61 protein-coding genes, 1 tRNA gene and 1 other RNA gene (1 of these 63 cut by a window edge) are annotated in these 57,340 nt (G+C 40.5%); 31 read left to right on the top strand and 32 right to left on the bottom strand.

All coding sequences use genetic code 11. The annotated features are described in order from the left end of the window. The first annotated feature begins 208 nt into the window (after positions 1-208). From H8B06_RS16170 to H8B06_RS16185, 4 genes are all read left to right on the top strand, one after another. A complete protein-coding gene (locus tag H8B06_RS16170; protein WP_190995258.1) occupies positions 209-499 on the top strand; it encodes a hypothetical protein in 291 nt (96 codons plus the stop codon). Positions 500-768: 269 nt separating this feature from the next. Next, the gene (locus H8B06_RS16175; RefSeq protein ID WP_190995259.1) at positions 769-1,668 is read left to right on the top strand and encodes a LytS family sensor histidine kinase; all 900 of its coding nucleotides are present in this window, start codon (positions 769-771) and stop codon (positions 1,666-1,668) included. Further along, the gene (locus H8B06_RS16180) at positions 1,640-2,368 is read left to right on the top strand and encodes a LytR/AlgR family response regulator transcription factor (RefSeq protein ID WP_190995260.1); all 729 of its coding nucleotides are present in this window, start codon (positions 1,640-1,642) and stop codon (positions 2,366-2,368) included. The genes H8B06_RS16175 and H8B06_RS16180 overlap by 29 nt, the downstream gene beginning before the upstream one ends. Positions 2,369-2,416: 48 nt before the next feature. After that, a complete protein-coding gene (locus H8B06_RS16185) occupies positions 2,417-2,767 on the top strand; it encodes a MerR family transcriptional regulator (RefSeq protein WP_190995261.1) in 351 nt (116 codons plus the stop codon). A 169-nt stretch (positions 2,768-2,936) separates the two neighbouring features. Here H8B06_RS16185 and H8B06_RS16190 read toward each other — a convergent pair whose 3' ends face one another. Further along, positions 2,937-3,110: a hypothetical protein gene (locus tag H8B06_RS16190; protein ID WP_190995262.1), complete on the bottom strand. Its 174-nt coding sequence runs from the start codon at positions 3,108-3,110 to the stop codon at positions 2,937-2,939. Positions 3,111-3,164: 54 nt separating this feature from the next. On the opposite strand from H8B06_RS16190, the gene H8B06_RS16195 reads away from it, so the two are divergent. The 5 genes from H8B06_RS16195 to H8B06_RS16215 all read left to right on the top strand — a co-directional run bounded on the left by H8B06_RS16195 (position 3,165) and on the right by H8B06_RS16215 (position 5,712). Next, positions 3,165-3,809, top strand: a complete 645-nt coding sequence (locus H8B06_RS16195) for a DUF6266 family protein (protein ID WP_190995263.1) — start codon at positions 3,165-3,167, stop codon at positions 3,807-3,809. A gap of 77 nt (positions 3,810-3,886) precedes the next feature. Then, positions 3,887-4,441, top strand: a complete 555-nt coding sequence (locus H8B06_RS16200) for a DUF6266 family protein (RefSeq protein ID WP_190995264.1) — start codon at positions 3,887-3,889, stop codon at positions 4,439-4,441. Between the two features lie 19 nt (positions 4,442-4,460). Then, entirely contained in the window at positions 4,461-4,847 is a 387-nt protein-coding gene (locus H8B06_RS16205) for a hypothetical protein (RefSeq protein WP_190995265.1), read from the top strand. Continuing rightward, positions 4,766-5,305: a CHAP domain-containing protein gene (locus H8B06_RS16210; RefSeq protein ID WP_223857721.1), complete on the top strand. Its 540-nt coding sequence runs from the start codon at positions 4,766-4,768 to the stop codon at positions 5,303-5,305. Before H8B06_RS16205 ends, H8B06_RS16210 begins: the two co-directional genes overlap by 82 nt. Next, entirely contained in the window at positions 5,302-5,712 is a 411-nt protein-coding gene (locus H8B06_RS16215; protein WP_190995266.1) for a hypothetical protein, read from the top strand. The genes H8B06_RS16210 and H8B06_RS16215 overlap by 4 nt, the downstream gene beginning before the upstream one ends. Positions 5,713-5,921: 209 nt before the next feature. Here H8B06_RS16215 and H8B06_RS16220 read toward each other — a convergent pair whose 3' ends face one another. The 9 genes from H8B06_RS16220 to H8B06_RS20835 form a co-directional block, all read right to left on the bottom strand. Beyond that, entirely contained in the window at positions 5,922-6,386 is a 465-nt protein-coding gene (locus H8B06_RS16220) for a DUF6428 family protein (protein ID WP_190995267.1), read from the bottom strand. A 67-nt stretch (positions 6,387-6,453) separates the two neighbouring features. After that, positions 6,454-6,786: an ArsR/SmtB family transcription factor gene (locus H8B06_RS16225; protein ID WP_190995268.1), complete on the bottom strand. Its 333-nt coding sequence runs from the start codon at positions 6,784-6,786 to the stop codon at positions 6,454-6,456. Positions 6,787-6,903: 117 nt separating this feature from the next. Next, positions 6,904-7,356: a carboxymuconolactone decarboxylase family protein gene (locus H8B06_RS16230; RefSeq protein WP_190995269.1), complete on the bottom strand. Its 453-nt coding sequence runs from the start codon at positions 7,354-7,356 to the stop codon at positions 6,904-6,906. A 67-nt stretch (positions 7,357-7,423) separates the two neighbouring features. Beyond that, positions 7,424-7,999: a Crp/Fnr family transcriptional regulator gene (locus H8B06_RS16235; RefSeq protein WP_190995270.1), complete on the bottom strand. Its 576-nt coding sequence runs from the start codon at positions 7,997-7,999 to the stop codon at positions 7,424-7,426. 96 nt (positions 8,000-8,095) lie between these two features. Continuing rightward, positions 8,096-8,677: a YdeI/OmpD-associated family protein gene (locus H8B06_RS16240; RefSeq protein WP_190995271.1), complete on the bottom strand. Its 582-nt coding sequence runs from the start codon at positions 8,675-8,677 to the stop codon at positions 8,096-8,098. A 10-nt stretch (positions 8,678-8,687) separates the two neighbouring features. Next, the gene (locus H8B06_RS16245) at positions 8,688-9,071 is read right to left on the bottom strand and encodes a DoxX family protein (protein ID WP_190995272.1); all 384 of its coding nucleotides are present in this window, start codon (positions 9,069-9,071) and stop codon (positions 8,688-8,690) included. Positions 9,072-9,077: 6 nt separating this feature from the next. Beyond that, on the bottom strand, positions 9,078-9,542 hold the full coding sequence (locus H8B06_RS16250) for an SRPBCC family protein (RefSeq protein WP_190995273.1): 465 nt from the start codon (positions 9,540-9,542) through the stop codon (positions 9,078-9,080). Positions 9,543-9,549: 7 nt separating this feature from the next. Then, positions 9,550-9,873: an ArsR/SmtB family transcription factor gene (locus H8B06_RS16255; RefSeq protein ID WP_190995274.1), complete on the bottom strand. Its 324-nt coding sequence runs from the start codon at positions 9,871-9,873 to the stop codon at positions 9,550-9,552. A gap of 69 nt (positions 9,874-9,942) precedes the next feature. Further along, a complete protein-coding gene (locus tag H8B06_RS20835) occupies positions 9,943-10,065 on the bottom strand; it encodes a hypothetical protein (RefSeq protein WP_262891610.1) in 123 nt (40 codons plus the stop codon). 75 nt (positions 10,066-10,140) lie between these two features. Between H8B06_RS20835 and H8B06_RS16260 the strand changes: the two genes are divergently transcribed. Next, the gene (locus H8B06_RS16260) at positions 10,141-10,500 is read left to right on the top strand and encodes a DUF4180 domain-containing protein (RefSeq protein ID WP_190995275.1); all 360 of its coding nucleotides are present in this window, start codon (positions 10,141-10,143) and stop codon (positions 10,498-10,500) included. A 9-nt stretch (positions 10,501-10,509) separates the two neighbouring features. Here H8B06_RS16260 and H8B06_RS16265 read toward each other — a convergent pair whose 3' ends face one another. Further along, on the bottom strand, positions 10,510-11,814 hold the full coding sequence (locus tag H8B06_RS16265; RefSeq protein ID WP_190995276.1) for a DEAD/DEAH box helicase: 1,305 nt from the start codon (positions 11,812-11,814) through the stop codon (positions 10,510-10,512). 212 nt (positions 11,815-12,026) lie between these two features. Between H8B06_RS16265 and H8B06_RS16270 the strand changes: the two genes are divergently transcribed. Then, the gene (locus H8B06_RS16270) at positions 12,027-12,536 is read left to right on the top strand and encodes a hypothetical protein (protein WP_190995277.1); all 510 of its coding nucleotides are present in this window, start codon (positions 12,027-12,029) and stop codon (positions 12,534-12,536) included. A 14-nt stretch (positions 12,537-12,550) separates the two neighbouring features. On the opposite strand, the gene H8B06_RS16275 is transcribed toward H8B06_RS16270, so the two are convergent. From H8B06_RS16275 to H8B06_RS16305, 7 genes are all read right to left on the bottom strand, one after another. Continuing rightward, the gene (locus tag H8B06_RS16275; RefSeq protein ID WP_190995278.1) at positions 12,551-13,822 is read right to left on the bottom strand and encodes a hypothetical protein; all 1,272 of its coding nucleotides are present in this window, start codon (positions 13,820-13,822) and stop codon (positions 12,551-12,553) included. 12 nt (positions 13,823-13,834) lie between these two features. After that, positions 13,835-15,832, bottom strand: coding sequence for a hypothetical protein (locus H8B06_RS16280; protein WP_190995279.1), 1,998 nt, complete (start codon positions 15,830-15,832; stop codon positions 13,835-13,837). Between the two features lie 3 nt (positions 15,833-15,835). After that, the gene (locus tag H8B06_RS16285) at positions 15,836-16,507 is read right to left on the bottom strand and encodes a hypothetical protein (protein WP_190995280.1); all 672 of its coding nucleotides are present in this window, start codon (positions 16,505-16,507) and stop codon (positions 15,836-15,838) included. A 130-nt stretch (positions 16,508-16,637) separates the two neighbouring features. Continuing rightward, positions 16,638-17,516, bottom strand: a complete 879-nt coding sequence (gene dapA, locus H8B06_RS16290) for a 4-hydroxy-tetrahydrodipicolinate synthase (protein ID WP_190995281.1) — start codon at positions 17,514-17,516, stop codon at positions 16,638-16,640. Between the two features lie 20 nt (positions 17,517-17,536). Then, the gene (gene ligA, locus H8B06_RS16295) at positions 17,537-19,561 is read right to left on the bottom strand and encodes an NAD-dependent DNA ligase LigA (RefSeq protein WP_190995282.1); all 2,025 of its coding nucleotides are present in this window, start codon (positions 19,559-19,561) and stop codon (positions 17,537-17,539) included. A 167-nt stretch (positions 19,562-19,728) separates the two neighbouring features. Then, complete coding sequence (locus H8B06_RS16300; RefSeq protein ID WP_317170944.1) at positions 19,729-20,799, bottom strand: glycosyltransferase family 2 protein; 1,071 nt, start codon at positions 20,797-20,799, stop codon at positions 19,729-19,731. After that, positions 20,760-21,626: a lysophospholipid acyltransferase family protein gene (locus H8B06_RS16305; RefSeq protein ID WP_190995284.1), complete on the bottom strand. Its 867-nt coding sequence runs from the start codon at positions 21,624-21,626 to the stop codon at positions 20,760-20,762. Before H8B06_RS16305 ends, H8B06_RS16300 begins: the two co-directional genes overlap by 40 nt. Before the next feature lie 121 nt (positions 21,627-21,747). On the opposite strand from H8B06_RS16305, the gene H8B06_RS16310 reads away from it, so the two are divergent. The 3 genes from H8B06_RS16310 to H8B06_RS16320 all read left to right on the top strand — a co-directional run bounded on the left by H8B06_RS16310 (position 21,748) and on the right by H8B06_RS16320 (position 23,965). Further along, positions 21,748-22,356 (top strand): WbqC family protein, encoded by a 609-nt coding sequence (locus H8B06_RS16310; RefSeq protein WP_190995285.1) that lies wholly within the window; start codon positions 21,748-21,750, stop codon positions 22,354-22,356. A 58-nt stretch (positions 22,357-22,414) separates the two neighbouring features. After that, on the top strand, positions 22,415-23,077 hold the full coding sequence (locus H8B06_RS16315) for a hypothetical protein (RefSeq protein WP_190995286.1): 663 nt from the start codon (positions 22,415-22,417) through the stop codon (positions 23,075-23,077). Between the two features lie 75 nt (positions 23,078-23,152). Next, the gene (locus H8B06_RS16320; RefSeq protein ID WP_190995287.1) at positions 23,153-23,965 is read left to right on the top strand and encodes an alpha/beta hydrolase; all 813 of its coding nucleotides are present in this window, start codon (positions 23,153-23,155) and stop codon (positions 23,963-23,965) included. Here the strand turns inward: H8B06_RS16320 and H8B06_RS16325 are convergent. Then, positions 23,919-24,518 (bottom strand): sugar O-acetyltransferase, encoded by a 600-nt coding sequence (locus H8B06_RS16325; protein ID WP_190995288.1) that lies wholly within the window; start codon positions 24,516-24,518, stop codon positions 23,919-23,921. The genes H8B06_RS16320 and H8B06_RS16325 overlap by 47 nt on opposite strands. Positions 24,519-24,572: 54 nt before the next feature. Beyond that, positions 24,573-30,494: an alpha-2-macroglobulin family protein gene (locus tag H8B06_RS16330; protein ID WP_190995289.1), complete on the bottom strand. Its 5,922-nt coding sequence runs from the start codon at positions 30,492-30,494 to the stop codon at positions 24,573-24,575. A 109-nt stretch (positions 30,495-30,603) separates the two neighbouring features. Here H8B06_RS16330 and H8B06_RS16335 point away from each other — a divergent pair, with 109 nt between their 5' ends. Next, the gene (locus H8B06_RS16335; protein ID WP_190995290.1) at positions 30,604-32,058 is read left to right on the top strand and encodes an aminoacyl-histidine dipeptidase; all 1,455 of its coding nucleotides are present in this window, start codon (positions 30,604-30,606) and stop codon (positions 32,056-32,058) included. 22 nt (positions 32,059-32,080) lie between these two features. Further along, positions 32,081-32,869, top strand: a complete 789-nt coding sequence (locus H8B06_RS16340) for a patatin-like phospholipase family protein (RefSeq protein ID WP_223857722.1) — start codon at positions 32,081-32,083, stop codon at positions 32,867-32,869. On the opposite strand, the gene H8B06_RS16345 is transcribed toward H8B06_RS16340, so the two are convergent. Then, positions 32,853-33,677 (bottom strand): alpha/beta fold hydrolase, encoded by an 825-nt coding sequence (locus tag H8B06_RS16345; RefSeq protein WP_190995291.1) that lies wholly within the window; start codon positions 33,675-33,677, stop codon positions 32,853-32,855. The genes H8B06_RS16340 and H8B06_RS16345 overlap by 17 nt on opposite strands. A 167-nt stretch (positions 33,678-33,844) precedes the next feature. Between H8B06_RS16345 and H8B06_RS16350 the strand changes: the two genes are divergently transcribed. Next, positions 33,845-33,918 (top strand) — tRNA-Arg (locus H8B06_RS16350). 48 nt (positions 33,919-33,966) lie between these two features. On the opposite strand, the gene H8B06_RS16355 is transcribed toward H8B06_RS16350, so the two are convergent. The 5 genes from H8B06_RS16355 to H8B06_RS16375 form a co-directional block, all read right to left on the bottom strand. Further along, on the bottom strand, positions 33,967-34,152 hold the full coding sequence (locus H8B06_RS16355) for a hypothetical protein (protein ID WP_190995292.1): 186 nt from the start codon (positions 34,150-34,152) through the stop codon (positions 33,967-33,969). Between the two features lie 267 nt (positions 34,153-34,419). After that, positions 34,420-34,986 carry an ABC transporter ATP-binding protein gene (locus tag H8B06_RS16360; protein ID WP_223857723.1) on the bottom strand — a complete coding sequence of 189 codons (567 nt, stop codon included), beginning with the start codon at positions 34,984-34,986 and terminating at the stop codon, positions 34,420-34,422. Next, a complete protein-coding gene (locus tag H8B06_RS16365; protein WP_190995293.1) occupies positions 34,983-35,897 on the bottom strand; it encodes a hypothetical protein in 915 nt (304 codons plus the stop codon). Before H8B06_RS16365 ends, H8B06_RS16360 begins: the two co-directional genes overlap by 4 nt. A 93-nt stretch (positions 35,898-35,990) precedes the next feature. Next, the gene (locus tag H8B06_RS16370; protein WP_190995294.1) at positions 35,991-36,290 is read right to left on the bottom strand and encodes a helix-turn-helix domain-containing protein; all 300 of its coding nucleotides are present in this window, start codon (positions 36,288-36,290) and stop codon (positions 35,991-35,993) included. 284 nt (positions 36,291-36,574) lie between these two features. After that, positions 36,575-37,252 (bottom strand): rhomboid family intramembrane serine protease, encoded by a 678-nt coding sequence (locus tag H8B06_RS16375; protein ID WP_190995295.1) that lies wholly within the window; start codon positions 37,250-37,252, stop codon positions 36,575-36,577. Positions 37,253-37,370: 118 nt separating this feature from the next. Between H8B06_RS16375 and H8B06_RS16380 the strand changes: the two genes are divergently transcribed. The 8 genes from H8B06_RS16380 to H8B06_RS16420 all read left to right on the top strand — a co-directional run bounded on the left by H8B06_RS16380 (position 37,371) and on the right by H8B06_RS16420 (position 45,362). Then, positions 37,371-38,468 carry an HlyD family secretion protein gene (locus H8B06_RS16380; protein ID WP_190995296.1) on the top strand — a complete coding sequence of 366 codons (1,098 nt, stop codon included), beginning with the start codon at positions 37,371-37,373 and terminating at the stop codon, positions 38,466-38,468. A 30-nt stretch (positions 38,469-38,498) separates the two neighbouring features. Further along, complete coding sequence (locus H8B06_RS16385) at positions 38,499-38,813, top strand: DNA-binding protein (protein WP_190995297.1); 315 nt, start codon at positions 38,499-38,501, stop codon at positions 38,811-38,813. A 95-nt stretch (positions 38,814-38,908) separates the two neighbouring features. Beyond that, entirely contained in the window at positions 38,909-39,046 is a 138-nt protein-coding gene (locus H8B06_RS16390; protein WP_190995298.1) for a bacteriocin, read from the top strand. A gap of 60 nt (positions 39,047-39,106) precedes the next feature. After that, positions 39,107-40,213, top strand: a complete 1,107-nt coding sequence (locus H8B06_RS16395; RefSeq protein ID WP_190995299.1) for a hypothetical protein — start codon at positions 39,107-39,109, stop codon at positions 40,211-40,213. Positions 40,214-40,492: 279 nt separating this feature from the next. Further along, the gene (locus H8B06_RS16405) at positions 40,493-41,077 is read left to right on the top strand and encodes a DUF3267 domain-containing protein (RefSeq protein WP_190995301.1); all 585 of its coding nucleotides are present in this window, start codon (positions 40,493-40,495) and stop codon (positions 41,075-41,077) included. Positions 41,078-41,207: 130 nt separating this feature from the next. Then, complete coding sequence (locus H8B06_RS16410) at positions 41,208-43,364, top strand: peptidase domain-containing ABC transporter (RefSeq protein WP_190995302.1); 2,157 nt, start codon at positions 41,208-41,210, stop codon at positions 43,362-43,364. 35 nt (positions 43,365-43,399) lie between these two features. Further along, positions 43,400-44,734: a TolC family protein gene (locus H8B06_RS16415; RefSeq protein ID WP_190995303.1), complete on the top strand. Its 1,335-nt coding sequence runs from the start codon at positions 43,400-43,402 to the stop codon at positions 44,732-44,734. A gap of 85 nt (positions 44,735-44,819) precedes the next feature. Then, positions 44,820-45,362 carry a helix-turn-helix transcriptional regulator gene (locus tag H8B06_RS16420; protein WP_190995304.1) on the top strand — a complete coding sequence of 181 codons (543 nt, stop codon included), beginning with the start codon at positions 44,820-44,822 and terminating at the stop codon, positions 45,360-45,362. A 176-nt stretch (positions 45,363-45,538) separates the two neighbouring features. Here the strand turns inward: H8B06_RS16420 and H8B06_RS16425 are convergent, their stop codons facing one another. Next, positions 45,539-46,930 carry an arginine decarboxylase gene (locus H8B06_RS16425; RefSeq protein ID WP_190995305.1) on the bottom strand — a complete coding sequence of 464 codons (1,392 nt, stop codon included), beginning with the start codon at positions 46,928-46,930 and terminating at the stop codon, positions 45,539-45,541. 109 nt (positions 46,931-47,039) lie between these two features. Here H8B06_RS16425 and argS point away from each other — a divergent pair, with 109 nt between their 5' ends. The 5 genes from argS to H8B06_RS16450 all read left to right on the top strand — a co-directional run bounded on the left by argS (position 47,040) and on the right by H8B06_RS16450 (position 53,162). Further along, a complete protein-coding gene (gene argS / locus H8B06_RS16430; protein WP_190995306.1) occupies positions 47,040-48,824 on the top strand; it encodes an arginine--tRNA ligase in 1,785 nt (594 codons plus the stop codon). Between the two features lie 158 nt (positions 48,825-48,982). Then, positions 48,983-50,062, top strand: a complete 1,080-nt coding sequence (locus H8B06_RS16435; protein ID WP_190995307.1) for a Gfo/Idh/MocA family oxidoreductase — start codon at positions 48,983-48,985, stop codon at positions 50,060-50,062. A 57-nt stretch (positions 50,063-50,119) separates the two neighbouring features. Further along, positions 50,120-51,316 carry a BaiN/RdsA family NAD(P)/FAD-dependent oxidoreductase gene (locus H8B06_RS16440; RefSeq protein WP_223857724.1) on the top strand — a complete coding sequence of 399 codons (1,197 nt, stop codon included), beginning with the start codon at positions 50,120-50,122 and terminating at the stop codon, positions 51,314-51,316. A gap of 19 nt (positions 51,317-51,335) precedes the next feature. Continuing rightward, positions 51,336-51,727, top strand: an RNA gene (rnpB, locus tag H8B06_RS16445) — RNase P RNA component class A. A 49-nt stretch (positions 51,728-51,776) separates the two neighbouring features. Further along, a complete protein-coding gene (locus H8B06_RS16450) occupies positions 51,777-53,162 on the top strand; it encodes a sigma-54-dependent transcriptional regulator (protein WP_190995308.1) in 1,386 nt (461 codons plus the stop codon). 42 nt (positions 53,163-53,204) lie between these two features. Here H8B06_RS16450 and H8B06_RS16455 read toward each other — a convergent pair whose 3' ends face one another. Together H8B06_RS16455 and H8B06_RS16460 are read right to left on the bottom strand one after the other, a co-directional pair. After that, positions 53,205-53,351, bottom strand: coding sequence for an LPXTG cell wall anchor domain-containing protein (locus tag H8B06_RS16455; protein WP_190995309.1), 147 nt, complete (start codon positions 53,349-53,351; stop codon positions 53,205-53,207). A 195-nt stretch (positions 53,352-53,546) separates the two neighbouring features. Beyond that, positions 53,547-54,398: an ATP cone domain-containing protein gene (locus H8B06_RS16460; RefSeq protein WP_223857725.1), complete on the bottom strand. Its 852-nt coding sequence runs from the start codon at positions 54,396-54,398 to the stop codon at positions 53,547-53,549. A 92-nt stretch (positions 54,399-54,490) separates the two neighbouring features. On the opposite strand from H8B06_RS16460, the gene H8B06_RS16465 reads away from it, so the two are divergent. Continuing rightward, on the top strand, positions 54,491-54,790 hold the full coding sequence (locus tag H8B06_RS16465; RefSeq protein ID WP_190995310.1) for a YgaP-like transmembrane domain: 300 nt from the start codon (positions 54,491-54,493) through the stop codon (positions 54,788-54,790). Between the two features lie 66 nt (positions 54,791-54,856). Here H8B06_RS16465 and H8B06_RS16470 read toward each other — a convergent pair whose 3' ends face one another. The 3 genes in view from H8B06_RS16470 to pstC are tightly spaced (each overlapping or abutting the next) and all read right to left on the bottom strand, a layout consistent with a single transcriptional unit that may run on beyond the window. Beyond that, positions 54,857-55,666 carry a phosphate ABC transporter ATP-binding protein gene (locus tag H8B06_RS16470; RefSeq protein WP_190995311.1) on the bottom strand — a complete coding sequence of 270 codons (810 nt, stop codon included), beginning with the start codon at positions 55,664-55,666 and terminating at the stop codon, positions 54,857-54,859. Next, positions 55,621-56,478 carry a PstA family ABC transporter permease gene (locus H8B06_RS16475; protein ID WP_190995312.1) on the bottom strand — a complete coding sequence of 286 codons (858 nt, stop codon included), beginning with the start codon at positions 56,476-56,478 and terminating at the stop codon, positions 55,621-55,623. Before H8B06_RS16475 ends, H8B06_RS16470 begins: the two co-directional genes overlap by 46 nt. After that, positions 56,475-57,340 carry the 3' portion of a phosphate ABC transporter permease subunit PstC gene (pstC, locus tag H8B06_RS16480; protein ID WP_317170945.1) on the bottom strand. 22 nt of this gene lie beyond the right edge of the window, so only the last 866 of its 888 coding nucleotides appear in the window; the start codon falls outside the window, past its right edge; it ends in the stop codon at positions 56,475-56,477. Before pstC ends, H8B06_RS16475 begins: the two co-directional genes overlap by 4 nt.

The following is a 57,340-nucleotide window of genomic DNA, read 5'->3' on the forward strand; positions in this document are numbered from 1 at the left end:
ATTTTACAATACCCAAAGAATACATTCTGCTCTGGGGTATAAAACCCCTAAGCAGATCGAAGAGATGCTATTGGAAAAAGAAAAAATGGCAGCATAAAAAAGTCTCCTAATTTAAGTTGCAATTCCAGGAACACTGTGGCTTAAAAAGGGGATACCCTTTATTAGTCATGTATTTGGCATGCCGGTGGTCTCGCTTCTACCATATAAGATGAACGACATCGAACGGCTGCAACTCCATAAAACCATTTTGCCGGCTGCGCAGGAGGATCGAGAGCCCTATCTGCTTCGATGCTTACAACAACTATATGGAGGCTTGGAAAAACTTATAAAAAATAAACCACACCTGTGGGAATGCTGGGGATACCTGCAACAAAATGGGATGTTGGGTAAAATTATTGATAATCAGTTTTTTGAGGATAAAGGTGCGACTATTCAGGTCGTGTGGAACGATAAAATGGTCGCATTTGATCGACGGAATTACGCGGTCAGGACGGAATAGCATATTTGTTGTTTTGACATTTATGCCGTAAATTGGGAATGTAGATCACCAAACTTAGCGTTATGAATCCAATTGTTAGAACTATATTTCGTTCGAATATTTGGGCTTTTCCAATTTTTGCCGCAGTCTTATTCGTAGCAAACTGGTTGATGGGAACGGAACCGTTTCCGGTCAAGCAACTTTTGCTGGTCAGCGCCATATTTTTGTTGTATTATAGTTGGGTCTACTATATCATATCAAATTTCTGGGTTCACGATCTAAAAAAAAGAATGGCTGCTATCGTTGCCACACTGTTGCTCGTGTTTACGATTGAACCAACGTTGGTGTTTTTTATATACCATTATTTCCCGTCGCTGGGCGTGTATATGGATCGCTATATGAACGATCCGGACTATGAACTTGATAAGACAGAATTTAGACAACGGTATGGGTCTCCCATAATATTTATTTGTTTTTTGGTAATCATGAGGCTTATGTTCAGGATGGGTCGGAAAAAAGGGAAAGAAGTTATAGAATCAAAGCAGGAACTCGCAGATTTGGAAGGGAAGATTACAAATCTAAACAGCTTGTTGAAAGCCCGTAATTTGAATCCACACTTTATAAGGAATTTTGCGGCTGTAGCGCTCGAGAGGGAGAGGAAGAGACCTCATGAAGAAAATATAAAAATGCTCACGATGCTGATTGCGCTCATGAATTACCAACTGCGCATGGATAGCAGCCAACAAACGACCCGCTGGCAAGACGAATGGGAGCAGATCGAAAGTCTACTGGAAATGGCGTATTATAAGGATCCAAAGTTTGTTTACGAATGGAGTGATAACGATTGCCTGGCAGATATGGAGATGGTTATCCCGCACGGCCTATTGCTGATGCCGCTGGAAAACGCGTTAAAGTATGGTGAAAACACGGCAGAAAGGCCGTTGCGAATCGTTTTTAGGAAGCGAGGGGACAGGATTTACATTCGTTATACAAATTATTTTGAACCTGTGAAGCGAGATAAAATAGAGTCCACCGGTCAGGGGTTTCCCCTCATGGAAGCTCGATTGGAAGGGGGGGCATGGCCTATTACAATAGAACGGCAGGAAAGGGGCGACTGTTTCTATGTCGATATCGAAATAATATACAGTACTTCAAAAACCTATGATGATGAAAAAAAAGGAAAAATATAACATTCTGATAGTGGACGATGAATTGGAATCGGTTGGTCATATAGAGACAACGTTAGATCAAATACCCTATATAGAGGTGAAGAAAGAGAGCAATCTAGCCAAGGCTCGATCGATGGTGGATAATGGTGGAGTGGATATCCTCTTTTTGGATCTGATGATGCCCGTAGCGGACGGTTTTACATTTTTAGGGCTTTTAAAAGACGTTCCGGCTACGGTTATGTGTTCTGGTAACGAAATACCAGGCACGGCAGCGTTTGACAACGAGGTGGCCGATTGCATCAATAAACTGGCTTCCAAAAAAAGGGTACAACGGGCTGTTGATAAGGCGATAAAGAAATTCCACGAGCACGAAGCGGAAAGGGAACATGCCAAAGCAGTCATCACGCTCAGGCGGGTGCGCGACAACAAAAGAGTGGAGATCAACTGGCAAATGATCGAATATGTTTCGATTACGGATGATATATTGACCATACATGATATGGACGAAAAGAAAGAAGATTACTATTGTAGGCTATCCACTTTTCTCGAAAAGGTGCCGTCACACAAATTTCTAAGGATACACCGGAAAGTTGCCGTGAAGATATCGGCTATACGTAGCAAACGGTGGAAAACCTTAACGCTCACGAGTTGGGCCAAACTGACGATAGGGGGCAACTACGAAAAAGATGTGAAAAAGATAGTAGAGCAATTGGAGTGTTAATGCCTCATTTATAAAATTACCCAACTTTAACCATGCTGCCGATTTGCTATGAAAAGAACCTTGATGGCTATATGCCGTTATCTGATCCGTATTATCCGTTTGTTGCATGAATTAAGTGCCAAGGCGGCGCACCGCGAAACTGAAATTATCCATATACTGACGGCGATTAGGAAGGAACATACTGACCTAAAACAACAGCTAGCGAATCAAATGGAGCAGGAAATCATATACCGTGATGCGGAGTATGCTATAGAATTTATCGGTATCAGTGAAAGTACACTCGCCCGCCATCAACGTAAGGGGGTGCTTGTTGTAGCAAAGATTGACAAAGGGAAACGCTATTTCAAGCAACAGGACCTGGAGCGCTTCAAAAAAAATTATTGGAACCTACCTGATTAGCCCACTTTCGCATACCTGCTTCACGCTTTCTTTACACCAACTTCGCGTTTTTACCGTATTTTTTATGAGGTTTACCGGGAATTTACCGGGGAAACCTCGGTAAATCCCCGTTGACTATACGGTAAATTCCCGGTAAATGGGCGAAGAATGTCCGAATAGATGGTGAGGGTTATTCGAAACGGAAATGAACCCGATACCAATGATTTCTGTCCCCCTGAAAAGCAAATCCTGTCAGCATCCTGTCAATCCAACGGAATCCACCTGTCAATACCCTGTCAACCGTCTTCCAGTGCTTGTTTTGTGCCTTACCTGCGCCGTATGTTTGTTGCTGTAAGCCCCACATACCGGTATACGAAAAGGCGTTACAGATGGTTTAACAAATTTAATTTTTTCAATTATGGGAACGATTAGAAGAGGAGCAAATGGAGGATTCAGCGGGAAAGCTGGATCGGTTATCGGCAGCAGCTGGAAAAGTATAGACTACATCAAAGGGCTGCCCAAAAAACGGACAAAACCGATGTCCGAAGAACAACTTATCCAACAGGCACGTTTTGGTGTGATGACCCGTTTTTTGATGCCATTGACACCGATGGTACGCGTTGGCTATGGCCAGATACAATCGGATCGCTTGACACCAATGAATGTGGCGGTTCAACAGAACTTGAACCGTGCTGTTACAGGAACCTATCCAGATTTTTCGGTAGACTATGCGTCTGTACGGATCAGTGAGGGTCGGTTAATCGGTGGAGGAACCCTATCTGCGGAGGTAGATGCGGGTATACTGACAGTAAATTGGAGTACCGATGTAAACGACCTGATGGATTCCAATGCGGACGACCTGGTGTATATCGTACTGTTCCAGCCGGAGATCGATGAGCTCATGTCGACGCCTACGCTTCCGACGAGAGGAGATGGGGAAGTAGACATCGTAATCCCCGACCACTTTTTGGGTGGGAAAGGTCATGTCTGGATTTTCTTTTCCGACCGGAAGGCTAAGCGCGTATCGCGGAGTTCATACTTAGGTGAATTCGATCTGCAATAAACGTGCAGCTAAAGGAGCAGTGATATGCTGCTCCTTTCTATTTCAAAATGAATACAGAGCATGAAAAACAATTTGATATGATGGTACGAAACGAAATATCTCCGGTGATGGACGGGCGGACGATAGCTAGGCTACGGTTCCAGTCTGCATCGAAATTTTTGGCACCTTTGGCAGGCGTGATAAAGCTAGGGCTTGCTACCTCGAAGAATAGTGGTACGCCTATGGGAAGGGCGATGTCGCATATGTTAACCAGCTGTTTTGTGAACCGGTTTCCTGGATTGGAGATAGATCCCGGCAAGGTAAAGTTAAGTGATGGCAACTTGGCGAATCCCACAGATGTGGAGATATCCCGTCAAGGGGATACGATAACGGTATCCTGGTCCACGGAAATTTTGAATCCGTTAAACGCTTACGATGACGACCTTATTATGGTCTGCGCTTATGGCATCGAAGCCCGTTCTGCCGTGCTTCAGGAAGGAGAGGTGGTACGAAAAGGTGGCAGCGCGTTGGTTATCCTGACAGACGACTTGGGAACGGAAACGGTCCACCTTTATCTGATGGTACACACGCGTGATAAAAAGCGTTTTTCCCGCAATATGTATCTCGGCACATCAGCTCAAAATAAGGAATAGATCACAAATGAATAATGACATGAAAACATTACAGACAAACATCCCTTGGCTTATCGAGGATATGGCAGGGAAACTATCGGGAAAACACAAACTGGGTATTGCGGTGCTGCTATTGACCACGTTGTTCCTGTTCATCGGAACGATCTTACAGATCATAGATCCAACAGCAGGTGTGCTGGACATCGGTATCTTATCGGTGTTATTGTTGGGGCTATTGGCGGGCATAGCGGCTATTTTCTGCAGTCTTTGGTTGCAGGAAATTCTCTGGCAACCTTTCAAGACGTTTCGTAAAGAATTTAATTACCATTTTAATCAGCTTACATCATGGCAACAATGTATCATTTATTTTTCGGTGTTTTTCTTATCGTTGTATGCGGTAATGTGGGCACTGTCTATCATCCTGTAGGGATCCGCAAAGACATCATCAATATCGCCCGGCAGGAAATCGGCGTGCGGGAAGCAACGGGCAATAACGACGGTGATAGGGTAGAGGAATATCTGCGCTACACTGGTTTGGGAAAGGGATATGCTTGGTGTAGCGCGTTCGTATCGTGGTGTTATGGACAGGCCGGGCTGGCTGAACCACGAAACCCCTGGAGCCCGGCGCTGTTTCCAAATGCCCGGACGTATTGTAGGAGCGACGCTTGCCGTCGTTCCCCTATGTTGATGCAGATAAATCCCGTCGATATCTTTGGCATTTATGGGCAACGCCACAGGCGGATTAACCACGTCGGTCTGGTAAAAGACATACAAGGCAAATACCTGATCACGATTGAAGGCAACAGTAATAATCGCGTAGAATCTAAACGACGTCATCTGGCCACGATATACGCTTTGGCAGATTGGATAGGAGGGAAAGAATGAAAAGAATCATAAGCGTATGGAACATGGGGTACTTGGTTTTATCGTTGGCGTCATCATGCCATACGGTTCGTCATAAGACTAAAACCGATCAGCACAACCGGTTTCAATATGCACAGACAGTATTCGTGTCGGACAGTGCGGTACGGTATTGGCACTTCAGCTCCGATTCCACTTTTTCCTATCATCCCGATAGTGGGCTGCGTACGCTTTCCGGTAGGTTAATGGGCTGGGAGTTGCGGGTCAACCATCAGAAAGAGCAACACACGTTAGACAGTGTCATCAGCCGGCAGCACAATGAAACGGAATTAAAACGGAACAGCCGCGATATTTGGCCTATAAGCTATACTTTTTTTGTATGGGTTGTGGCGATATTCGTTATCGCTTTTTTTGTGGTAGGGAGGAAATGACGTAATATAAGACTGTGCTAAATGGCTTCTGCGTGAATTGTGGGTACAGATGAAATTTAAGTTTATATCCTGTTCGTTGTTTACCTTTTGCTGTACGAAGCCTACCAGCGGTTGCAATACGGCTTTGCGTTCTTCGCTGATAGGTTGTTAGAGACAATATTGTCAATAGTTCTCACTAAATCGTTATACATCATGATTGATTCTCTAAACTAGCAACAACCTGAATTTGTTGTACAGCAAGCGTTGTTCAACTCCGATAATTTTACCTTTGGTTTTTCCGCAGGAATACCGCAGGCATCACTTGCCAAACAGGCGGTTTGTTTATTCTTCAGCACGAAATGATTTCCGTTAAAATCCAGATCGTATTTGCCAATTGTTTCGCTTTGATATTCTACCTCTATTTCGGCATCTTGAATATCCAATTTTTCTTCGGATAACTTTATGATGTTCAGTAGTTTGGTTGGTTTTAGCCGATGTTCAAAATCGTTAGCATTCCATAATTGAAAATTGACGACCTTTTCATTTCTGATCGTTCCGCCACAGTCAATAAAGTGCTTGGTAACAACACCTATTTCCGTAACATGGAAATGTTCGGGTACGAACGTTCCGTTCGCTAACTGAAATTCAACATTGTCTAACGTTGGTAAGATTTCTTTGATGTTTGATAGTGTCATAATAACTGAATTTAAAAATGATGTAATTATATATTGCAATATTACGATATTGATGATTAAAAAAATGCTATGTACAGCACGTTGTTACTTTTACCTCCTGATGGAAAAACGTATTAAATTCTGCCTGTATCTCTTTCCATATATTTTCATCAATACAATAGCAGACAGATTTACCCTCAATGGTTCCTTGAATGATACCAATACTCTTTAACTCTTTTAAATGCTGTGAGATGGTAGCCTGAGCTAAACCCAATTCCTCAACCAAATCATTACAGATACAAGTCTTTTGATTGATGATGTATTGGAGTATGGCAATCCTTGCGGGATGTGCTAAAACCTTAAATAGAGAGGCTAGTCTATTTTGTTCGTCTGTGAATATTTCCGATTTGGTAAGTCCCATACTTTATAGATGTATCGCAATATTACGATAATAAATTCAGATATACAATAATTTACCACAATTGTATCGAAAAAAGATCGCAGGCTCTTAAACCTGCGATTTTTTACTTCATAATTTTTAAGCAAAGCCTTGCCCTGGCTGAAAATGTCCAATAATGGCAATCCTGTTCCAGGCATTGATGGTAATTACCGCCATTACTATTTCTGCAATTTGATTTTCGCTAAAAAATTTTAACGCTTTTTCGTAAATTTCGTCTGATAATCCATTTTGGTGTATCAGGGTTACTTCTTCGGTAATTGCTAACACTGTTTTTTCTTCATCGGTAAAAATTCCGATGATTTCCCGCCATGTATTCAGTAAAAATATACGCTGATTGGTTTCGCCATTTTTTAAGGCATCTTTGGTATGCATATCTATACAGTAAGCACATCCGTTGATTTGTGAAGCGCGGATTTTTATCAGTTCTTTTGTGGTTTTTGAAATGGCAACTTGTGACAGATAGGTTTCCAGTCCCGTCATTGCTTTTAAAGCAAGAGGTTCTGCGGAGTTGATATTTACTCGTTTTTGCATTGTTAAATTGTTTTAAAATTGACAACACAAAATTGAAAAATCCGGAAACCGAAAAACTTAAACTGGTTTAAGAAACGCTTCTCTTCCGGATTTCGCTCAAATATTCGGGTGTGAAACCAAGGAAAGAGGCAATGAGATATTGGGGAACACGCTGCACAAATTCGGGATGCTTGCGAAGTAGTTCAAAGTAAAATTCTTCTTTCGAAAGCGAGAAAAGGTATTTTACACGCATTTGTGCCGCCGCATACGCCCGCTGATAAACAAAGCGGAAGTAACGTTCCATGACGGGGAAGTTGCACAATAATCTTTCTTGATTATCTTGCGTGATGCAGAGTATTTCTGATTTTTCTACGGATTGTATATAAAACTCGGTGGGTTGTCTATGTTCATAAGCAATATTGTCTGTCATCCACCAAGTTTCGATGGCAAATTCGGTGGTCTGTTCAATCCCTTTTTCGTTGATGTAGAACTTGCGAAGCAATCCTTTCAGTACAAAGTAATGATGCTTACAAACCTGTCCTTCCTGCAACAGGTTTTCTTTTTTTGAAACAGGTCTTACCGTGAAGAATTTTAGAATTTCTTCAAATTCTTCCTCGGATATTTTTACAAATTTGTTTATATGATTTTTTAATATTTCAGACATTAAATATAAGTTTTATTTGATTTAATCTTGTTGCTCTTTCATAATTTTATTGTAAGTTATACCCACCTTAAAAGCTGTCCTGCAATTCCATTCTGATTAATCATCCAATCCTTTTCCGTCAAGTATTTGCTGATAATATTTTTCAATTCTTGCTTCTCTTGTTTTGGATTGTTTGGCTTGATTGAAGTAAAACAAATACCCTTTCTGTCTTCCCGATGTTAGAGAATAAAACGCTTTTTGCAGAACTTTGTCCTCGTCTAAAGCCTTTTGAAACTCTTCCGGAATAGGATAATCGGCAACTTTTTTTATCGCTACTTTCTTTCCCGATTTTTCAATTTCGACAGCTTCTTTGATATACTCTATAATTATAGGTTTCAGTTGTGTAATCTGTTCTACACTGGTAAATCGGATTTGTCTTGCCGACTGAACATTTTCGGTTTGCTGTATCAGAATACTTTGTGGATCTTTCAGCAACGCACCTTTATGAAACAGCAAGGCACAATATTCCTTAAATCCGTGAATAAGTACGATATTTTTCCCCTGAAAGGTATAACAAGGGTGCATCCATTTGTAATCTTCTTCAAGTGATATATTTTCACGGATGATTTCACGCAATAAATGAAATTCATTTTTCCACTTATTTGCTTCTGCAAAAAATTGTTCTGCTTCTTGGTTCATAAGAATTGGTTTAATTTTTAGCGAAGATGATTTTTCTGCCGGCAGGTCTGAAATACCAAGACGCTACTGTTACCAATAATAAAATTAATGACGGAACAGCTTCGACAAATGCCTGTCCAACTACCAAATGTGAAACAAAAGCACCGGACATTGCAAAGAAAAATCCTGCGTAAGCCCATTCTTTCAACAACGGAAATTTTGGAATGAGAATGGCAATAACGCCTAATAGTTTCCATACGCCAAGAATACTTAAAAGATACAGTGGGAAACCCAATGAACTTACAATTTCATTGTAGCCACCGATTTGTAATAGTTGTTGTACACCGCCTGCCGTCATGCCTATCGACAGAAATATGGTAGTAACCCAATAGATGATTTTATCGCTCTTTGTCATAATTTTCTATGTTAATTTGTTTACGATTTCCTGCAACCTATCGTGAGCCATATTCAAGCCTTGTGCGAACGGCATTTGCATTAATTGGTTTCTGAATTCTGCGGACCTAAATACAATATGCATGGTGAGTTTGCTTGTGTCGTCCGTTAGTTTTTCAAACTCCAAAAATTCAAGTTGAACGGGAAATGGTGTGTTTTCCATTTCAAAAGTTCGTGTGATTTTTTGGTTTAGAACAAATTCGTGTATCGTTCCGTTGGCACGAAACATGACGTTTCCATTGTACGATGTTTCAAACGCATAAGAGCCGTGCTTTTTGTTTTCCATTTTCAACACTTTCGTTCCCATCCATTGCTCAAAAAGTTCGGGTTCTTCATAAGCCTTAAAAAGTAATTCCAAAGGCAAATCAAACTCCCTTGTGATGATGATTTCCTGTTTGCCGTCTTCGGCACTGACCTTGGTTTTTTGTTCCATGTTTAGTCTATTTTTCTGATTTATAGTTTTTCATTACAGCTTCCAATTTATTAAATCTATCGTCCCACATTTGACGGAACGGCTCGATGAAATCTGCCACTTCTTTTATCTTTTTCGCGTTCAGATGATAATGAACTTCTCTGCCGTTTTGCTCTTGTTTTAGTAATTCACACTCGGTAAGAATTTGCAAATGTTTTGAAACAGTTGGTCGTGCGGTGTCAAAGTTTGAGGCTATTGCACCTGCTGTCATTGATTGCGTAGCAACCAACATAAGTATTGCTCGTCTTGTCGGGTCAGCTATTGCTTGAAAAACATCTCGTCTTAAATTCATATGAAGTCATTTGACTACAAATATAAATGTAGTTATTTGACTACGCAAATTTCTAAGAATATATTTTTACTAATTCAAGCTCCTGTCTTTCTTCTTTTTATTTTTCATTCGGTTGACAAACTGTTCTTCCTTGTAATTCCCCTGTGCTTGGATATACGCTTTGGCAGATTGAATAGGGAAGAACATGATCATTTTCGATATATACTGATGGCATTTGGTTCGTGAAGCTGTTTTAACGTATATTTACACGAAGGGACTTAACAAAAAATGAACATTCAACCACATACAATAAAAGATACCGAAATTGCGGAAATAATTTCAGACGACATCATCATTCGAAATGCCGAAGATGCGTTGGATTTAATGGGCAATGTATATTATCAAGGGTTTGATAAAATGATTATCCATCAGAAAAATATGACGTCCGATTTCTTCGACTTAAAAAATAAAATGGCAGGCGAAATACTGCAGAAATTTTCCAACTATCGTGTTTCGCTTGCTATTATTGGAGATTTTTCGGGCTTTGAAAGCAAGAGCCTGAACGATTTCATTTACGAGAGTAATAAGGGAAAGCACGTTAATTTTGTGGCTTCTCTTAATGAGGCTCTAAACGCTTTAAGCAGATAGGTACAAAAACTACGTCCGTCCGATCCGTATCTTCCGACCCTTGATCTTTTGGTTATTCGCTTGTTTGATGATACTGGCGGCCGCAGCACGCTCCACAGCGACGTAGGATTCTTTATCTTTAACCTCAATAATACCGACCTGTTCTTTCGATATCCCGTCCAGGTTTAACAGAAACCCAACAATATCTATCTTGTTGATCTTATCTTTTCTACCGCCGCTAATATAAAGTGTCGCAAAAGGCGAATTTGGTGGGAGCGGATATTCCTCTTCCAAAACGACCAGTTCACTGTCTTCCGGCACGTATGGATACTCCTCTTCCGGTTTCAGGATAACATACACCTCCCCGCTGGCTTGCATACGAGCCGTTCGGCCATTACGGTGGATGAACGCATCCTCCTTATAAGGCAACTGATAATGTATAATGACATCCACTTCCGGAATATCTAATCCACGAGCAGCTAAATCCGTGGTGATGAGGATACGATTCGAGTTGTTACGGAACTTTAACAAGGCAAGCTCCCGATCTTCCTGTTCTAAACCACCATGAAACATATCGTGTATAATTTCACGGTTTTCGAGCAACTCGCTAATATGATCTACCGCCTCGCGGTGGTTACAGAAAATAAGCGTTTTCTTTGCCCCATTCTTGCACAACAGTTTAAATAAGGTACTCAATTTATACTGCGCTGGTGTGATTACTTTTTTGATCGTGAGTTTGGGAGCCGTATCGGCATCAGCAGAAAAATCAACCGTCACAAAATTGCCAATTCCGGTAAACGTTGGGATCGCTGTCATTTTCGTTGCGGAAGTGAGTATGCGATGTTGTAACCGTGGTAACTGTTCGATGATATATTGCATCTGCTCTTGGAAGCCAAATTCCAACGATTTATCAAACTCATCGAGGACGAGCGTTCGGATAGTGGATGGATCCACATATGTCCTTTCGATATGATACATCACCCGTCCGGGTGTACCGATCAATAAGCTTGGCGCCTCGCGAAGTTTATTACGTTCTGTCTTGGTATCGTTACCCCCGTATACACAGGTGATTTTGTATCCAGTTAACGCTTTGCGCATAACTTGTTCTATCTGGAGCGCTAGTTCCCGGGTAGGTACTAATATGAGGGCTTGTACGCCGTCTTTATCTTTTTTTAGATGTTTGGCTAATAACAAAGCAAAGGCAAGTGTTTTACCGCTGCCTGTGGGCGAATGTAAAACGAAGTCTTTGTTATTGTCGTAGGTGTCTAGGACCGCATGTTGCATAGCATTTAGTTCTGCAATCTGCATCCGGGTTAAAATCTGTTGGAGCTCCATGGGACAAATTTACGCATTAAAACTGGACAAAAGGGCTGTTAAAAATTGGAAATTTTGGCACGATGATTGCATAAATATGTACAATTCATAATTTAGGTTAATAATTGGTTAGTTAGTAAAAGGCTTCGATCTCCCCGGTTGAAGCCTTTTTAATTTTTTCCTAAACATATTCACTTTTTACATGTTTATCCCAAAGAAGAAAAGGCATTCGTATGCATATCAAAACAATATTTATGGGGTTATTATTACTAGGTGTAGGTTGTAACCCATCACGACAGCAAAATGAAGAACAATACGATGAATCGGATACCGTGAACGTGGACACCGCTCAACAAGCGGAAAACCCATTTGTTTATGTGCCGACAGAAGCCTTCTGGGAATACCAATATGACACGGTTACCCTTGATTTTAAACCCGTTAAAGTACGGGAAGTCCCAGCAGATAGCTTGACAGCCGAAGGTATCGAAACCATGATTAATCATACATGGCCAAATGTACAGGTTAGGTATATAGAAACTTTTGGCGATACGGTTTATCTCGAAATTCCCGAAAGCACCGTATTGACACAGCAAATGGGAACGGCGGGAGCACAGCAGTTTATGGTCTCCACGACCTACTCTTTTACGGAGCTACCTGATGTACGATATGTCGCATTTGGTTTTGAAGAAGGTGATCATGCCGTACCGGGTGTCTATAGCCGAAATTCCTGGAACAACAAATAATAAATGATAAACGGTTACTTTTCTGTGTATCGTATACTCCCCGATATACCTAACGTATTCTTGTCTACTATAGATGTTTCAACCGCTATTTGAAATGCCTGTTCTTGTAATGGACGCAGCATATTATTCCAAGACGATGGTAAATGGCGAAAATCCACTTTTAGCTGAAATGGACTAGATGTGTCGACAAACAAGGGTGTAAATTGAGTATCCTTTTTTGTAGACAGTATGATGAGGCTATCCCTAATATTGTGGTAAAACCGATAAAATAATTTTTCGGGTAAAGCAGCGGCTAATTGTGCATCACCTTTCCAGACGTTTTCGATAACGGGTACAGGGATTTCCTGTATCTCCTTTTTTTCGACACTGTTAAAATCCGCATCATAATCATAAGTGACAATCGTATCTTGTTGTGTCGTGATATCGGAGCTGATAAATAGGTCTACATAATCGTATGAGTGGTTGACCCACATATCGGGTTCGACATCCGAGAAAATAGATAAGGACCTGATGATAAAAGGTGTTTCGGTAGGGGACAGCGTACTCCATAGCGACATAAACGAATTATTTGTCTCTTGTTTTCGTATCTTGGAAATAACAGGAGCATCCGTCGTCAGGTGCCAATCGCCAGACAGTGCGACATGACCGTCGGATACATTGGCAAAGAGTTGAAATGTTCCATCGGTGTGACGGTAAGCGATATGTGCTTTTGAATTTTCAGCGGGAAGAAATTGAAAATCACTTACGTATACCCAATTATTCATCGCTTCCCATATCGCCTGCATCGCGTTGTCCTGCTCTTGTTTCATCGCTGTTAAACGAAGCAGCAGGTATTCGTCATCATACAACACGTCCGTACCGGAAGCGAGATGAACGAAAGATAGGCGCTGTCCATCATGTTCTGTAACCTGGACAGCATCTATGCTGTGTTCTTTTAAAAAAGCTTCCCATTTTTCAGGTTTCGCTATTTTTTGAATCGTGAAAAATGTTAGCGGATTATCTTTCAGGGTGAAAAAATGTATTTGAGCAGGTATATGTATACCGGCTCTCCACCAGTTTTGTATATCTAATAAACCAGACGTCGGTACGATACTATCCGTACGTTGTTTAAAGAATTGGGCCATGTTGTCCAGTAATAAATCATCCACCGCGATGGATACAACAGCTTGGCTGTTGGGATGTACATACTGATCAAGTGCCTGATTTTTCCGGAATAGGTATAAGGCGATGATGGTACCGGCTGTTATAACCAGTACCACCACAAAAATCCATAATGTACGTTTCATCAATCCGGTATATTATTTATCGATCGTTTTTAGTAGTTCTTGTAAAAGATATTGTAACGCGTTCGTTTCTTGTTGAGGGAAATCGACGGCCATCTCTCCGGTTATTCTGCCTTTTTTGCTCCCTTGCGCAGTGATCGTGACATCACCGTATGCCGACAGATTGTTCACCAAGTGATCCCAACGCTTTATAACGGGTATTCCTAATCTATTAATCGTTTCCGGTATTTCGGAAAGATGCGTAACGGCTGTCATCGTATTGGAGAAAATCTGCTTTTTGATATGTTTGTCCCGTGAAGCCGGAAAACGATTTGTTCGGATAGCGGAGAGTTGCTCCTCATCATTGCTTACAAATACCATGTTATCCTTAAACAGTGCGTATATGATTTCATCATTCGGCTTGTCTGCGATACGATAGATACCTTCGGTTTGTGTTACTTTCTCTTTGGATTCGCCTAGTTTCAAGATCTTTTTATAGATACGCTGGTCTTCTGAGGTAAACATCCACAAGAAAGTAGGAATATAATCATCTTTTGTTTTCTTTATTTCCTTATAATCAAAGGTGTTTTCGTCGTACTGATAGTCGATATATTCTTTTTCTACTTTTTTCATTTCATTGATGAACAGGAGGTGGTCGCCGCCCATAACATTCGCAATAGCTTTCTCATCCAGGGCGATTTCTAAAGCTGTTGCTACTATGCCCGCTACCTCTCCAAAGGCAAAGTACATCGTTGATCCATATAGCTGCTCCATCATGAGCGGGAAGTTCTTGAGGTAAGCTTCGGAATTGAAGTTCAACGACATATACCCAATATGCTTTTCGGGTATGTAACGCGCAAACTTACGGTTCATCTTGTTTTTGTATATGGGTTTGATCATGCGCTCCATTTCCTTGTCTAAACCGAACGACCCTTGTAATTTTAGGGTATGTTTATCTTGTACTAAATCGAGCACAATGTCTTGGTATCCGTAGGCGAGTTTCTCCATTTGATTGACAAACGCATACTGCATAGTCGGCATGTAATAAGGTATGGACTGGCTGTAAAGACTCATCAGATTCCTAGACCAAAAATGGACTAGGGTATTTTTCTTATCAAACGTATTTAAAAATTTATGTGACGTCGCGTTTTGGGCAGGGTGGAGGTAATGATCAAAATCTTCTGCAAGCCATGATGCAAATGCGGCATTACGGAGAGAGTCATTTTTCGCATTCCGAGCCATTTCCTTTAGATACGTAGAATCTGGATACGTATCATAAACGGGATAATCGCTGTATACGAGGGATTCCTCCGTTTCTAGCGCAGGCGGCGGGAAATCCACATGTAAATTATCGGAAATAGCATCTGCAAGATAAGTTGTATCTATGATCGTATAGGCGGCATCCGCAGCGTCGTCAGCCATATCGTCTATGTCGGCCGTATCCGGTACCACGTCATATTGGTAATCGTCATATTGGTAATCCGGTAATGTAACAGCTTCATCGTAAGTCGGTAGTTCTATACCGTATCGCTGCGCGACGGAATCAGTATCAAAATAATAACGGCGCGCATCGCCAGTCAATATAAGAACACCGTGATCATTCCAGGCAACTTGTGTTTTTCCATCGGTACTGACACGACGCTCATAACCCTGTGAGGCTGGCAACGGAGAAAGCTTGCTAAAGAGATTTGTTCCTATCTGATGTCCCGCCTTTAGGGGGAGAAGAATACCTGTATAGTAAGAACTATCCGTATCAGATTTGTAGATATACGCACTTCTGTCGTATGATAAGTCAAGGTCATGGATACGTTCGATCGGTACATCTTGATTGCCGATATCATCAAATGCGCCAAGCTTTTCCAATACTTCATTTATCTTTTCGAAAGAGCTATGTTTGACAATAGCTTGGTTATTGATAACCACAACAAACGATGCATTTTCGGGCACTTGTTGGATAAGGTCTTGCTGTCCGTAACTGGTAGCAGCTATGGATAGACCTACTAATGTAGCAATATAACTTTTTTGGAGTTTCATTTTCTATTTTACGAGTGTGATTGTGTTTGTTAGACTGGTAGATCCATTAATCAGATCGGTTGCTTTTACTTTTAAAAAGACCGCCTGTTTATTGGCAGATATTTTCGCATTTTTGTGGCTTTGGGATTGTATATTTTTGTCAAAGCGAATAATATTGGTGTAGTAGGCATCGGCAAAAAGGTTTCTATCGTCGTTTGGAACTTTAGAAAACTCCTTTGCCAGATTTGGGGTGTACGTGTAGGAACGTGAAAATGTTTGTGAAGCACGGTCATATTGATAGCTATTATAGCTCGTAATCTGTGTTTTGAACTGACCGGACAATGTCTTACTGAAATCATTTAAGGCCTGTACGTTTTCAAAACGGCAAGATAGTGTGGCGATATAATTCTGGAAATCAAGATTATATTGTACATCACTGATTCCTGATGTCGATTTAAGTGTTCGGACAACTTGTGCCATTTCCTGCTTAATAGTTGTTTCTGAAGGAATATCGATGCCGTTAAACTGCTTCATCTTCATGAGTGAAGCAACCTTTGTACGGCTCTTGCTCAGATTTAATGTCGCTTTGATCGTACCTGCACCCTTGTGGTCCATATCAATCTGTTCAACCAGATCAAAACAGCTGCTCAGTGTTAAACAACCTATCACGAGCAATACACCCATATATTTTCTCATCGTTCTAACCGTTATCTTTCTTTATCCAAAGATAGAAATTAGTTGATAGCAAAAAATCCCTAGAATCAGGGATTTTCACGATGTATATATATTGTAGAGACTCGTCTACTTTTTTACCCTCGTTTTTTGTTTATACGTAATCCATTTCCTTTTCAACCGCTTGCTGGGTTTGTGGCCCCACAGGTACTAACGGCAGTCGAACCGCATCTGTTGCAATAATGCCTTGTTTTTTTAGGATGTATTTCACGCCGCAGGGATTACTTTCTACAAAACATAAATCCGTGATCTTCAGCAAAGCGTTATGTATGTCGCGTGCAGCTGCATAATCACCGCTGGAACAGGCATGCACCAAGGTAGCCATTTTTTTAGGATAGGCATTGCCTACCACAGAAATTACACCTACAGCCCCTAACGCCATCATGGGCAACGTAACAGGGTCATCCCCCGAAATCAATAAAAAGTCTGCGGGCTTGTCACGCATAATTTCGCTGAATTGTGCAAAATTGCCGGAAGCTTCTTTGATCGCGATTATATTATCGCATGTTGTAGCCAAACGAATAGCGGTAGCCGGCGCAATATTGCTGCCTGTCCTGCCTGGTACATTGTACAATATGATCGGTAATTTCGATACGGCGGAAATAGCTTTATAATGTTGATATATACCTTCTTGTGTAGGTTTGTTATAGTAAGGAGAAACGGAAAGGATAGCACAATAGCCATCTATATTGAATTGATCGACTTGTTTTACAATTTCCTGTGTATTATTGCCACCAATACCGGCGATTAACGGCAGGCGTCCCTCAACTCGTTTAGCCGTAAATTCCCAAACCTGTTTTCGCTCCTCTGCAAGTAGTGTAGCTGTTTCACCTGTGGTGCCTAAAACAACCAAATAGTCCATACCCTCCTTGATTTGATAATCGATTAGATTGCCTAACGATTCATAATCAACTGTTCCATCTGTATTAAAAGGTGTAATCAATGCGACACCCGCTCCTCGAAGCTCATTCATGGTATTACGATATATATTATTTATGTATTCTGTTCAATCATTTCCATTATTTCCTTATCGGAGATAATGGGTATTTTCAATTTTTCTGCCTTGGCCAATTTTGATGGCCCCATTTTATCACCCGCCACCAAGTAATTCAGCTTTGCTGATATGGAGGATAACATTTTTCCACCGTGCGATTCGATAAGCGCTGCCAATTCTTCTCTGGAAAAATCAGCAAATACACCGGAAATAAGAAATGTCTTACCCGCTAAATTATCGCCCGCCAATACAACCTCCTGTTCTTCTATCTCAAACTGCAGCCCTGTTGCCTTTAGCTTATTAATTTCTTGTATATGCTGCTCGTCGTGAAGATAATAATAAACGCTCTCCGCAATCCTTATCCCAATATCTTGCACATTGGCGATGTCCTCTATATTAGCTTTCGCTAAGTTATCCAAACTTTTGAAATGCAAAGTTAATTTTTTTGCAATAGTTTCCCCAACATGACGGATACCTAGAGCGAAGAGTACCTTTTCAAATGGTTTATTCTTCGAATTCTCTATACCTGCCAACATATTTTCAATAGACTTTTCTCCAAATCGTTCGAGGGTTTTCAGTTCTTCCCGATGCTCCTTTAGGAAATAAATATCACTGATATTGTGCAACAGGCCGAGCGAATAAAAAGTCTCTATGGTTTCATTGCCCATACCTTGTATGTCCATCATTTTTCGGCCGATAAAGTGTTGTAACTTACCGACAATTTGTGGTTTACATCCGGTTTCATTAGGGCAATAATGCACCGCTTCTCCTTCTTGTCTTACGAGTGTAGTCCCACACTCCGGACATGCTGTTGGATATAAAATAGGGGAGGTGCCTACAGCACGCTTTTCATTGTTTACGCCAATTACTTTCGGAATAATTTCACCCCCTTTTTCAACGTATACTGTATCGCCCTCATGCAAATCTAACCGCGCTATTTCATTAGCATTATGGAGGGAAGCCCGTTTCACGGTCGTTCCCGCCAGTAGGACTGGTTCCAAGTTAGCTACAGGGGTAACTGCGCCGGTACGACCGACTTGATAGGTAATATTCTTCAATAATGTCTCTACCCGTTCCGCTTTGTACTTATAGGAAATGGCCCAACGTGGTGATTTTGCAGTAAAACCGAGTTCTTCCTGCTGGGCGTAATCGTTCACCTTGATAACGATACCGTCGATATCGTAGGTCAACTGATGGCGCATCTCCTCCCAGAAATTGATAAAAACCAATATTTCATCTATATTCTGACACAATTTCGTATGCTCACATATGGGAAATCCCCAACTTTTAACCGCTTGTATACTATCCCAATGACTGTCGAAAATTCGGTTTCGCTGGTCGGCATATAAAAAATAGAGAAAACAATCCAGGGGACGCTTAGCAACTTCTTTCGGATCTTGTAATTTTATGGTGCCCGACGCGAAATTGCGTGGATTCGCATAGGTTTGTTCACCGTTTTCCTCCCGTTTCTTATTTAATCTTTCGAAAGCCGCGTGATGCATAAATATCTCGCCACGTATTTCAAATAGGTCGGGGTAGCTATTCTTCTTCAAGGAATGGGGAATACTCCGGATTGTTTTGACGTTATTGGTAACCTCATCGCCCTGTGTGCCATCACCGCGGGTTACAGCGCGGACGAGCTTACCTTGCTCATACGTGATGGAAATCGAAAGGCCATCAAACTTTAGTTCACAGACGTACTGTACCTGATCTCCTACAATCTTGCGTACACGTTCGTCAAAATCACGCAATTCCTGTTCATTATAGGTATTTCCTAACGATAACATCGGCCACCGATGTTTTATGGTATTGAATTTATGCGTAATATCTCCGCCTACTTTTTGGGTGGGAGAGTTGGGATCCTTAAATTGCGGATATTGTTTCTCTAGCTCCTCTAATTCTTTCAGCTTGATGTCAAAATCGTAATCGGATATAAGGGAATTAGCCAACACATAATATTGATAATTATAGTCGTTTAGCTCTTGCGTTAGCCGCGTTATTTTTTCCTGAATATCTGCAAACATAGTGGACAAACTTAGTTATTACTTTTTTTCCCTCAAAAAAAGTAAACAAAAAAAATCGTCGCTGCGGATATTTGATATAATGGATAATGCTAAGGATAAATTTCTACATGTCTCAAACATCCGGAGGCGACATTCTAAGTTTAAAAAGGGACAGTACAGCAGAGGTATCATTCAAAAAAATCTCTGTTATTCAATTGCGAAAACTTCCGTATCTTATTTACATAAAAATCCCAAATAATAGACTTTTTATATAATCCGGTTCGATTTTCTTTTGTGGCGTAGCGTTTCCTCTTTTTAGCAGTCTTAAAGAGGTTGATAAAAAGGTATTGATGTGCTCTACTGATAGCCCAGGCATCGCGTGGCTTGCCATCCATCAGAAACTTAATTAAGGCCAGCAAATCCAACCATAAACGTACAAATATAACCCACCAGCAGGCGAAAAATCCCGCATTCTTTTGTACCATCAACAGGTTATTACGGAAGTTGAGGTAGGTCTTTTTAGGATTGCTTGTTTTTAATGTTCCTCCACCGACATGGTATACGGTAGAATCAGCTACATATCCTATTCGATAGCCCATCCGCTTAAGTCGCCAGCACAAGTCGATTTCTTCCATATGGGCAAAAAAATCGTCATCGAAACCACCAGATTCTCGCCATACATCGGCGCGGATAAATAAAGCGGCACCTGTCGCCCAGAAAATTTCCCGGTTATCATCGTATTGCTGCTGATTTTGTTCCACCTCGTGGAGTATTCTGCCCCGGCAGAAAGGATAGCCCAGTGTGTCGATAAATCCACCAGCGGCGCCAGCATGTTCGAAGGTACTCTTGTCATGATAGGCGAGAATTTTGGGTTGCGCGGCGACCATATCCGGTTCAGTTTCTAAATAATGAATCACCGGTTCGATCCAATTCGGCGTGACTTCGACATCGGAATTTAAAAGGACATAGTAATCTGCTTCCACATACCGTAATATCTCATTATATCCACCAGCGAAACCGTAGTTCTGATCGTTTTTAATGATTTTGATAGAGGGATACGTCTCGCGGACAAAGGCTACGGAATCGTCTGTAGAACCATTGTCACCAATAATAAACTCGATATTGGGATAGGTGCTATTATATACATAGGGAAGAAATTTCTCTAAGAAAAACTTCCCGTTCCAGTTCAAGATAACAACGGCGACTTTGGGATAATGTGTCATATTCTGCGTTTTCTTTTCCAACGTCTGTGTGTCCACAACCAATATTCTGGCTGTTCTTTAATGATTTGTTCCGTAAAACGATTATGCAGCTGTGTGATTTCATGCGTCTGATAATCGTCTGGGTGTTCTACCAAAGTGGTGAATTTACAAAAATAATGCCCGCGCTTTTCCTTGCGTCCAATATGGCAATAAACAATCGGATTTTTAGTTAGTCGAGCAATACGTTCGGTACCGGTATACACCAATGTTTCCTGATGCAAGAATTCCATGAAATAGTCAGAATCTTGATACGTTGGTGTTTGGTCGGCGACAAACATACTGATATGTGGGGTATTTTTTAATCGTACGATATGACGTAAAATTTGTTTCATGGGAACCATAGTCGCTCCGAAACGGCTGCGCAGTCCATTGTAAACCTCGTTGAAAGCTTCGTCATTAAGCGGTTTATAAATTACCAGCCGGGGATGATCTGTCATGAGCGATAAGCGATATATGCCCAATTCCCAATTTCCGTAATGTGCCGTTACACCGATAACACCTTTATTTTGCGCAAAATGTCGATATACCTCTTCCGGATTAAGGAGCTCTATGCGTCGTAACACCTGCTCCGCAGACATCGTTCGCATTTTAACCGCTTCGATCACTAAATCAGGAAAAAAGCGATAGAATTTCTTGGCTATCTGATACCGCTCACCGTCCGATTTTTCGGGAAAAGCATTTTTTAAATTGTCCAAGACTACATCTTTGCGATATCGAATAATATAGAAAAGAAGATAGTACAACCCATTGGATATACCATACAATACCCAGAACGGTAATAACGAGAGTATATATAGGGATACATCTATGCTTTTTTTCTTCATGAATACGGTCAATTCTCCAGAATAAGTTACAAATTTATATAAATCTCCGCTGCCAATAGGAACTTATTTTTAGCGGAAATTCCTGAAATAAGTTTAAATTTGTCTAAATTAGTTAAAATACATGGAATCACAGTTGCTTTTACCGGCTTTTTATTTACCTCCTGTCAGTTATTTTCATATTATCCAGCAAAGTGAACAGCCACTCCTAGTGGAGCGATTTGAACATTTCCCTAAGCAGACGTATAGAACGCGGACGAAGATAGCAACGGCAAATGGTGTTTTGGACCTTATTGTTCCGATTATACACGGGAGAAAAGAACATGTTCCGATGAAAGATATTCGGATTAATTACGAGTTTAATTGGCAACGTTTGCACTGGTTGAGTATCCAGACGGCCTATCGTAGTTCGGCTTATTTTGAATATTATGAGGACGATTTTGTGCGGTTTTACGAACAAAAGCATGATTTTCTATTCGATTTCAATATCGAACAACTACAACTGCTTTTGAAGTGCATGAAAATAAACCGTTCACTGGGATTCACGGAGGAGTATAGATCCCGTATAGAGCCTTTGGACTACCGGGAGGCTATTCATCCAAAGAAACCTAGTCTTTTAACGCACCCTGAACCATACTATCAGGTGTTTAAAGACAAGCATGGCTTTTTGCCGGATCTCAGTGTGGTGGATCTGTTGTTTAATCAAGGGCCGCAAAGTAAAAGTTACTTATAATCCCCTCGCAAAACATTTCGGAGTTGTTGATTGTTCTAAAGACAAATATATCCGCTTCATGAGAATTTTATTGACCTTTGTTTTGCTCTGTACAGGCTGTTTTATAGTCTCTGCACAAACAGAAGCAGATAGTTTGCACTATCGTAAGATTTACTATATGGGTGGAACGGGGCTCTCTTTTCCATTGGGGAAGTCAAAGAACGTACTGGGAACAAAGCTGTTTTCAGGGAGCGCCGGACTCGATATTGCATTAAAAGACAGTCGTTATTTTCTTAGTCCTACGCTCTACATGCTGACATTTCGTTATGATCAGCAACACAAGGATCCGAAACATAATTATATGATCGAGAATGGTCGTACGAATTTCTATATGCTTAGTCTGGCGGCGGGGAGAAGGCATCAATATAGACGGTTAAATACCTTTGCGTATATTGGGCCGGTAGCGGGATTGGTGGTAGAACCGAGAGGGAATGTTGTGCAGGAGAAACTACGGATGTCTAATAGAAATTCGTTAACGGCCGCCGCAAAGATTGGGATGGGTGCTGATTATAAATTTCCTGGTTTTTTCATTGGCGGAGAAATAGGCTATATGTATAATTTCCGAAAAATGGAGGGGACTTCTATACAGTTCTTAACGATTATGGTCGGATTAAAATCTGATATCACCAGTTTAAGTGAAAAGGTTACAGGCGTCATTGGTATCGATACCTATAAAGATTAATATCTATCTATTACGCCGTAAATTATCTTATTTTAGCCAAGTTTTCTTAACTTCATCATTCAATACAAATATACTATGAGACTTTTGATTTTACTTTTTATATCGCTGGGGATTGGCTCTATCGGCTATACACAGGAGATTCGTTATGAAACGGTTGAAAATATAAGCTATGTCGATGAAACGGCATCAGATTATGCGAAGGAACAATGTAAATTGGATATACATTATCCTACTTCGGGTGATAATGTACCGGTTGTACTCTGGTTTCATGGCGGCGGATTGACGGGCGGTGGAAAAGAAATACCTGCGTTTTTAAAAGAAAAGGGTCTTGTGATCGTCGGTGTAGGCTATAGATTTTCCCCAAAGGCGAAGGTAGAAGATATCATTCGGGATGCAGCAAAGGCAACATCCTTTGTAATGAAAAATGCCCGTAAATACCACGGAGATATCGATAAAATGTTTATTTCTGGTCATTCGGCAGGCGGTTACCTCGCGCTGATGCTAGCGTTGAACAAGACGTATTTAGCGGCAGAAGGCGTGGATGCGGACCAATTTGCCGGCATTATCCCATTCAGTGCACAAACCATTACGCATTTTACAGCGCGTAATGAACAGGGTATCAAGGAGGAGCAGCCGACGATTGACGAGCTAGCACCATTGTTTTGGGTACGGAAAGATGCTCCTCCTATCGTATTGCTGACGGGGGACCGTGAATTGGAAATGCTGGGGCGTTATGAAGAAAATGCCTACTTAAAACGGATGTTATCCATTGTTGGACACAAGCACACCACACTCTTGGAGTTCCAAGGATATAATCACGGCATGGTGTACCCTGGTCTTCCTATTTTACTCCAGGAAATAAAGCGGTTGTCCGATCCGCGTCAGTAATTTCCCGAATCACCCGGCAGGGATTTCCTGCCGCAACCACATTTTCGGGGATATTTTTGGTAACCACCGATCCCGAGCCGATCACGGTATTTTTCCCAATGGTCACACCGGGATTTATGACGGTATGCCCACCAATCCAGACGTTATCGCCAATAGCGATAGGTTTGGCAAATTCCCAACCGGCTGTACGAGGTTCTGGATGTACTGGATGCCCAGCAGTGAAAAGTGATACGTTTGGGCCTATCATCACATTGTCGCCAATATAGACAGGCGCACAATCGAGAATGATCAGATTGTAATTCGCATAGAAATTGTCACCCAGATATATATTGTAACCGTAATCACAACGAAACGGAGGCTCGATAAAAAAACGGCTGGTGGTCTTGCCAAATAGCTTTTTTAATAGTTGATTTCGTGCTTTTATTTTGGACGGTTCGAGATTGTTATACTGAAAGAGCTGTTCCTTGGCATGCTGGCGCTCATTCATTAGCTCTTTTCCCATGGCTTGGTATAACTCGCCCGCGATCATTTTTTCTTTTTCTGTTTTTTCCATTTTAATTAATTGTGCAATTCCTCTTTTAATATTCCATGTCGCATCAAACACAAACTACTCCGTCACCGTTATCTTCACACTATTTGACCGGGCACGCACAGCCGGATCATACATACATTCTACCGTTGTAATTCCCGATTGGAAAACACCGATATTGTTCGTCTTGACCTCATATTCGAATTCTTGTTTCCCTTTGGGTAAGTAATCAAAGAAGTAGTTTGTCGAAGCATCTTTTAGACTGAAATAATAACCCTGCCACCACTGATAGCCCGAAGGCCGGTAGACCGGTTCAACGCCCGATGGTCGTGCATCTTTGAGGTGTACATATTCCAAAGGACGGTCATTAATAACTGTTATTTTTACCTTGATTTTTTCCCCTAATTTGAACACGTCAGCTTCAACCCATTTACCTTGCCGTTCGACATAATATTGCTTCTGGACAGCGATAGCATTTGTTGAACTGCGGACTTCTTCCGCCGGAGCAAAATATTGGTGGACAACAGATCCATATATACGGCGGTTATTATTATTTTGAATGGAAACCGTTCGATTGCTTGACAACTCGTCTGCCTTAAAATCTTTGGTGGATTGTCCTAAAACGACGTTTTGAATGGATACTTCTTTTTGGTCTACCCAAATTTTGACACTATTATTCAAACTAAAATCCTGGGGGTCATTCGCGAGTAACAAGGCATATATAGCATCTACCGTAACCCAGGTACTACGCCAATGGTTCGCTTGTTTGTTGTAATAAATCCACTGCGTAATTTCATAGAGCTTACTTGGGTCATGTAGTTTGTATGCCTCTACCATGTAGCTGTGTAAGCTGATCGCGTTAAAACGTTTTTGGTTACTTTCCCAATACATACCTTTCTCTTTGTCGAGAATCACTTCTTGTGTGATGCGATTTTTGATTTCTTCCGATTGCTTGGCTTCGCCTAAAATTTGGTTGATAACCCAAGCCTTTGCCGCTATTCCCGCTGTATTTTGGGCTGTTACTTCCGGCGATGCCAGTAAATCGTTGCTCAGCTTTTTCAGGACAGCCTCATCCAATTTATAATACCCGTTCCAATAGTGTCTTGCGTATAGATAATCCAGTACTTGCATGGTATGACGCTTGCTATCGAATAGCGTGCTGTCCTTATCCAATGATGTTACCAGTTTTTGCATACTTTGACGCATCGTATTGCTCATAAGGGTATGATCGAGCTGAAGTACTTTACCTGTTATTTCAAGGATACGAATAGAGATGGCGGTATTGGATTTGCCCCCCTCAAACCAAGGGAATGCTCCATCGTTGAGCTGACTTTGGCTGATTTTTTTCTCTAAATCGTTAATGTCTGTTTGGATATCACTACCAAAGAGTTGCGCAATGGCTTTTCGTTTTGTTTCTTCACCTTGAATATCGCGAAGCCAAGGCATTTCTTCCATCATCAATTCGCTCAAAGAACTGTTTTCTGCTAATCTTCCTTTTATGTTTTCTTGATCGAGCCGCGCAAAATAATTAGATATGGCTGGATAATTTTTTTGGATATAGCGTGCCATCTGCAGGGCAAACCATTTACTGGTCGTCTGCTCAGTACATTCGTAAGGGTAATTTTTTAAATAATCCAATGCCGATAATATTTCCAGGATAGGATTGGTTTGTACTTGTACCTTAGCTTGTAAATTTTCCTTTCCGGCACTGTGGATTTGATATTCCTGTTGCTCGTCCGGCTTCAAAATGATCTTTTCGGTATCCGAAATCAATACCTTGTTTGGTAGGATGGGTAGTTCATGTTGCTCGCCATCCGAAAACTCAGCTGTAGCCGCAATGATCTTAATCTGTACGGTGGGATAACCAGCTGGTACTTTTAACTGCCACTCCACAATACTGTTGTTTTCAGCCGCTACGTTGAAGGCTTTCGTACTGTTCTCTCCAAGAAAGGCAGGTGTTATATGCTGGTTGTTTTGGGGATTGATAATCTCTATTCTAGCATTTCCCGAAAGTTTATTCTTGCTGATGTTTTGGATTTGGGCTTTTAGCGTAATTTGGTCGCCTTCGCGAAAATAGCGAGGTAGATTAGGGCGAACCATCAGCTGTTTTTGAGTCTGGGTGAAGAACGTAGCGGAACCTGCTTCTAAATTTTTTCCATGGGCAAAGAGCAGCAGTTTCCACCGGCTCAACGCTTCGGGACTATCAAATTCGAAAGAAACGTTTCCTTCCGAATCGGTGTATAGTTCCGGATAGAAAAATGCGGTTTCGTCCAGATTGGAACGTGCTTGCACCGCGTCCAGCTGAGCTTGTTTCTTTTGTCCATCCTTCGTGGTAATGAGAATCACGCCATTAGCACCACGAGAGCCGTACAAAGCTGTTGCAGAAGCGTCTTTTAGAACTTCTAAACTTGCAATAATACTAGGATCCAAAGTGCTGGAATCAAACCCATCCATGATTTCACCATCTACAACAAAGAGCGGGTCTCGCTGTCCTTCACTTGTTGCTTGCCCACGAATCATGATGTTGTCAGCTTCTCCGGCAACACTTCTGGATTGTAGCCCAGCAACGGCACCTGTTATATCTATTCTTCTTGGTTGTCCATAGCCGGTTACAACGACTTCATTCAGAACGCCTTCTGTACTTAAGAAGTAAGGGTATGCAGATAGTATGCCATAAGAATACACGACCGAAATATCGTTTCCTTGTGCAGCGTACCATTGCTGTTTGTTGAACATATCGAGGGATTGCTGTTTCTGTTGGAATTCGCGTAACAGATACTGGAAGTTAAGCTGGCCGTAATAAGGATAATTCAATGGTAATGCGGCCGGGAACGTATTGCTGGCGAACATATCCAATGCTGCGTCGTACATCGTAGCAAGTACTTCGGCTTGGGCAGCTTGGTCATTTTGTGTGACGGTGAAACGCCATTTTTCCGATTGCCCAGGTGTGATTTTGTCCCGAAATGTGGACGTTTTGATCGAGAGGGACTTATCACCACGTTGAATAGGTATGGATACCGATGCAATTGCCGCTTTGTTGTCAACGACGAGCAAGGCATTAAAAAACAAATTGGGTGAAATATGTTCCTTTTTCAAGATAAAGCTGTGTTGCGCTTTTCCTTTTTTCCAATCCAATAGTCTTGTTTCTGCCTTTTTAACGCCGTGGGCTTCGAATAGAAACAGTTTCTCAGCGTGGAGCACATCGGTTTCGAATGTAATCGTGACCTTATCGCCTATATTGTATTGCGCTTTGTCCAATTCGTAAACTAAAAACTCCGTTGCAGTAACTTTTCTTGTATTCGTTTTGTATAAGCTTACATTTGTTGAAGAGCGAATGTTGTTGCCCTCTTGAATGGTATGGGCTTCTATCCAATAATGTCCACTGGTAAAGAGATTCGAGTCAAGCCTGACCAAACTGGTATCCCTAGTGTCAAAATCGTAACTCGCCACCCGTGTTTTGGGGGCGTCCTTACCCCTATATAGCAACGACGGATCGAAATAATTTGGAAAATACTTTTGATACGCCTCGGGGGATAATGTATGGTATTCTACATCCTGGAAAAATCCTATATTTTCATCGGTTAAGGCAATTTTTGGTTCCATATCATATTTATAGATATCGACCTTTCCACTGAACTTGAGTGGTTGCCCATTTTGGTTGACCGTATGGATATGTATCTCTTTCCATTTTTTTTCTTCGATCCTATTTTCTGTCCGAATTTGGATGTTCCAAGGCTTCGTTGCGAAACGATAATTTCCGGATGCCGCTTGCATTTCTCCCGTTTGGTTGACGACCTCAGCAGAATATTGTAGGGTAAAATCGGTCAATCCGGTAAAAATACTATCCATCAAAGGGACGGCAATACGAAACTGACCTTTGTCGTCCACGGTGATAGTTGTGTCTGCGAAGGTGACCGTTTTACGTTGTGTGGTGTGATAGAAATTGACCTGGTAATGTACCGTAGCATCTACCAAAGGTACACCCGATAGCGTTTCAGCAAGTCCAGTAAAGAAAGCAGTATCTTGGCGCATGTATGTTTCTTTGTTGGTCTCAAAACTAGCTTTGAATGTTGGTCTCTTGTATTCCTCTACACGTATGCGTTGTGTATTTATTTGTTTGTTGTCGTGGAAAGCGACTATTCGAAAAGAGCCGGTCAATGTTTTACTAGGTAATTGAAATAAACCGTTGACGGAGCCAAAACCATTGGTGACCAATGTAAGCGAATCAATCTTTTGATTATTGGCGTCGTGCAGGAACAGTTGAATTTCTTGCTTTTCCAGTGTGCTTCCCAACAGGCTGTGGTCATTGTAAAGTATGCTCTTGAAATAAATAGTCTGCCCCGGACGATAGATAGCACGGTCGGTCATCGTTTGGATAACGGTATTGTTTTCCCGTACGTTACGGTTTTTCCGATAAACATGTGATGTGATATTGTTCAGTTCGCCCAAGTCTATAAATTGATTTTCATCGGGTAGAAACAGTACATAGTCATAAAGATCATAGCGGTCTTTTGCATAATTTGTTTTGTAGGTAAACTCTCCCTTATCATTCGTTCTGAATGTCTGAATCAACTCCGGGTCAGTATGGGTGCTCGTCTCGTAGAACTGTACTTTTTTCTTTTCATACGGGATTCCCGTCTTTCTATTGATTAGGAGGGTTTTATACCATTCTTGTTTGTCATTTTCTTCCGCTATAGTTGCCGATATAAATTGATCCGTGATGATAATGGTGCTTTCGACGACTTCGAGATAAAGGCCGTCATCTTGAAATTTCGAGTTATTGGCTAATAAGATCGTATAATTTCCGTAATGTAGCGGATTGAGCTTATAAATTGTTTTGTGCGCTTTATAATCGTCGATTTTTTTTAAAATAACCGTATCCTCATAAACTAATGTTGCATCGAGATTTACATTAAACGTTAGTGAATCGTATTTTACTTCATAGTTTTTGTAACGCTCGGGCCGATTGGTCGTATTGTATACACGAATATAAAGTGTATCCGCATTGCGGGCATTTATCTTTATCGGCGTGTACAATTGGGCAGGCGCAAACTTATCGTGGTTCAGTATAATATCGGTTTTTTTTATGTTATTAGACAGGTTTTTAACCTCCTTTATCCAAGGGGATTGCGGATAATGTGTTAATGCTCGATTGAGGTGTTTTAGGGCTTCTGTTGGATTTTGAAATTGTTGTGCCGAAGCGATTTGATACAGTAAATAGGCGTTGTAGTTGCTTTCCTGTTTGTCGATAATAGCTAAAAACTTAGGGAGTTCCGTCTTGATATTCCATTGCTGAATGGAGAGCCTGTAGCTCATAAGGTAAGCGGTAGCATCGTTATATTTTCCGGCTTTGTTCAACCGTTTCAATTCCTGTGTTAGCGATGCAACTTTTTCGTCTTGCTCATTGTTTGTGTTTTGCAGAAAATTAAGATAGTAATGCGCTAGGAAATGAAATAGGGTCGGCGTCAGCGTCAAGTTTTTTTGTTCGGCAAACATCCCTTTCCAATCATCGATTGACTCCTGTATGAGTAATTCTTTTGGAGCCAACGATAACGTAAAAAGTGAGTCGATTATTTTGTTCTTACCCGTATGATTTTGAGATAGGAATGGGTCACTGCTTTCAGAGAGGTATCGATGCAAATTATTATGCAGGTATTGTGCGTAAAAGCTCTGTAAAATAGCTTGTTCTACTTGATTTGCTGCTTTAATATGCTTTTCCAGGTGATTTTTAACCAACACAAAAGTACTGTCGTCGGTATTATTAATCCGTAGGGACAAATTTTCTGCTAATACGGCACGGATCCACTCTCCACTGTTTTTATTATGCTTTGCAGTCGCTTTGATTTGACGCAATAGGGGTAAAGTCTGTGCATAATTTTTTATATCGATTAAACGATGTACTTCGCGCCAGGTGTCAGCGGTAGCGGTGTCTTTCACAGGCCCTTGCGCAAGTGACAATAAGGGAAATAGACAGATTAGCAGCCAAATATATCTCTTCATGATGATACGGTATGTGTTAAATGTACGTATTTTTTCTGCTTTTTAAGAATTGATGCCTGAAAGAGGGGTATTCCATAAAATTCGTTAATTTTGAAAGAAAACAGTAAACATGATATTAGAACAAATAGAGCCCCAACCGGTTTGGCAATATTTTGAAGCGTTAAATGCCATTCCCCGGGCATCGAAGAAGGAAGAGCATGTTATTCAGTTTATGTTGGATTTCGGCGTCCGTTTAGGATTGGATACGATACAAGATAAGGTGGGCAATGTGATTATCCGTAAAGCGGCTACCGCTGGTATGGAAACCCGCAAGACGGTTGTATTACAATCACATTTAGACATGGTTCATCAGAAAAATAACGATACAGATTTTGATTTTGACGCGCAAGGAATTTCCATGTTTGTAGAAGATGGATGGGTCAAGGCACATGGCACTACACTCGGGGCAGATAACGGAATCGGTGTGGCGGCCATTATGGCTGTCTTGGCATCCGAATCTATCGCTCATCCCGCTATCGAAGCGTTGTTTACGATAGACGAAGAAACGGGAATGACGGGTGCAAAGGGATTGCAGGGTAATCTCCTAAAAGGTGAGGTGTTGTTGAATCTTGATACGGAAGACAATAATGAAATTGACATTGGCTGTGCAGGTGGGGTGGATGTGACGGCTCGTCGTACCTATATACCGGAAACAAGTGCGGCGGATTTGGTTTACTATAGGCTAACCGTTAAAGGGTTGCATGGCGGACATTCAGGGATGGAAATTCACAAAGGATTGGGTAATGCTAATAAAATAATTAACCGTTTATTGTATAGTTTATTACCGTTAGATATCCGGTTGTCTAGTATTGATGGAGGAGGATTACGCAATGCTATCCCAAGAGAAAGTATGGCCATCTTCGCTGCCGAAGAAACAACAACGGAGCTGCTTTTATCGGTAATAGAACAAGAAAGCGCAGCAATAAAACAAGAATTTGCAGGTGTTGATGAAATGCTTGAAATTACGTTGGAACGTTGTGAAAAACCATCTGATGACGTGTTGCCGATAGCGGTGCAGACAAAATTGATTCAAACGCTCTATGCGGCACCAAATGGTGTTTATCGCATGAGTGCTGATTTCGATAATCTGGTGGAAACGTCCAATAATATAGCGCGTGTCAAGGTAGGGAAGGGAAAGATTTCTGTCAAATGTCTCACGCGTTCTTCGGTGGAATCATCAAAAGTTGATTTAGCAAACACCTTAAAATGTTGCTTCGAACTAATGGATGCGGAGGTTACCTTCTCCGGTGATTATCCGGGCTGGACACCAAACCCCGATTCGAAAATCTTGGACGTGCTCCGATCAACCTACACGAGTTTATTCGGCGAAGAACCCCATGTTGTCGCTTGCCATGCGGGATTGGAGTGTGGCATATTAGGTAGTCACTACCCCGATATGGATATGATCTCGTTCGGGCCGACCATTTTAGGAGCGCATTCTCCACAAGAGCGTGTATCCATATCGTCCGTTCAGAAGTTTTGGACGTTTTTATTAGCGATATTGAAGGAGGTACCGGTTAAATAATCTTAGTGCTGATCTGTAAATAATGATGCTAAAAAGACGAAAGAAAGTTTCCTTGGTGCTGGGGGGAGGTGGTGCTCGAGGTATCGCCCATATTGGTGTTATCCAATGGTTGGAAGAGCAGGGTTACGAAATTGACGAAATTGTTGGCTGTTCCATCGGCGCGCTCGTAGGTGGTGCATACGCTAGTAACCGCCTGCATGAACTGGGAGAGTGGATGAAAACGCTGACCCGGGGACAGGTTTTCAAATTAATGGATTTTACCAATCCACGCTATGGTCTGTTGAAAGGTGAGCGCGTTTTGAATACGTTGCATGAGGTGTTTGACGACGTCAACATAGAGGATTTGGCATTAACCTATACGGCTGTCGCCACTGATCTGGAAAATGAACAGGAAGTGGTGTTCCGTAAAGGAAGTATTTATGCAGCGATACGGGCTTCTATCGCTATTCCAGGTGTTTTTACTGCGGTAGCGGCCGAGAATAGTTTTTTAGTGGATGGAGGGGTTTTAAATCCGCTGCCACTTAATCATGTAGCTAAAAAAAGAAACTTAACCATTGCCGTAAACTTGGATGGGATGCCTATTAAAGATAAAACAACGGTCACCCAAAATTTTACGGCGCGAACGTTATTGTTGGCATCGTATTATGCGATGCGACGTCAATTAAGTACCTTGATGTTAGCGCTGCATGAGCCCGATTATACTGTCTCTGTGCCGCATAATGCTGCCGATATATGGGAATTTCACCGTTCTGCTGAATTGATCGATATGGGCTATGAATTAGCACGCAGCGTAATTAAACCCCGTCCATAAATTCGTTGATCACCCGATTAAATTCTTCTGGTGCTTCCAGATTGGGTAAATGTCCACATCCGGCAATTTCTTTAAATCGGGCATTTGGAATAGCCTCTTCTAAATCCTTCATATCCTGAGCGGAAGTAATCCGGTCGTCACTACCGCGTATCAGGAGCGTAGAAACGCTGATGTCTTTTAAAGTGTCGCTGGTGTCTGTTCTGGCAGCTAGTGCCAACAATGTAGAACAGATGCTCCGCACGCTGTTTCGGCGAATGGCACTTTTAATATACTCGACTGCTTCCGGTTTTTCTTGTATACTATGTGCTGAAAATATATTTTCTACGAAACCAATAGAGAATGGTCGGCGCCCGTGGTTAAGAACGGCTTGTATACTATCAAATCGTTTTTGTTTTCCGGCATTGGTATCCGCTTTGCTATGCGTATCGGCTAAAATGAGACCCGATATCTTTTCGGGAAATAGTTGGTAGGCACGCAGCGCAATATATCCACCCATGGAAATGCCACATAACGTCGCTTGTTCGACATCCAGTTTCTCCATAAATACCCTTATATCTTTTGCAAAAACATCGATAGAAAAAAAGCTATGTCCGCTCGTTGAGAGACCATGTCCACGAATATCTAATGCGATTCCCGTAATATCTTCAGGCAATGTCTGCAATTGGTCGCGCCACATATTTTTATTAAAAGGGAACCCATGTAAAAATATAATGGTTTTGGATGATGTAGTCGTTGATTTTTTAATATAATAGGAGATGCTGATATCTCCAATGCGGATTTTATTGCTTTTTATTAAGCGTTCGGTCATGTTGATAAATTTAATACGAATGTAATTATTTTTTAATCAGCAATATACATACCATTGCTACATTTAGCGTATCTTTTTTCTCAAAATAATTTGGAAAAAAGGAAAAAGTGGCGATATTTGCATCACCAAAAACAACAAACAATTGTTGTTATCGACATAAAAAGTCCGCGCTTGTAGCTTAATTGGATAGAGCACCTGACTACGGATCAGGAGGTTAGGGGTTCGACTCCCTTCAAGCGCACTTTTTTTCTCACCTTGATTATCTTTATTTTATATTTCAGAATCGAGTTTACGCCGCGTCCTTTGTATTTTTTACAAGACCTATTCCGGAGAAGAAAAAGATTAACGCAATAACACCGATAACAGTGAGTGATATATAATCGGTATTTTGGTTAATCAGTTCGTAGCCCGTGTAGATTAATCCAATAATACCTAAAATAGTTAGTATCGTTCCAAATATCCGTTTTACATTCATGGTTTCGTTTTTTGATATTTAAACAATATTTATGCCCGAAAGGTTTTTATCGCTAGCTGATAAAACGATGACCCACCGGTAATTTTTTCCAAAAATAGTTGATAGCATCATATACTACCTGCTTCTACTTTAGATCCGATTGGTTTTGGTATTTTATAGTGGAAAGATATCATTTGAGTTTTTATGTAATAATTCGTCTGTAATTTGACGTTGCAATTCGGGGAAGCTCTCCTTATTCGCAAAGACACTAAACTTACCGTTGCTTAATTACGTAATCGAATCACAAGTTTCGGCTAATGAGCCAAAAATATGGGAAGATAGGATCACCGTCCGGTCTTTAGCACGTAAACGGTGGATAATATCTGTTAATAGAAGGCTGCTTTGAAAATCCAGCCCATTATAAGGTTCGTCGAGAATATATATATGGTTATTTTGCAATAGTACGCCCAAAATCCCCAGCTTCTTTTTCATACCAGTCGAATAACTGCTTACGTATTGATCTAATGGTAGGTCAAAAATATTCTGCTCGTTGAGGTTCCGCGGTTTTTTATTACGAGCTTCCATCAGTAATGCAAGATATTCTTTACCTGTAATTTTAGGAAGAAAAAAGATTTCGGAAGGGAGATAGCCGATGTGGTCTTTGAGTGGCTGAAGGTCAGCGGTAATATACCCGTCATATTTTTCCATTCCCGCTAGGCAACGGAAAAATGTAGTCTTACCGGCGCCATTAGCGCCCACAATTCCATAAACTTTGCCTGGTAAAAAATCGACATGTAAATCTTTTAAAATCTGATATTTACCATAAGATTTATGTAGGTTCCGGATCGTAATCATAAATATTGTTTTAGGTTTTGAATAGCTTTTTTATAATAATAGGGGTAGGCTGCTACTAAAAGTATGGGGATCATGACGATGATCATACATGCAATGGTTTCCGTTATTCCGATACGACGTGGATAAGCGGCATATTTCATCAAGATTACGAGTATGAGCAACAATAGTCCACTAACCCAACAAAGAATTCCCCAAAGAAATATAGGCATACCAAATAGCAGCAATAATAAGATGAATGGTGCAATTAATATGCTTAACTGGATGCTTCCTGTACGTATTTTATATGTAATAAAACGGGATGCTGACAGGGCGTTATTCCATACGATATATTCATCTTCGATAATGTCGTAAGCACCTAAAGCCATTAAAACAGTAATCCCTAATAATACTACTGGAAGATTAATATTGTCAAAATATATACTTATACCCGCAAGTGCATAACAGATAACCAATAGCAACCAAAGGCGACGGAATAAAATAATAAACTCAAATGCCGAACTACGAAAGGGGGTTGGTATATTCCGGGTTTCTATCCTTTTAATGGAAATAATGGTAAATACCATACCCAATAAAAGAAGGAGTATGATTAGCAACCACTCTCTTTCATAAATAGCTATGGGTATAAAGGGTAGAATACAACCTATATTTTCAGTAGATCTTATTGTCAAGAACCCTTGTCTTGTAAATATATTTTTAAGAAAATCGGTTCTGTCCCTATTGGCCAGCTTGTACAATAGGGAAATAGATACATACCCGAGTATCCAAGGAGCGTACTGCGGATATTTTATCGCAACGGCAAACAAGGCAATGTATAATAACAGGCATAGCAATAGACCGACTATAAAAGGAAACCCAATATCTTCTATTTGACGCCGGAATATAGCATATTGCAGACGAAAGTAGTATTTCATTGTTGCAAGTTATCAAAATCGTTGATTTTATTGTTGTTAGCAAGTAGACAATTTAGAGAGATAACGGCATAATTTAATTTCCGTAATACACCATCATCGGTTTCGACTATGAAACAATTTACTAAAGAAAATTTTGAGGTATTGCCATGCTAATCCAAATATATTTTCTCCAGTGATGTCCGAAGCTAGGGATGGCGGTAACAACTCATAAACACTAAGTCCGAAATAATTAGCAATAGTATACACCTGTTCCACTTTCAGCTTGGTCTCATTACGCTCTATTTTCGAGTAGGCTGCTTGTGATATATTGAGTTCAAAAGCCACTGCCTCTTGGGAAATTTTCAATTCCTCACGTTTCCTACGGATATAATCTCCTAAATGCGACGACGCCATAAAATAATATCTAAAACAAATTATTTCTTTAATCAATACGGTTTTATAACCTAAAGTTATGGGAAATTTCTCTCTTATAACGCTAGGTTTTAAAGTACAACCTCTGGTTGTGGTATACAGACAAGCTTTCCTTCAATTTTGCTCAAGTTAAAATTAATAAAAAATATGGAAAGTAAAGTTAAGGAACCAAAATTAGTTGATTTAACAACAAAGGAGCAGGTAAAAATCGATGGCGGGAGTCAAAGGAAAGATGCTAAACAAAGAGCTTATTGGGAAGCATTATGTCAATTTCTTAGAATCTGAAATTGTCCAGAAAAAGCGTCGATAAACTCAAATAGCGATTCATTACGAACTAATAAAGCCAATAGTGATCCAATAAGATATCCTATTATATGTAGTGTTCGATTAATTCTCAATTGCTTCACGAAGGATAACAACACAATTATGATAGAGACATACAACCAGTATTGGCTTGCATTTTTGATCAACGGTATAAATAAATGATCAATTTCTTGAAGAGGAAAAAAGAGAAACGAAAAACCGAAGAGCCCAAAAGAAAGTCCAGATGCCCCGACAGAGGTAAAAAGAAAATTCATTCTTTCTTTCCATATCTGAGCGATATTTGGAATTGCAATTATCGCTATAGTAAGTATCGGCGTGACGAGGTCTGCATAGAAAAGACCTCGTTCTTGTCTAAGATTTCCATACACATCGTAAAGAAGTCCTTGTACAGCTATACAATTAAACAGCAAATGAAACCAATTACGGTGAACGAATGCGGAGGTAAGTATGGTATGTAAACGTTTACCTCTGTAAACTTCGTAAGGATGCAACAACAAAGCATGGAAGTAAGGTTTATGATAGAACCCAATAACACTGCTTACGAGCATAATCGGTACGATTATATAGGAATAAGGTGCTTCTTTAAATGTCGGGAAAATTTCAAAAAAGGACATGCTCATCTTTAATTATCAAAGAGAAAGATAATGCAAACTATTTTAAAATACAACTACAGGTTGTGGCGAATATGTATTAACCTGCCGAAATTTGCATTAACACCATTTAAAATATTAAAGGATTATGAAGAAAACAACAATTATCTATCAATGCTTGTTGCTTGGGGTTATACTCCTGTTGATTGCGTTGCCTTTGGTAAAAGTACCCATCTCGGTCTCTGCGAGAGGTACAATACGCCCCAACCAAGAGAATACAAAAATTATTTCACTAGTTAGTGGGCGTATTGTTATGTCAGCACTGTACGAAAATAATCAACTTGTTCATGCAGGCGACACTTTGCTGATCGTCACGTCAGAAGCACTGTACAGCAAAAAAGACCACCAACAGCGTCTACGTAGTGATTATGAAGCCCAACTTCGTGATTTGGATTACCTTATTAATCAGAACCCCACAAATGTACAAACCGGTCTTTATCGGATGGAATGGTCTGCTCTGCAACGGAAGATTGCCGAAGTGCAGACGCAGATTACATTAGCTAAAAAAGAACTTGACCGTAACAGTATATTATATAAGGACGGCATCATCTCCTTGGCTGAGTACGAAAAAAGTGTATACCAGCATGAGCAATTAGAGGTGCAACGAAATGCATTAAAAGAACAGCAATTTGCTGTTTGGCAAAGCAAAAAACGGGAATTGGAGCAACAACTCATCTCGTTAACGTCTGATGTAGCAGCAATAGAAATTGAAGAGGATAATTACATCGTAAAAGCACCGATAACAGGACGCGTGACGAACATACAAGGTTTTCAAGCCGGCAATTATTTAATTCAGGGACAACATCTGGCAGATATTTCGATTGAAGAATCGCTGGTTGCGGAATGCTTAGTCCCGACTTCCGCAATTGGTTTTATCCATTCGGGACAATCGGTAAAATTTCAGATCGATACTTATCATTATAACCAATGGGGGATGCTGGAAGGTAAGGTACATGACATTAACAATAACCTATTGGCGAATGAACAGACCGGTGAGTCTTTTTTTATCGTACGCTGCCAATTAGATCAGAAATATTTGTCACTGAAAAATGGGTATCAAGCAGAGGTGGGTAAAGGAAATACCTATACAGCACGGTTTTACCTCACCGACAGAACGCTATGGCAATTGCTGTTTGACCGAGTAGACGATTGGTTTAACCCTAATCTGAGGGATCAACGTGGATAATGAAGACAAGGACAAAACGAGGAAATAAATATGACTGTTTTCAAATACATAGATCGAATTAATTTGCTGGATAAGCTTATTCGGCAACGAAGGACGGGGACACCTTTGGAATTAGCTAAACGGTTAGGGATTTCGGTATCACGGTTGTATGTGATACTTGACGACCTAAAAGACCGAGGAGCACCGATTGGTTATTCCAGACAATCGTTGACATATTATTATGAATATGAATTTTCTATTTCTATCTCGGTGAAAATAGAAATACTGGATGATAGCAAGCTTCGTCATATTTCTGCCGGACAGAGACATTTTTCAAATATTTTATTTACTACTTTTTTTGTGTAGTGAGCGAAGGTAATTTAGTAATGTTGATCAACGAAAGCAGGTTTCCGAAAAGGCTTGGTAATAGAGTAGGAACTAATTTTATTATTTAACAAAAAATGAATAATTTAGATTTCAAGAAAATTGGCGTTCAAGAGTTGAATACTAAAGAGATGAATGAGATTGAAGGTGGTGCATTGATTCGAATCAATGGTTTGTTTACTTGGCTTTATGAAGCAATAAAAAGTATTTTCTAATGGTCACCGCGAAATGGTGGGAAATCCCACCATTTCCATTTATTATTGCAATCGAAAATAATGAACATCAAATTTATCATGATATCAATCTGTTTGCTAGCATCTATATGGAGCAGAGCACAAATTTGTTTTGTCGATTCGGAAAGTAAATTGCCTATTCCCGCACTAAACATCTATCATGAAACGGGAACGCTGATCGGGTTTACAGATAAAAACGGCAACCTGCAATTCCTTGAAGGAGTCGATAAAAATAGTATATCATCGGTAAAGATTACCGCGCAACATATCTCTTATACGACGAAAGATATCACGTTGTCAACGTTGGATAAACAGCAAGTGTACAAAATGACACCGAGAGCGACTGTCATTGAAGACATCGTTGTAAATGCGAAATCTAAGGAAATTATTGTGCTGAAAGGATATTATCGTTCATTGGAAACCTTCAACTTGCAACATAAATATTTTTCTGATGGCATAGTTGAATTTTATATTCCTTTAGTAAAAGGAAAACCTAAATATAAACTGATTGATTATCGTATTTTTCTAGACTCTGCTGTCGTCGTCGATTATGATTCTAAAATGGGGCCTTTCTTCCAGATCCCTAGGATTACGGAAATGGACAATGAAACTCTTTCAAATCGACTGGTCGAATTGACTCAAGAAAACAACGGTACGAATCGAGTGCACTTAAAAAAGGACGGAAAGGAAGTTGGATATCTTACAAAATCGACTGATGGAGGTAACTTACAATTTTATATAGACAAGGTACTACCCGATACCGTTGTGAAAGAAAAACTCTTTAGAATAGAGGCTCGTACCTTACAAAAGGTGCACATAGAAAATTATGCGTCAACAATGGTAGATCATATAACACCTTTTGATCTGACCTCTATCTATCAAAATATAGTCGCAACGATTAAGCGTAAGTCTGAGTACGGTCATTTACCTTATGAAGCTCTCAATGAATTTTATGTATTAGAACGTCGATATATTAGTTCGAAAGAATATAAATCCATTGAGAAGAACCTGACTAAAAGTATTTATAAAACGCCGAATAAAAGTAGTTATTCGACACGCTATTGGGAATACTTAGGAATGTCTGATATACCGGCTATACCTACGGGTTTAAAGGTTAGTCTAGGTGATTCCATGCGATTAGTTGAGTAAATAGTTCCAAATCATCCCAGTAAAGAGTCACTATGGTCATTTTACATATTGTTTATGCTATAATTACACTCATTAACGTGGTGCAGGTTTTTATACTGATTAAAAAGAAATGGCAGAAAAGAAAAATACAAAAAGCTTAGTGTATATTGTTTTACTAGTGTTGGTTTTGATCCTTCTAGCCTACTATTTTGGTTGCCTGATAGGGAAAAAAGCCGCTGAGCGACACAACCTTATGGAAATTATTGAATAGTTTTTACTGTCTCATATTAAAAAATATTAATGAACCAAGTTACATTAAAAAATTACACTAAAGAAGCTCGCTTAATAAATCTCTACAAGGCTAATGCTTTCTCTCTCCTTTTTTTTATTCCTGTTATTCTAATATACGGTGTTCCCTTTTATCTTATATGGGGAAGACAAGACTATATTGAAATTATGAGAGGCTATTTTGATGGGAATTCTGTACATCTTGCTATTGCAATCTTGCTCGTTACCGTTCTGGGTATCGTCCTACACGAACTCATCCATGGTATTACATGGGCAATCTTTGCCAAGAGAGGCTTTAAATCTATTAAATTTGGGATTATCCTAAAGATGATCACTCCTTATTGCCACTGCAAAGAGCCGCTGACAACAAAACAATATATTACAGGCGCAATTACACCATCTATTATCCTCGGTTTCATACCAGCTTTAGCATCCCTTGTGATGGGTAGCTTTCCTTTGCTGATATTCGCTATATTTTTCACTGTTGGCGCAGCGGGGGATTTCATGATTATCAGATTGATGTTGAAAGAAGATCAAAACAGTCTCGTCTTAGACCACCCATCTGAAGCCGGATATTATGTTTTTGTTAAGAATTGACAAATCCTTATCTGCAATATCCAAAATAAACCTGCTTTGGTCACTTTCCAAATTAAATATTTTAAAATACAACTGGAGGTTGTGGTAGATATATATTAACCTCCCGAGATTTGTACTGTTAACTCTCGACATGAAGAAACAGATACAAATCAAACAGCACGATATCCTTGATTGCGGTGCAGCATGTTTGGCATCCGTCGCTGCTCATTATGGATTATCCCTACCTATCGCTAAAATAAGGCAATATTGCCATACCGACACACGTGGAACGAACGTACTCGGAATGATACAAGGTCTGGATGCTATGGGATTCAACGCGAAGGGGGTGCGCGGTAATATGGAAGCGCTAGAGCAAATACCGCTACCCGCAATTGCTCATGTGGTTATTAAGGAGCAGTTACAACATTACGTCGTTGTTTATAAAGTAGATAAAAACCTTATCACCGTTATGGATCCGGCTATCGGCAAAATGGAGAAGCATACTGCCGAAGAATTTGCAAAAATATGGACGGGTGTCTTGATTCTATTGGAACCAAACGAGTATTTCGAACAGCGCAACGAAAAAACAAGTATCTATCAACGCTTCTGGCACTTACTAAAACCACATAAATCTATCGTTATACAAGCGTTAATAGGAGCGATAATTTATACCCTACTAGGATTGTCCACTTCAATTTATATAGAAAAGATAACCGATTACGTGTTGGTCGATGGCAATCTCCGGTTGCTAAATTTATTATCTGTTGGAATGATTATTATTCTCTTGTTTCAACTTTTTATTGGTGCAATGAAGAGTATTCTGGTATTGCAAACGGGGCAAAGGATAGATCGGTATTTGATCCTAGGATACTATAAACATCTGTTGACATTACCACAACGCTTTTTTGATACAATGAAAGTGGGCGAGATTATTTCGCGTGTAAACGACGCAGTGAAAATCCGTGCCTTTATCAATGATGCAGCTATACAATTAGTGGTCAATGTGTTTATCGTCATATTCTCTTTTGCACTGATGTTTACCTATTATTGGAAACTGGCACTGATAGTAGCATTGGTTATTCCTTTTTATCTTCTTGTATACTGGATAAGCAACAGGCTAAACAAGAAAGTCGAGAGACGGATGATGGAGGAGGGTGCAGAATTGGAATCACATCTGGTAGAATCCCTTAATGCCGTTAAAACCATCAAACAATTTGGTATCGAACCGTTTGCCAACAACAAAACCGATAATAAGTTTTCACTCTTACTCAAAACGATTTATAAGTCGGTGCTGAACGGTCTTTTTTCGGGTACATCCTCCGAATTTTTATCTCGTGTCTTTACCATTGTGCTGCTATGGGTTGGCTCTACCTATGTAATTGACCGTGTTATTACACCAGGGGAATTATTATCCTTTTATGCTTTAATTGGTTACTTTACCTCGCCTGTTTCGCAATTAATTGAGATGAACAAAACCATTCAAAATGCGTTGATCGCTTCTGATCGTCTTTTTGAGATCATGGATTTAGAACGGGAAGAATCTACTGACAAGATCGAACTACAGGCGGCACATATAGGTGATATTACTTTTAATGCCGTATCGTTCAGTTATGGGTCAAGAGCGGAAGTTTTTTCAGATTTTAACTGTCGCTTTGAAAAGGGAAAAACTACGGCTATTGTAGGTGAAAGTGGCTCTGGCAAGTCCACTATAGCTGCATTGATACAGAACCTATATCCTCTCAAAAAAGGTAAAATTCAAATCGGTGAATATGATATTCAATATCTTTCGCATCATTCTTTACGCACATTGATTTCTGTTGTGCCTCAACAAATTGACCTTTTTTCGGGAAATGTCGTCGAAAACATCGCTTTGGGTGAAGAGTTTCCAGATGTACAGCGCATCATGGACATTACAAAACGAATCGGAATTCTTCCTTTTGTCGAAAAGCTACCAAGTGGTTTCCAAACGTATTTAGGTGAAAACGGTGCGCTTTTATCTGGCGGACAACGGCAGCGTATTGCTATCGCGAGAGCATTATACCGCCAACCGGAGATATTGATTCTGGACGAAGCAACATCCGCGCTCGATACAGAATCCGAACGTATTATACAACAGGCATTCAAGCTTTTGAAAGAGCAGGGGAAAACATTGATTGTTTTTGCACATCGCCTCAGTACCGTTGTCCACGCGGATAAAATCATAGTTTTAAAAGAAGGTAAGGTTATTGAGGAAGGCACACATCAGCAATTGTTGCAACAGGGAAATTCGATGTATAAAGAGATGTGGGAAAAACAGGGATTGATATAGAGAATAATGTCTGAACTATGGTTGTTTTGATTTCAATGATAAATAGAGTTTATTTCACCATTTTGTGCTGCTTCTTTCTATTGCCAACAGCCACAAATGCACAAAAGCGATGGACATTGGAAGACTGTATCGAGCATGCGTTACAGCATAATCTCGATATCGGGCACAAAACGGTGGACATAGCTTTGAGAGAGCAGGACTGGCAAATGGCAAAAAGAGAACGCATGCCCAGTGTAAACGGTTATACTAACATCTACTCTAATTTTGGGCATTCACAAGACGTCTTTGGTACAATCCAGCGTAACGACAATCTAAATAGCAACATGGGTATAACGGCTGAAATTATATTGCATAATTTCGGAACGTTGCGAAATAAAATTAAGCAAACTCAAATCGATAAAAACGCAACAGAACTGGAACGGCTTATTTTAGAGCGGGAGTTAACTGTAAAAGTGATTCAAGGTTATCTAGATATGTTGTTACAACAAGCTCTAGTTCAAGCCCGCGATTCCGCTGTATTACATGCTAATCACCTGTTTGAACGCGCCAAACGAACAACAAAAATCGGGACGACGGCGTTGGCAGATGTCTATGAAGCGCAAGCTGCTCTAGCACGTGAAAATCAGCAATTGGAAAGCGCAAAAATAGATGTAGAAAGGGCTCGTCTACACCTTGCGCAATTGATGTTATTAGAAGATGAACAATCGCTCGATATTATGCCAGTACAAATGCCCTCCACGTCACTTTTTGCAGGAGTTTTTGATAAATCAACGGTACTAAAAACGGTATATAGCCATCACCCTGTTCTACAACGATTCGATACATTGGCGCGTGGGATGGATATTGAACGCCGTTTGATTCGCGGGGCGAATTACCCTACATTAAAAGGTTCTACGTCTATCGGTAGTACTTATTTTAATCCCTTACGTTTTACGGAAAAAGATAATTTCTTCCGACAGACTCAGGATAACTTTGCGCAACAAGTTGCCATCACCGCAAGTATTCCAATATTTAATAAGGGGCAAACCCGAGTACAATTGAAGCAACTGGATCTATCTAAGTCGCAATTGATGTTGGAAAAAGAACGCGAAAAACAAGAAATACGAAATCAGATACAGCAACTTTTATTTGATTTTCAGAGCAATCAACAACAACATAAAACGGCGAAAGAAGTGATGACACACTCGGAACAATCTATGTTACTAACACAAAAAAGCTACGAGGCCGGTAGAAGTAGTATTTATGATTATAACAACAGCCGTAATCAGTTTATTCAAGCACAAAATGATTGGTTACGGGCACAATACAGCGAATTATTCAGTTATAAGATGTTAATGTTCCAGATGACAGGACAAGCCCAAGTTGAATAAAATATAGTACTATTGAAGGATTGGCAATAATTAATATGAAGCACATCCTCCGACACAACGGTCTTATTATACTAGAATTAAACCTGTGTACAGCGCTTTTCCTGTAATTGGTTTACCGTGGCAGATTATACCATTCAAGACCTGTGAAGTGGCTCGCCAGAGTAAGAGGTACCATGAACAATTGGTAGCTTCAAAGGAGGCGAATAAAGATGAACTTTGGATAAAAGGAAAAATTCTAAAAGATCATCTTTCTAAGATTTACAGGTACGAGTACGAATGCCGAATAGAAGTTATCTTAGAAACATTGGGATGGTCGCGATGGACATTAAGGACTATAGCAAATAATGCCCTGGGCGGTTCGGTGAGCAGGTATTTGGCAAAGCTGGGGGAGGAAAAAGCTGTTGAACTTTTGCTGACAACTCAATTGCAGATACAGGAGATTGCTTTGAAGATCGGTTTTCCACCTCGGTTGCTTTTATCAAAGCTTTTAAAAGGGCTAAGGGTATTTCGCCCAATGAATACCGGAGCAGAAAAAGAAGCGATTAGCCGAAATGGAGAGCTTCGTGAGGAATTGAAAATTTCCCAAGAGGCAGTGGCTTTTGAGCTCAATATGTCACAAGCAGCCTAACAGTGGTACACATTCCGGTGCGGGCGGTAAACGCCAACGGTGTAAGCGAATGGACACCACCTATTAAACATATTGTACGCTAACCATTATGACGCGACCTAAAAATAGAAAAGCATCGGTTGCCCGATGCTTTTTCATGAAAATATTATGACTTATAATTTATAACTCATTACTCCTTACTGATAGCCTAACAACTTCATCACCTGTTTAGAATTCTGCTCTTCTCCAAAAACTTCAAAATTGAATGTCTCATCGCGGTTTCTACGGATCAGTACATGCTTAGGAGAAGGTAGCAAACAATGATGAATACCACCATAACCGCTTAACACATCTTGATAAGCGCCCGTGTGGAAAAACCCAACGTATTGTACCTTACGGGTTTTCGGCATAAAAATAGAATCCATATGTGCTTCCTGATTATAATAATCTTGTCCGTCACAAGTAATACCGCCTAACGTGACACGCTCGTATTCCGAATCCCAGTTATTTATAGGCAAGAGGATATATTTTTGGTTTAACGCCCAAACATCCGGTAGATTGGTGATAAAAGAACCATCAATCATAAACCATTTTTCCCGATCGTTTTGCTGCTTACGCCCCAATACTTTATACAAAATACCTGAAGCTTCTGCTACCGTATATTTACCGAACTCGGTAATAATATCGGGTTCCATTACCTCATGATGTGCACAGATCTGTTTGATGCGATTAATGATTTCGTTTACCATATATTCATAATCGAAATCATGTACTAAAGAATCTTTAAACGGCATGCCCCCGCCGATATCTAGGGTATCGAGATCCGGGTTTACTTTTTTAAATTTACAGTATAACGTCACGTATTTCTCCAGCTCATTCCAGTAATACGGTGTATCGGAAATACCGGAATTGATAAAGAAATGTAATAGTTTGACCTTGAAATTTGGATTGTTTACAATTTTATTGTTATAAAAATCGATCACATCTTCCGACCGTATACCCAACCGCGATGTATAGAATTGTGAATCTGGCTGTTCCTCCGATGCGATGCGGATACCCAGCGCACAAGGCTCGTCCAATTCGATCTCATCGTCATACAAATTAAACTCTTCTTTATTATCCAAGACGGGAACAATATTTTTAAACCCATCGTGGATCATATCAATGATATACTGCTTATATTGGTAGGTCTTGAAGCCGTTACAAATTACGGTAATATCCTTACTAACCGTTCCGGCACGCTCTAACGCATCAATCATCGGCATATCAAAAGCAGATGACGTCTCCAAATGGATGTCATTTTTCAGCGCTTCTTCGACGATGTGCTTGAAGTGTGAAGATTTTGTACAATAACAGTATTTATAAGTTCCTCGGTAGTCATTCTTTAGAATGGCCGTTTGGAACAAAATTTTTGCTTGTTGAATTTTTTTGCTGACGATAGGTAAATAGGTAAAACGCAATGGTGTGCCATACGTTTCTATCATCTCCATCAAATTCAGATCGTGGAAGTACAATTCGTCGTCGATAACTTCGAACCCGTCTTGCGGAAAACCAACACTTAAGTCAAGAAATTCCTGATAGCTTTGCATTTTTTATTATTTTTGGCAAAGATATACTTTCATGATGAATACCTTGCTATCTAAGGTTTAAATTTTGATATTCATTATCAGATAGTTATAAAAATTACGAAATAATTACATGGCTAATTCTATTCAACATACTTTAATTGCGCAGACTATTCGTGCCGTGCAGGAGCTATATAGTGCGGATATTCCTTCCGCACAGGTAACGCTACAGGAAACTCGGAAAGAGTTTGAGGGGCATATCACGGTTGTCGTTTTTCCTGTAACACGTTTCTCCAAGAAATCTCCCGAGCAGACAGGTGCAGATATTGGGGAATGGTTAAAAGCGAACGTTCGGGAAATTGCTGACTTCAACGTGATTAAGGGCTTTTTAAATATTAGTCTTTCCAATCAATATTGGATAACACTGGTCAATACGGCATTGGTAGCCCCGACTTTTGGATCTTTCCCTGCTAATGGAAAGAAAATCATGGTGGAGTATAGTTCTCCCAACACTAACAAACCGCTTCACCTAGGACATATACGTAACAACTTATTAGGTTACTCGGTTGCGGAGATTTTAAAAGCTTATGGCTATGATGTCGTGAAAGCCAATCTTGTCAATGATCGTGGTATCCACATTTGTAAGTCGATGCTCGCTTGGCAGAAATATGGAAATGGCGAAACACCCGCTTCTTCCGGACTGAAGGGTGATCATCTGGTCGGAAAATATTACGTTATCTTCGATAAAGAATACAAGAAGGAAATTGACGCTTTGAAAGAGCAGGGGCAAACGGAAGAGGAAGCAAAAAAGAATGCCCCGTTGATAAAAGAAGCGCAGGCAATGTTGCAAAAATGGGAAGCTAACGACGAAGACGTTATCGCGTTATGGAAGACGATGAATGGTTGGGTATACGAAGGATTCGAACAAACCTATAAGCAATTGGGGGTAGATTTTGATAAGTTTTATTATGAATCGAACACGTATCTACTCGGTAAGGATATTATTCAGGAAGGGTTGGACAAAGGTGTTTTCTTCCGGAAAGAAGACAACTCCGTTTGGATTGACTTAACAGATGAAGGGCTAGACCAGAAATTGGTATTAAGAGGGGACGGCACGTCGGTATATATTACGCAGGATTTAGGCACTGCTCAGCTAAAATATGACGAGTTCAAAATGGACGAGTCGATTTATGTGGTCGGTAATGAGCAGGATTATCATTTTAAAGTGTTATTTCTCATTTTAAAAAAATTAGGAAAATCTTGGGCTGAAGGCTTATACCATTTATCCTACGGTATGGTTGACTTGCCTTCAGGAAAAATGAAATCTAGGGAAGGAACGGTGGTTGATGCAGATGATTTGATGGCAGAAATGTTGGAAACCGCCAAAATGCGTACCGAAGAATTAGGCAAAACCGAGGGATTAGGAGAGGAGGAAAAGTCCTTTCTGTACAATACTATCGGCATGGGGGCATTAAAATACTTTTTGTTGAAAGTGGACCCTAAAAAGCGATTATTATTTGACCCTAATGAGTCTGTTGATTTTCAAGGACATACCGGTCCATTTATTCAATACACCCATGCACGTATTAAGTCGGTGCTCCGTAAAGCCTCTTTTGACGCGTCTGTTTCTTTAGGAAATCCTTCTGCGCTGTCTGTCTATGAACAAGATTTAATACAATCATTAAGTCGCTATCCCGAAGTGTTGGAAGCCTCAGCGAAAGAGTTTTCGCCCGCCCAACTGGCGAATTATGCTTATGAGTTAGCCAAGTTATACAACAAGTTTTATCACGAGGAAAGTATTCTAAAAGCTGAGGATGAAACCGTGAAAAACTTCCGTTTACACTTGTCGGCCATAGCCGCACGGATTATTTCAGAATGTATGCGGTTGCTAGGAATTGAAGTGCCGGAAAGGATGTAGGTTTTTCTCTTCTTTTTTTACCTCAAAAAAAGAAGCAAAAAAAATCGTCGCTTCGGATCTTTGCCATCAGGGATAATACTAAGGATGTATTTCTACAGTTGTCAAAGATCCGGAGGCGACATGTAGTGTTAACGGATGGATAGTACAATATGGAAACGATGCAAAAAAAATATAAAATAGGATTAATTGGATTTTCGATAGGAGGACAGGTCTTTCATGCACCTTTCATTGCTGGAAATCCATTGTTGGAATTGTATAAAGTAACGGCTCGAAAACCCGAGCAACAGCAAATTTTAACGAACAAATATCCCTCGGCGATAGCCGTATCGACCGTAGATGAAATCATAGATGATCCGCTGGTGGATATTGTGGTGGTAGCAACCTCCAATGATGTGCATTTTTCACTAACCAAACGTGCGTTGGAAGCAGGAAAGCATGTTGTCGTGGAAAAACCTTTCACGAATACCACGGCGGAAGCGGATGAACTGATTGCGCTTGCAAAGGAAAAAGGACGTGTGTTAACCGTGCATCACAATGCACGCTTTCATTCTGATTTTAAGACGGTTAAAAAAGTAATACAGGGTAAGAGATTAGGTTCGGTGGTCAATTATCAAGCACGTTATGATCGTTTTAGAAATTTTCTACGCGAGGGAGCTTGGCGGGAGCAAGATTTGCCGGGTTCTGGTATCCATTATGACTTGGGTGCACATTTGATAGATCAGGCGTTGCAACTATTCGGAAAACCCGATGCCGTCTTTGCAGATCTGCGCAAACAACGCGAACATGCTAAAGCTATAGACGATTTTGAATTTATTTTAAGTTATCCGACGCGTAAAATTTCGTTATTTGGACAGATGCTGGCCAAAGAGTCAACACCCCGGTTCGCGATATATGGCCTACAGGGTTCTTTTGTGAAGCCGGGCGTAGATCCGCAGGAGGAAAAGTTACGCAATGGGGCGCTCCCGCATAAGGTCGACAATTGGGGCTTGGAAGATGAATCGACTTATGGAAGATTAAATGTGATCGAAAATCGACAAGATGTACGCGAGACTATCCCCAGTGAAAAAGGCACTGGGCAGGACTTCTACCAAAATCTGGTGGAGGTATTGGACGGTGATGCCGAACTCCTGATAACACCACAACAAGCAAGAGACGTTATCCGTATTCTTGAAGCGGCGGAACAATCTTGGACCGAGCAACGCGTAATTTCGCTGAAAGAACAACTAATCGCTTATTGATTTTTCAAAAGTATTACTTTTTTCTTTATCACCTTGTAATCCTGTAACCACATCACCTTGAAAAATTACGACGCAATCATCATCGGTGCAGGGGCTTGTGGCCTCATGTGTGCCGCGCAAGCGGGCCTATTGGGGAAGCGGACATTGATACTGGAAAAAAATAACAAACCCGGAGCCAAGATATTGATATCGGGTGGCGGTCGTTGTAACTATACGAATCTCTACACGGAACCCGATAATTTTGTAACCGAAAATCCATCTTTTTTACACGCGGCTTTCTCCCAATGGACAGTGCAGGATACCATTTCCTTTTTTGATACATTTGGCGGGATTCAGGGCGAGGAAAAAACACTTGGTCAACTTTTTCCCAAATCAAATAAAGCCAAAGATATTGTAGCTGTGTTTACCAAACTACTCTATGAAACTGGGCAGGATATTTGGTTGCATACCGAAGTAAAATCCGTCAGGAGACAAGGAGAGGGATATGCCGTATCTTTTGTAAGGGAAGGAAACGAACAACATCTTTTTTGTAAGAAAGTAGTTTTTGCTTCCGGAGGTTTACCAGTTGCTAAATTGGGGGCTTCCGATTTTGCCGTACGAACAGCGCGTCAATTCAGTTTGTCTGTTGTGGCCACGGCGCCTGCACTCGTTCCACTAACTATTACCGGAAAAGAGGCAATTTGGTATGCGTCGCTAGCGGGAAACAGTGTTTTTGCAAGGGTTTATAATGATAAGATCAGTTTTGAGGAAAACATTCTTTTTACGCATTGGGGATTGAGTGGTCCTGCTATTTTACAAATATCGTCGTATTGGCGTGCAGGGGAGACCTTCACGATAGACCTTCTTCCTAAATTCCGTTTAGAGGAGCTGATCAAAAATGAGCGAACAGCAGGAGGGAAACGAACGGTAGGACAACTACTGAACGATTATTTTACAAAAAAGATAGTAGAGGCCATGGGGAAATTTCTTCCGGTTGATCTGAAGATCGCATCATTAAGCAAGGCAGATGCTAAATTAATATATGATACTATACATAAATTTGTCGTTAAACCGGCAGGTGATAAGGGTTATGATAGAGCCGAAGTGATGCGAGGTGGTGTGTCCACCAATGAACTCCATCCACGTACGCTGGAAGCAAAAAAGCAACCAGGGCTTTATTTCGGAGGCGAAGCGGTAGATATCACGGGGTGGCTGGGTGGTTATAATTTTCAATGGGCTTGGGCATCAGGCTATCTGATTGCACAGGATTTATAATTTTCTTACCTTTGCACCGAAGCAAACTGGTTCTATCGCTGTCTTGCCCTTGGGCAGGAGAGAGGAAAGTCCGGGCAACATAGAGCAACACGCTTCCTAACGGGAAGGCTCTTATGTGAATAAGAGACAGAAAGTGCCACAGAAAAAATACCGCTACGACGTTTGTCGCAGTAAGGGTGAAAACGTGAGGTAAGAGCTCACGGTCTTGTATGGTGACATGCATTACGGTAAACCTCGTGTGTTGAAAGACCAAATAGGTTGCGAACCTCGAAGGCTGCTCGTCTTCTCCCGACTTGTCGGGATTCGTAATGGGTAGGTTGATGGAGCTTGTATGTGAATGCAAGCCTAGATAAATGATAGAAATCCAAAATAATATGGATACAGAACCCGGCTTATAAGGTTTGCTTCTTTTTTTTAATAAAGATACTTATATTAGTTATTCACCAAGTTAAACATATAAATGGCGACAATCTTAATCATCGACGATGAACGTCCTATAAGGAGCTCGTTACGCGATATTTTGGAATATGAAGATTACAAAGTACTGGATGCCGATAACGGGTTTGATGGATTAGATATTCTGAAAAAAGAGAAAATCGACCTCGTTCTTTGTGATATCAAGATGAACAAAATGGACGGCATGGAGGTCCTGACGGAGGCGCAAGGTATCAGCGATACGCCGTTCATCATGATTTCCGGTCATGGTACTATCGAGACTGCTGTAGAGGCTGCCCGCAAAGGAGCTTTTGACTTTTTGGAAAAGCCACTTGATCTCAATAGACTGCTGATTACGGTACGTAATGCACTGGAAAAAGGGGTGTTGGTAAAAGAAACCAAGGTTCTAAAGAAAAAAGTTTCTAAAACCAAGGAAATACTTGGTGAATCATCAACAATCAGTATTATAAAAGAAACCATCGATCGGGTAGCGCCTACAGAAGCACGGGTTTTGATAACTGGAGAGAATGGCTCGGGAAAGGAACTGGTTGCACATTGGCTTCATGAAAAATCTGCTCGTGCAAGTTCTCCGTTAATAGAGGTAAACTGTGCCGCGATTCCTTCGGAACTTATCGAGTCTGAATTGTTTGGACATGAAAAAGGTTCATTTACATCTGCCGTAAAGCAACGCATCGGAAAGTTCGAACAAGCTAATGGTGGTACGTTATTTTTAGATGAAATTGGTGATATGAGCCTTTCGGCGCAAGCTAAGGTGTTGCGGGCGCTACAGGAAAACAAAATAACACGTGTAGGTGGAGAAAAGGAAATCGATGTGAATGTCCGCGTTATCGCCGCAACAAACAAGGACCTATTGAAAGAAATCGAGAACGGTAATTTTCGGATGGACCTTTACCACCGTTTAAGTGTAATCTTAATTCATGTTCCATCCCTAAAACAACGTGCGGCGGATATTCCGATTATCGCCTCCAGTTTCTGTGAAGAAATATGCGGGGGGTATAATACACCGATAAAAGAAATTACAGAGGGCGCAATGCGAGCTTTACAAGCCTTACCTTGGACCGGAAATATCCGTGAACTGCGGAATATGATCGAGCGGTTGATTATACTGAGTGATAAGAAAATTACGGAAAGAGAAGTGGCTTTGTATGCAAATCCCACAAATAACCATATAGCAGAAGGCAACAATCAGGTGTCGAAGACGGATCAGGGATTGTATTTTGATAAATTTGAATCTTTTCAAGATTTTAAAGATCATGCTGAAAGAGAATTTATCAACTTTAAACTGGATAAGAATGGTTGGAACGTTTCAAAGACAGCTGATGATATTGGGATACAACGCAGTCATCTATATCATAAAATTGAAAAATTTGGATTAAAGCGTGCAGACTAGCGCACATGACAAAAGAGCGGTGGAAAGATGTCCACCGCTTTTTTAATCATTGAATTTTCGCTTTTGTCTCCTATAGAGCACAATAATAATAAGTAGAAGTATAATCGCCCCCACGATAATTGCTGCCGTCGACGATGTTTCCTGCCCCTCCGTAGGGATGTCTTGAATAATAAACCCCATCTTTCTCATAACTTAAATATTTTAAAAAAACACAATTGAGATAATATAATGTTTTCCCGTTTAAATAACAAACATATAGATGCAAAGATGAGGCCTTTTTTGTTAAAGTATGTTAAATAAATGTTAAAGTCATTTTATTTTTTTTCTTACAACTTGCAATTAGAGGTTTTAATTTAAACAAAAAAGAAATAACTGGTGCAAAAACTAAATTTCTTCGGTAACCAGACTGTGAATTAATTCCTGTGCTTCAATCAAAATACGTTTCTTTTGGTGTGTGGCCGTTTGCAGGTATTGAAGGTAGTCGGGGTTTTCTACCAAATCGCGAACAAGTATACAACCATTTTTGAGTAATAGGGACTTTTCCATACTGTTCAAATTAGTTAAACAAGTTACGGGATACAGCGCTAAATTGTCTACTTTGTTTTTAATGTTATTTTTCGCGGGATAGTCCCACGCTAACATATTTAATTTGTAATACTCTCCAAAACGAATGGAATCTGTTGTAAGATAGGCGTTTGTCACCAGCCAGCCATCCGTAAACTGTTGAGATGTTTCAAAAAATGAAAACGATAGTCCTTTGATATCTTTTACTCTCGAAAGGAAATACATAGGAGTGGTAACCGATATTTTGGCATCGACATCGTTTCGAAATTTACATTCTATAGCCAGCATAGTATCTCCTTTTGTGGCAATAACATCAATTTCGTGCGTTACGGCATGTCCCTGTACGGTTTTCCCTGTAATCGTTTGATAACCTCCATTGGCAAACAATTTACCGATCCATTTTTCAAAATAAAAGCCTTCTGGCCCTAAATCTCGAAGAGCTTTTTTTAAAGAATACCTGGCGGCGTAGGAATCACGATGATTTTTTAGTAAATCAAAGGCAAGCTCATAGAGCTCACGTGTGCTGATGCCGTCATAGAGACGCGGTTGTATGCGTTGAAAAACCTTCTCCACTTCTTCTTCTGAAGCCTCTGACTTAGAAAGGGAATGTTTCAATTTTTGAGGTTCAAATGGAACCAACTCTCCAGAGTATTTTTTTACATAAATCTTCATGATGATTTGTTTGGGTATCAAAAAGTACAATTTTTTACATAAACAGCAAAACATTTTGAATAAATAGACTGTTCTATTTAAAAAAATGCGTTATGGGAATTATAGAACAAGCCGTAGATACAATGAAAGTGAAACTGGACGATGCTTGCGAACAAGGCACAATAACCAGTTCCGAACGGATGCTGTCCGTGATAGCAGGTGGTTTCATTCTTGGATATTGCCTGAAGAAAGTAATTAAAAAACCATTGACCGCTCTTTCTGGTGTTACATTGGGGGGAGCCTTGATAGCCAGAGGAATAACGGGAAAATGTCCGGTTACAGGCGCAATCCACCAAGCGGAAGAAGAAGAACGTAATCTTACATTAATCGAACGCCGATATTTCGAGAAATAATCAAGTTTGTTTGTTATATACTAAATTCTGGCCAGACTATCGCGAGATGGTTTGGCTTTTTTTGTATCAACTGATAAAACCTTTGACATATTGTTGGGTAATCTCATGTTTTGGATGCAGGAGGACATCATCTGTCTTTCCAAATTCTATTATTTCGCCATTATATACAAATATGATATAATCTGACACACGTCGTGCTTGCCGAAGAATATGTGTTACGAGGACGATAGTGTAATCTTGCTTGAGTTCGATCAGTAAATTTTCAATAGTTTGGGTAGAAACAGGATCTAATGCTGAAGTCGATTCATCTCCCAAAATAATTTCTGGTTTTACCGCGAGTCCGCGAGCTAGGCATAAACGCTGTTGCTGCCCGATAGATAGTCGGGTTGCAGAAGCATCCAACCGATCTTTCACTTCATCCCATAGCCCAACGTTGCGTAATTGGGTTTCGACGATCTGCGCTAATACCTGCTTATTTTTTTCACCATGTATTCGAGGACCATATGCTACGTTATCAAAAATAGACATGGGTAAAGGGAAAGGCTTTTGCGAAAGAAGCCCCATCTTTTTGCGGATATGAGTAACTTCCGCATCTTTGGCATAAAGGTCTTCGCCGTTCACTAATACCGAACCGGTAATTTCGACGCCTTTGGTATCGTCCACGAGACGATTTAAGGTTTTGAGCAGGGTTGTTTTTCCACAACCCGACGGACCAATAATCGAAGTGATCGAATTATTAGGGATAGATAGATTGATATCTTTTAAAATACGCTTACCCTCAATGGTAACGTTCAGATTTTTAATTTGTATATGAGGGACGGAAATATTCCCTAAATCTTGTGTTTCTGCTGCTTGGATGCGAGAAGATGTGTGCATATAACGATTATTAAAATAATAAATGTTAAAACTAAAGCGGAAGCATAGGCACGTCCTTGTACTTCCGGAATCGGACTACTCAATTGAAAGAAAATAGCTAACGGTAAGGTAGCGGCGGGCTCATCTACATATTTTGGAAGATTGTCACTAAAACCCGTAGTTAACAAAACACCGGCGACATCGCCTATAGCGCGTCCAAATGCCAATAGAATAGCGGTAAAAATACCAGGCTTAATATACTTTAAGCATATTTTTGCGGTTTCCCATCTGGTCGTTCCCAAAGAAAAGGTAACATGCTTCAGATCGATAGGAATTGTTCTTAACAACTCATCTATGGTACGTACTACAATGGGGATAGTCAATAGGGTAATCGTGATGATACCACCCAATAATGAAGCCCGGATACCTACCCAAACCATGATACTGAAGGCAATCGCACCGTATACAATAGACGGAATACCAAAAAGCACATCAAACAATAATTTGCAAGAGCGTTCTAAAAAAGATCCGCTCTTTACATAAACATGCAGAAAGATGGAAATGGGAATTCCGATGAGCGTGGCAAGTAAAGTAGAGCTGGAGGCTAAATATAGCGAACCTAAGATCGCATTCAGAATACCGCCCTCTTTTCCGATGTAAAAGCCACCTTTTGGCGCTTGGCTGATCATTTCCCAGGATAAATAAGGAAGACCTTTATAGAGAATCGTTCCGATGATAAAAAAGAGAGAACCGGTAATGGTGATGCCCGAAAGTTGCATGGCCACTTTCGCTATTTTTTCTTTTAGTAGTCGCTTTTTGACATTTGACCTCATGATTTCCTCTCCAATCTGTTAAGAATTAAACGCGATATTAAATTGAACCCGAAAATAAGTACAAACAATAGTAAAGCTGCAAACATCAACGCGGAGTCGTACAGCGGTATGGACATCATCTCTCCAAAGTTATTCGCAATTAAGGCGGGTAGCGGATAGCCGGCATCGAAGAATGATTTCGGAATCTGTGGAATGTTTCCGCATACCATGAGAACGGCTATTGTTTCACCAAAGGCTCGGGAAATTCCGAGAACAACAGCGGCTATCAATCCCGGTTTGGCCTTTATCAGGATAACTTTCACGATGGTTTCCCATTTTGTAGCTCCTAACGACAGTGAAGCTGCTTTTAATTCATAGGGAATTGTCTGGAGTACTTCTACCATAATACTTACCATGATCGGGAAAATCATCACCGCCAAAACAATTCCACCAGCAAATACGGTGTAGCCGGTAGTTTCTGCTCCTACAATAGGCGCGATGTACTGGCTCAAAAAAGGAACGACAAATAATACGCCCCAAACACCATAAAGTACAGGTGGAATGGCAGCCAACACATTCATTAAAGGCAAAACCATTTTGCGCAACGCTTCACCAGCATATTCTACTAAATAGACCGAAGCCAGCACACAGAGTGGGACGGCAATAATAAGCGATATAAAAGTTACCCAGACTGTCCCCATGATAAAGGGAAGAAATCCAAAACTACCGTTCATCGGCGACCAGACACTTTCTGTAAGGATCACGCCCAAACGCTCCGCACGCAGCAAGGGCATCGACTTTATACTCAACCCAACGAGTATAATAACAATGACAACAAGGGATAAAACCAGCAGCGTGGCAAAACTCTGCCGTATTAGCTTAT

The sequence above is a fragment of the Sphingobacterium micropteri genome (assembly GCF_014692515.1).
GTDB classification, from domain to species: domain Bacteria; phylum Bacteroidota; class Bacteroidia; order Sphingobacteriales; family Sphingobacteriaceae; genus Sphingobacterium; species Sphingobacterium micropteri.

Bases quoted from the DNA above. Each gene is read 5' to 3' on its own strand.
- H8B06_RS16360 (WP_223857723.1), bottom strand. From the start codon at position 34,986: ATGATTACGATCCGGAACCTACATAAATCTTATGGTAAATATCAGATT.
- H8B06_RS16255 (WP_190995274.1), bottom strand. From the start codon at position 9,873: ATGAATTTAAGACGAGATGTTTTTCAAGCAATAGCTGACCCGACAAGA.
- H8B06_RS16205 (WP_190995265.1), top strand. From the start codon at position 4,461: ATGAAAACATTACAGACAAACATCCCTTGGCTTATCGAGGATATGGCA.
- H8B06_RS16405 (WP_190995301.1), top strand. From the start codon at position 40,493: ATGAACCAAGTTACATTAAAAAATTACACTAAAGAAGCTCGCTTAATA.
- H8B06_RS16170 (WP_190995258.1), top strand. From the start codon at position 209: ATGAACGACATCGAACGGCTGCAACTCCATAAAACCATTTTGCCGGCT.
- H8B06_RS16340 (WP_223857722.1), top strand. From the start codon at position 32,081: ATGATGCTAAAAAGACGAAAGAAAGTTTCCTTGGTGCTGGGGGGAGGT.
- ligA (WP_190995282.1), bottom strand. From the start codon at position 19,561: ATGTTTGCAGATATTCAGGAAAAAATAACGCGGCTAACGCAAGAGCTA.
- H8B06_RS16230 (WP_190995269.1), bottom strand. From the start codon at position 7,356: ATGCAAAAACGAGTAAATATCAACTCCGCAGAACCTCTTGCTTTAAAA.
- H8B06_RS16270 (WP_190995277.1), top strand. From the start codon at position 12,027: ATGCATATCAAAACAATATTTATGGGGTTATTATTACTAGGTGTAGGT.
- H8B06_RS16410 (WP_190995302.1), top strand. From the start codon at position 41,208: ATGAAGAAACAGATACAAATCAAACAGCACGATATCCTTGATTGCGGT.
- H8B06_RS16280 (WP_190995279.1), bottom strand. From the start codon at position 15,832: ATGAAACTCCAAAAAAGTTATATTGCTACATTAGTAGGTCTATCCATA.
- dapA (WP_190995281.1), bottom strand. From the start codon at position 17,516: ATGAATGAGCTTCGAGGAGCGGGTGTCGCATTGATTACACCTTTTAAT.
- H8B06_RS16200 (WP_190995264.1), top strand. From the start codon at position 3,887: ATGATGGTACGAAACGAAATATCTCCGGTGATGGACGGGCGGACGATA.
- H8B06_RS16435 (WP_190995307.1), top strand. From the start codon at position 48,983: ATGCAAAAAAAATATAAAATAGGATTAATTGGATTTTCGATAGGAGGA.
- H8B06_RS16325 (WP_190995288.1), bottom strand. From the start codon at position 24,518: ATGGAAAAAACAGAAAAAGAAAAAATGATCGCGGGCGAGTTATACCAA.
- H8B06_RS16250 (WP_190995273.1), bottom strand. From the start codon at position 9,542: ATGGAACAAAAAACCAAGGTCAGTGCCGAAGACGGCAAACAGGAAATC.
- H8B06_RS16345 (WP_190995291.1), bottom strand. From the start codon at position 33,677: ATGACCGAACGCTTAATAAAAAGCAATAAAATCCGCATTGGAGATATC.
- H8B06_RS16415 (WP_190995303.1), top strand. From the start codon at position 43,400: ATGATAAATAGAGTTTATTTCACCATTTTGTGCTGCTTCTTTCTATTG.
- H8B06_RS16260 (WP_190995275.1), top strand. From the start codon at position 10,141: ATGAACATTCAACCACATACAATAAAAGATACCGAAATTGCGGAAATA.
- H8B06_RS16235 (WP_190995270.1), bottom strand. From the start codon at position 7,999: ATGTCTGAAATATTAAAAAATCATATAAACAAATTTGTAAAAATATCC.
- H8B06_RS16175 (WP_190995259.1), top strand. From the start codon at position 769: ATGGCTGCTATCGTTGCCACACTGTTGCTCGTGTTTACGATTGAACCA.
- H8B06_RS16385 (WP_190995297.1), top strand. From the start codon at position 38,499: ATGACTGTTTTCAAATACATAGATCGAATTAATTTGCTGGATAAGCTT.
- H8B06_RS16195 (WP_190995263.1), top strand. From the start codon at position 3,165: ATGGGAACGATTAGAAGAGGAGCAAATGGAGGATTCAGCGGGAAAGCT.
- H8B06_RS16470 (WP_190995311.1), bottom strand. From the start codon at position 55,666: ATGCACACATCTTCTCGCATCCAAGCAGCAGAAACACAAGATTTAGGG.
- H8B06_RS16320 (WP_190995287.1), top strand. From the start codon at position 23,153: ATGAGACTTTTGATTTTACTTTTTATATCGCTGGGGATTGGCTCTATC.
- H8B06_RS16285 (WP_190995280.1), bottom strand. From the start codon at position 16,507: ATGAGAAAATATATGGGTGTATTGCTCGTGATAGGTTGTTTAACACTG.
- argS (WP_190995306.1), top strand. From the start codon at position 47,040: ATGGCTAATTCTATTCAACATACTTTAATTGCGCAGACTATTCGTGCC.
- H8B06_RS16220 (WP_190995267.1), bottom strand. From the start codon at position 6,386: ATGACACTATCAAACATCAAAGAAATCTTACCAACGTTAGACAATGTT.
- H8B06_RS16455 (WP_190995309.1), bottom strand. From the start codon at position 53,351: ATGAGAAAGATGGGGTTTATTATTCAAGACATCCCTACGGAGGGGCAG.
- H8B06_RS16275 (WP_190995278.1), bottom strand. From the start codon at position 13,822: ATGAAACGTACATTATGGATTTTTGTGGTGGTACTGGTTATAACAGCC.
- H8B06_RS16315 (WP_190995286.1), top strand. From the start codon at position 22,415: ATGAGAATTTTATTGACCTTTGTTTTGCTCTGTACAGGCTGTTTTATA.
- H8B06_RS16215 (WP_190995266.1), top strand. From the start codon at position 5,302: ATGAAAAGAATCATAAGCGTATGGAACATGGGGTACTTGGTTTTATCG.
- H8B06_RS16395 (WP_190995299.1), top strand. From the start codon at position 39,107: ATGAACATCAAATTTATCATGATATCAATCTGTTTGCTAGCATCTATA.
- H8B06_RS16355 (WP_190995292.1), bottom strand. From the start codon at position 34,152: ATGAATGTAAAACGGATATTTGGAACGATACTAACTATTTTAGGTATT.
- H8B06_RS16380 (WP_190995296.1), top strand. From the start codon at position 37,371: ATGAAGAAAACAACAATTATCTATCAATGCTTGTTGCTTGGGGTTATA.
- H8B06_RS16190 (WP_190995262.1), bottom strand. From the start codon at position 3,110: ATGTGGGGCTTACAGCAACAAACATACGGCGCAGGTAAGGCACAAAAC.
- H8B06_RS16240 (WP_190995271.1), bottom strand. From the start codon at position 8,677: ATGAACCAAGAAGCAGAACAATTTTTTGCAGAAGCAAATAAGTGGAAA.
- H8B06_RS16265 (WP_190995276.1), bottom strand. From the start codon at position 11,814: ATGGAGCTCCAACAGATTTTAACCCGGATGCAGATTGCAGAACTAAAT.
- H8B06_RS16450 (WP_190995308.1), top strand. From the start codon at position 51,777: ATGGCGACAATCTTAATCATCGACGATGAACGTCCTATAAGGAGCTCG.
- H8B06_RS16185 (WP_190995261.1), top strand. From the start codon at position 2,417: ATGAAAAGAACCTTGATGGCTATATGCCGTTATCTGATCCGTATTATC.
- H8B06_RS16425 (WP_190995305.1), bottom strand. From the start codon at position 46,930: ATGCAAAGCTATCAGGAATTTCTTGACTTAAGTGTTGGTTTTCCGCAA.
- H8B06_RS16465 (WP_190995310.1), top strand. From the start codon at position 54,491: ATGGGAATTATAGAACAAGCCGTAGATACAATGAAAGTGAAACTGGAC.
- H8B06_RS16375 (WP_190995295.1), bottom strand. From the start codon at position 37,252: ATGAGCATGTCCTTTTTTGAAATTTTCCCGACATTTAAAGAAGCACCT.
- H8B06_RS16210 (WP_223857721.1), top strand. From the start codon at position 4,766: ATGGCAACAATGTATCATTTATTTTTCGGTGTTTTTCTTATCGTTGTA.
- H8B06_RS20835 (WP_262891610.1), bottom strand. From the start codon at position 10,065: ATGATCATGTTCTTCCCTATTCAATCTGCCAAAGCGTATATCCAAGCA.
- H8B06_RS16180 (WP_190995260.1), top strand. From the start codon at position 1,640: ATGATGATGAAAAAAAAGGAAAAATATAACATTCTGATAGTGGACGAT.
- H8B06_RS16390 (WP_190995298.1), top strand. From the start codon at position 38,909: ATGAATAATTTAGATTTCAAGAAAATTGGCGTTCAAGAGTTGAATACT.
- H8B06_RS16335 (WP_190995290.1), top strand. From the start codon at position 30,604: ATGATATTAGAACAAATAGAGCCCCAACCGGTTTGGCAATATTTTGAA.
- H8B06_RS16460 (WP_223857725.1), bottom strand. From the start codon at position 54,398: ATGAAGATTTATGTAAAAAAATACTCTGGAGAGTTGGTTCCATTTGAA.
- H8B06_RS16475 (WP_190995312.1), bottom strand. From the start codon at position 56,478: ATGAGGTCAAATGTCAAAAAGCGACTACTAAAAGAAAAAATAGCGAAA.
- H8B06_RS16225 (WP_190995268.1), bottom strand. From the start codon at position 6,786: ATGGGACTTACCAAATCGGAAATATTCACAGACGAACAAAATAGACTA.
- H8B06_RS16310 (WP_190995285.1), top strand. From the start codon at position 21,748: ATGGAATCACAGTTGCTTTTACCGGCTTTTTATTTACCTCCTGTCAGT.
- H8B06_RS16245 (WP_190995272.1), bottom strand. From the start codon at position 9,071: ATGACAAAGAGCGATAAAATCATCTATTGGGTTACTACCATATTTCTG.
- H8B06_RS16370 (WP_190995294.1), bottom strand. From the start codon at position 36,290: ATGGCGTCGTCGCATTTAGGAGATTATATCCGTAGGAAACGTGAGGAA.
- H8B06_RS16365 (WP_190995293.1), bottom strand. From the start codon at position 35,897: ATGAAATACTACTTTCGTCTGCAATATGCTATATTCCGGCGTCAAATA.
- H8B06_RS16330 (WP_190995289.1), bottom strand. From the start codon at position 30,494: ATGAAGAGATATATTTGGCTGCTAATCTGTCTATTTCCCTTATTGTCA.
- H8B06_RS16305 (WP_190995284.1), bottom strand. From the start codon at position 21,626: ATGAAGAAAAAAAGCATAGATGTATCCCTATATATACTCTCGTTATTA.